Here is a 43,477-nt window from a genome sequence, read left to right on the forward strand (position 1 = left end):
TCGATCCCGGGTCGAGGCACCATTTATTCCAAGAGCCCTGCATGAAAATGCGGGGCTTTTTCGTTTTAGGTTGAAATCGAACCAGTGCCACGGGTCGTGTCCCGCTGCTGCGCGTGCGTCTCGATCCCGGGTCATCAAAGATAGAACATGACAAGCTAGCAAGCTGAGTAACGGTGGAGATTGTTGTTGTGTTTATCAATCTGCTTATTAAGTGCGGATGAGCCGCTTTATCAGCTAATCAATGTGAGTAACTTGTTGTTTTATAGAAGCCTATGGGGACTGCGGCTTTTTAAATTATGCGTGCTGACCCCGTTAACAATGATTACCCTCTTTTATGCTTTAATTGCTTTTTACTAAAGCAGCTAAACGGCCTGTGACTTCACCAAACTCAGCAAGAGTTTCATCGAATATTTGTTTAATCGATTTTGTTTCTTTAATGCGCCCTGCAACTTGTCCTGTTAAAGCGATTCCTGCCTCTAGATCGCCACCAAAGTATACCGCTTGTGTGTCTTGGAATTCGCTGAAAATACTTGGTGAGCCTTCCTCTAAAATCCGAGTTGAACGTTTGGTGCGCAGTGCTCTTAACGCTGGCCCTGGACCTTTGCGGTTTAAAAACAGAGTGTCAGTTGAATCAGCAGCAATAATCGCGTCTTTCCAGTTTTGATGAACGGGGCTTTCTGTTGCGCTTAAGATGCGAGTCCCCATAAGAACACCGTCAGCACCAAGGGCTAGGGCTGCTGCCATGCTGCGTCCATCCATAATACCGCCAGCAGCGACTATAGGTACGTTTACCGCTTCACATACTTGCGGTATCAAGACCATGCTCGATACGTCGTCGGCATTTTTGAAACCGCCGCCTTCACCACCCTCTACTATGAGTCCGTCAACGCCTGCCTCTACTGCTTTTAGTGCACCTTTGAAGTTGGGTACTACATGAAATACGGTTAAGCCAGCGGCTTTTAGTTGATTTGTATATTTGGTTGGATCGCCAGCTGATGTGGTAACAAACTTAATACCTTGATCAATAATGAAGTCGAGAATTTTTGGATCGCGCACAAAAGCTTGGGCAATGTTCACACCGAAGGGTTTATCCGTCAGGTCGCGCATTTTTATAATTTCTTCTCGTATTGCATCCAATTCACCAGAGCTCGTTTCGATAATGCCCATACCGCCAGCATTTGAAACCGCAGATGATAGTTGTGAACGTGCTATCCAGCCCATCGCAGCTTGTATTATAGGTTTTTCAATACCGAGCATATCTGTGATGCGGGTTTTGATTACAATATTAGTCATATCTTTCCTCTGAAATGAATTGTGGCTTAGGTTATTAGTAATATTGTTATAGAAATGTTAGTGAGATTGGTACTTTTTTTCATGAATAGAATACCTAGCTATTGGTTTATTGATAGTTGACAAGGTTGGCTTCAATTATTGTAAAGATAGAATTTGTGGGACAAGATAAGAGCTGGAAATATCAGTGCCAAAAAGCATTAGAAAATATATGCAACCTGAGTTAAATCATTACCTTGCTCTATGATGACGTGTATTTGCTGCCGAGTAGAGTAAGTCCATTTCGCCACCCGTGGTGGTGATTTCACTCGGTCTTATTAATAGTTATCTGGATGTCGCAAATATTTTTTCTTTAAACAAATTTTTGTCAGTTTTTTTTACATATCTCCCTTTATAGGCGGTAATTATTTTTATCTAAATATTAATAAGTTGTTGATTTAATTTTGTAAAAATAAGCTGGCTTAAACTATGCTTGTAACCCAACTAGGTGCAAAATTGGTGTGAGCATCGGAAGCTTCGGTAGGATTGAAGCATTACTGTCAAAATTAAAAAGGAAATAAAACAATGATTAAAACAAAAAAGCTGGCATTAGCAAGCATTACATTAAGCGCTATGTTAGGAGCATCGGCTGCAACGGCCGCTCCTATTTTTATGCAAGGCAATTTCCTCTGGACCCAAGTGTCAGATGATGGCACCTTAGGGAATGAAAGCGCCTCACCAGGTTTAATTCATGATGCCACTGGAACAGGAACTTTTGATACTGCACGAGGAGATTATCTTCGCCCGGGGACCCCGTTTGAAGGCTTTGGTATCTCGTCTGACCAATTCAGTACTGTAGGTAATAGAAACTCTTCAAGCGATAGCGTAAGTCAGGTGTCAATTACAGACCTTAGTGGTGGCGCATTTGACAACCATGTTCGCTGGACGGGTACTGCTGACAATGGTTTTTTCGATATTATTCATGACTTTTTCTTTGATGATACCGATGAAAACCTGAATATTACGACCACGATTACCGCTATTAGTGACATGACTAATCTTGCATTCTCAAGAGCAATTGACCCTGATCCAGATAACTATCTTGGCGGTTCGGCAAATACAAACAATGAGCGTGGATTAGATCTGAATAATGATGGTGATTATGATGATGCTGGCGAATTGGCGCAAACTGATTTCATCAGTGCCTCTGGTGTTATCAGTGGTTTAACTATGGGTATGTTTACCGATAGTGATTATGAACATAACACAGGTATAGAGGGTGCGTGTTGTTCACAAATCAACCCTGCCGATTATTTAATCGGTGGTGATTTTGCACCAATAGCATTTGGTTTCGACTCTTCTGGGGATAATGGTATCGGGCTTGGCTTTATGATCGGAGAATTGAATGCAGGGGACTCAGCAACTCTTAATTATTCTTATGTTTTCGGTGATACAGTAGGTACTGTAGATATTCCTGGAGATGACGATCCAACTACCGTTCCAGTTCCAGCAACTATCTTGCTGTTCGGCATTGGTTTAATGGGGATGAGCATGCGTAAGCGTTTTGCGAAATAACATTCGTAAATAGTTTAAGCCCAGTTTAGTGCACCAGTTCTAAGGTATATTCAACTCGGTTATTAGATGCTATGTATTGCTCGCGTAGATGTATCAATTACCGAGCCAAAGTAATCTCTAATTAAATGCTCCTGAACGGAAATGTTCGGGAGCATTTTTACATTCAAGGTCAAATGCGTGGTCCCGTCACGCCTCCTTTTGTTATTATTTCATACAATCAAAAATTGCATGGTAGGCGAAATCATATAATCCAAGTGATGGTGAGATATCCTTTGTAGCTATTAAACCCTAAACTAATAAAATTGATTACTGGGCTATTATGCTACCTAACCCTTATAACGATGTTAAACATGCACCGTTTAAACTTGTCTTTGAGAAACATATCCGCTATTTTATATGTAACTTAATGGTTACATATTGGTTATGGACAATACTTTCAGCGCACTAGCAAATAAAACTCGACGTCAAATTCTCGATTTTGTGAAGAACAATCCAGCCTGTCTGGTGAATGATATTAGTCGTCAGTTCGCTATGAGTAGGGTAGCGATAATGAAACACTTAAAAATACTAGAGCAGGCCAATTTGTTAGTTACTGAAAAGATCGGTACATCCAAACACCATTATTTTAACGTCATACCCATTCAACAAATTTATGATCGCTGGACGGATGAATATAGTCGTTTTATGGCATCCCGTTTAACCGGCTTTAAAAACCAAATTGAACAACAATTGCAGGATGATGAAAATGAGCCAGAGCAAGACAAAAAGTGTTCATAAAATTTTTATTGCGGCGCCAATAGATAAAGTCTGGCAACAACTAACTAAAACAGACGGTCTACAAGCTCAGTTTTTTAATGCTCGTTTGGACACTCCTGGGCTTGAACAGGGTGCAGCTATAAGAATGCGCACTGGTAAAAATGGTAAATATACCTCGGTAGTGGGGGAAGTGCTGGAATTCGATCCTCCCTTTACCTACTCCCATTCCTTTAAATTTACCAGTTTAGACGATCCTTATTGCAAGGTGACTTATAAGTTGAAGGAAGTGGACGGGGGAACTGAATTTACCCTTATTAATGAAGATATGCCGGTTGCAACGAAAACTGCAAAATACATGGAGCAAGGTGTCCCGTTTATTTTAAATACTTTAAAAGGTGTCGTTGAGCATGGCAAACCGCCATTTAAGTATCAACTTATGCTATTCATGATTGGCGCTTTGTCTTTTACTGTGCCAAGTAAATGTAAAAGTGAGCATTGGCCGCTCTAAATGGTTAATGATTATGACTCGTTAATAAACAGATAATCACAATTGGGAGAATACTTATGGCAACTCCAGAAGAAATGGCGCAAACCATGCGCAACAACGTGGAGCAGAAAACCGGAAAGGGCATGAACAGCTGGTTTGAAATCATCACCAAAGGACAGTATGAAAAGCATGGTCAAATAGTTAAAATGTTGAAAACTGAGTTCGCTGTGACCCACGGTTTTGCCAATTTAATCGCCCATGACTATCTCAATCGTAATGCAACTCCGTCAAACGAAACAGACTTAATAGAGACGCAATATAGTGGCTCTAAGCAACATTTGAAAATAATATACTCAACTATTATTAAAGCTCTCGATAGTTTGAGTGAAATGCAAATAGCGCCAAAAAAGTCTTATATTAGCTTGCGGCGCAATAAGCAATTTGCACTCATTCAACCTTCCACTAAAACCCGTGTTGACCTTGGTCTTAATCTTAAAAATGTCGAGCCTCAGGGGCGATTGGAAGCTTCTGGTAGTTTCAATTCGATGGTGTCTCATCGGATTAAAATCACTGATATAAATCAAGTAGATGAAGAACTGATTGATTGGCTGAAAATGGCATATCAGCAAAGCTAAAAATTGCCAATTAGACGTAAATGAAAGATGGTGAAGGATAGACAGGCATATTTTCACTGGTGTTATGAGCCTGCTTCTTTGGCAGGCTACACAAAATTTTAAATCAAGGTGTGCACTGGTTAAAATGCACAAATCATCAATTTGATTTTTCGCGCCAATGAATCATTCGATCGTTGCCATGAAATATGCCAAAAGTCGCTACCGAGGACGGATTCTCAGTATATGGGCCGTCATAGTTAGAGTCGATATCGCTCCAATCAAATTGTAACCAAGTTGGGACTTCAAACTCAATTTGCACATCACCTTGGTTATTAACTCCAGGTGGAGAAAGGAGGAATTCTGCGCGTCCCGACTCGAACGTACCTGCGCCTGACGCGCTAGTAGTGCCTGGAGCTAGACTTATATCGGTTATGTTTACGTCGGTTGCTGCGTCGAAGCGAGTGAAATTGTCTTCGCTACTGATCACAAAACGACTTCCATCCCAATACTCGATTTGCATCGGGATATTCAATGAAGTGGTTTCTGGGCCGTAGTTATTCTTCAAAACCCATCGACCAAAACGCACTTCTTCGCCGAATGGTAGCAATTCAAGTACCCCGTTGGCAGCATTTCCATCTGAATCGTTTGCCGTAATTCCATCTGCATCTATAACCGATGTAACCTTCAAACTTAGGTTACTTGTAAATGGTTCAACTAACGCATTGGCATTACGCTCATAAATAAAATTATCGGTTGAGTTAAATTGATAACTAATTACCCCATTCATTTCGGTTATCGTCGGCGATTTTAGATTTGCGCTCAAAGAGACATTAGTAGTGGCATCGGCACCAATTTGGCTTGAATCTTCGGTGGGACTGACTCTAACAATATTGGACTCATCTAAATTTACGAAATCACCGGTATAGTTTAACGTTGTATGCCCATCTAAAGATTTGGCCGTTATGGTGAATTCAGGTTCAGTCGCGTAGCTAATTTGACCTGAAGCAGGGCTTGCAATGTTCATCTGTCCAGCATAGACAAAAGGATCGCCTCCAGAAAGAAATCCATCAAATACTGTCTCTAAGTCAAAATACGCTGGGGTAAACCTACCGATACTTTCACTTGTTGCGGCATCAATAGTTTTACCAAAATAACCATTAACTGGCGGTGTTGCCGTTATAGTAAATACACCTACTTCTGAAACACTTTGATTTGTTTCTAATTTTACGCCGTTGTCGGCTGTATCAATACTGATGTTCGCTACCCCTAAACTCACTGAATTACCCGTTAACGGTGCAACAGTATCTACTGTAAGGGGAATATTCTTCATTTCAAAGTTTGCTGTAATGGTACCGTCACTACATGCCGCGGCGACTGATAAATTAAAGTCTTCACCGGCTTTTTTAAATACATTGCAGCTAGCATCGTTTGTTGTACATTCTGCATTAGTATCAGGACTGGCAACAATTAATTTAGCCGGGCTAACTACCGTCGTTACTGTTGAAGAAGCCAACCCGTTGCCACTTGCGTCATTTACTTCAATGCTAATTTTACCGGCGTCTTGGTATTCAAAACTCAATACTGCCGTTCCGGATTCATCAAAATTGATGATTCTATTCTGAGTAACTGAGGCGGCAGCCATGGCGGTGGAATCTAAAGTGGGTACCTTGGTTCCAGTGGTTGGATTTGCATAATTGAAAACTAGATCTAGGGATAAATCGCCATTTTCCGCAGCCGCACAACTGGTACTACTGTCACCGACCTTAACCGCTTGAATTGTTAAGTTTGTGGTGCTGCATGCAGTGTGATCTTCTAAGCTAAGCAGGTAACCACCGCTGGAAAAAACAATATCACAATCAGGTATACACTCTAGATCACTCATTGCTGGAACATCTGTTTCGGCTGATAGGGTGATTGTTTCTGCGGTTGTATGGTTGAACTCGACACTGACAGTTTCACCACTGGGAATAGTGATTGGGTTATTACTCCATGTAGACGGACTTCCCGTGGCTGCCAGGGTTACATTGACGTCTATGGGGACTAAATCTGTACAGTCTAGATTGGCACAGGCTTTGAGCGTAACAGGTTCAGCGCTGCAGGTTAAACCATCTCCATCATGTTCAATTTGGATATGATGTAGTGGCACAGTACAAGAGCGGGTTGTGCCCATAAGGCTAGATACTTCTGCCGCATTCAAAGCCGTCGGCCTCAGGTTTACCTCATCAATGGCCCCATGGAAAACGCTTTTCTGATTTGCCGATGAATATAAATTACCAATATAAAAATCCCCTGAAGTATTAGGAATTAGGCTACTGGACTCAGAAAAAGTACCGTCAAGAGTACCATTAACATATAGTTTTACTCTTTCTGATTCGTCTTGGGTACCATCGAAAACAATAGCAATATGATACCAAGTATCAACCACAAAACTGGTGTTCGATTGAAATCTGTCATTCGCCCCATCTATGTCTACATACAGTCGGTTGCCGCCAGAGTTGGTAAAAAAAGCACCATAAGAAACGCCGTCAACACCATCAGGTCCTTTTGAAAACACCCCCCGTGAATCCGTGCCATTGGTTTGATTAAAACTACTGGCCTTAATCCACGCTGATAACGTCATGGCTGTTAACTCGTCTAAACTGTCTCCATTTGCACTAACAATATAATCATCAACGCCATCGAATTCTCCATACCCACATGAACCTGGATCGCCCTCAAGGGCGGGGTTCATCGCAGATGTAGTTGGATCAGTACCCACCCCGTAACCCACTGAAACTGCGTCGTAACCACTGTTAGTGCTATCTTTTACTTCGTTTGCCGTACCATTCCAGCTGGTTTCATCCATCCGCCACTGCGCGTTTTTGCAGACCCCTTCATTTAATTTAAAATCAGTGGCCCTTACGTAAGATGAGCTTCCATAATTGTTCAAGCTACGGAACCGCAGAATATTGGTGGTAATAGGATCAAAATCATAACTCTGTAATAAAGTCGTATTTTCAGCAGTAAATATGTAGCTTGGGGTAATTGCTGTGCCCAGTAATTTAAAATCAGCGATACCTGTATAACTTGGGTCACCGTGATTTTTAATGGTTACTAAACGTGCTCCTATTACATCTGTAACTTCATCTTCCTCATCCAATACTATGTCATATGGTGCTGCTGACATTGGCACACTAAAGGTGGTTGATGGAGTAACCGATTCCCCGATTACTTCAAATTCACGTAGCCCGATGTAAGATGTATCACCGTGATTGTTGATGGTTATTAACTTGACTGCAGTGACTTCCTCAGAAATGTCATCTTCATCTAACTGAAAAGTTTCTCCGTTTGAATGCATGGCCGCGGTAAAAATTTTCGTTCTGGTAATTGATGGGCCAAGTAGTTCAAATTCTCTGGCCCCAATGTAGGTATTGTCACCGTGATTACTAATGGTTACTAGTTTCACATCGGTTACATCAGTTGGCACATCGGCAGGGTCTAGAGTAAAAGTCTGAACACTATCGTTCATAGCCGCTGTAAAGGTTTTGCTTTGGGCTACTGACAATCCCAGCAGCTCAAATTCACGAGCACCGATATAGGATGGATCGCCGTGATTACTAATAGTGATGAGTTTCACATCTGTGACGTTAACGGGGATGTCTTCACTATCTAGGCTGAACAATTCACCATTGCTATGCATTGCTGCTTTAAACGTCTTACTTTCACTAACCGATGGCCCTAAAAGTTTAAATTCTTTCGCGCCAATATAACTAGAATGACCATAGTTGGAGATTGTGCGTAAGCGCACATCCGTTATATTTTCAAACTGATAAGCTGGATCTATGCTGAAGCTTTCACCGTCGTTATTTTTAGCGGCAGTATAAGTATAGGTAGGTCCAACTGAATCACCTGAAAAGGTTAATTCTCTGGCGCCCGTAAAGGTAGAGTGTCCGTAATTACTTAAGGTACGTATGCGTGTAGCTGTGACATTGTTATAAGCGCCGACAGACCAAGTTTGCAAATCATTATCCATGTTGGCGGTAAAAGTCGTCCCGCCCTCTGGGGCATTGATGGTTTGCCATGGACCGTTTGAAATTTGAATATCAAGTTCAAAGGTCTGTACTGATATATTGTTACCGTAATTAACCAGAGAGAAAGTATCGAAATTAATCGGATCTCCATTGGTACCGTCATTATCGGTGTCAAAAGTAAAGGCTAAGGTATTATTTTGTTTGGAGGACAACCATTGATTGCTTTGGTCACCATCGTGTAAATTTTTGGCGGCGTAAGAGGTAGAGTTATACTCACTATCTAGAGTAGTTAAACTACCACCGTGATAGCTCAATGAGAAATTGTGATTTGGTTCGTTGGCCCCTGAGCCAGCGACAGGAATTTTTATCCAATCTGGATTAGAAAGGGTTTTAACTTCAATTTGAAAGTACTTAATTGAAATATCGTTATTGCCGTAGTTAACTAAATTGAAGCCTTCAAGTTTAAATCTGTCCCCGGCTCCTGATAAATTACCGTCATCATCGAGATCAAATTGGAAGTCCAAGGTATTGTTACTTTTACTACTTAACCAAGATGAGTTTAAGTCGCCGTCATGCAGATTTGCAGCTGCATAGGAGGTGGCGTTATATTGGCTATCAATATTGACTAATGTCCCACCTTGTTGCGCTAAAGCAAAATTATAGTCAGGTTCGCCAATGACAGAGCCTGGCACACTGAGTTTTTGCCAGTTTGGATTTGCTGATGTCTTAACCGCTACTTGGAACTCGTTGATAGCGCGGTCATCGTTTCCATAGTTTTTCAAATAAAAACTTTGTAAGGTAAATTGATCCGCGGCAGTGGCGAGTGAGCCGTCCCCATCAGCATCAAATTGAAATTCAAAGAAATTATTAGTTTTGTTACTTAGCCAAGAAGAATTTCCGTCACCGTCATGAATATTTTTCGCAGCCAATGACGTGGAGTTATACTGACTGTCAAAACTGGTTAAGGTACCGCCTTGATACGTTAAAGCAAAATTATAATTAGCTTCGCCACTTGTGGAACCAGGTACCGCTATTTTTTGCCATGTTGGATTTGAGGCGGTTTTGACTGAAACTTGAAACTGCTTAATTGACCGATCGTCATTTCCATAGTTTCGTAATCGGAAGCTTTCGAGGGTGAAATAATCTGTTGCCGTACCCATTAAGCCATCTTCGTCAACGTCAAATTGGAAGGCTAGGGTGTTATTTCCATTTGAGCTTAGCCATCTACTATTTGCGTCACCATCGTGAATATTGTCAGCACCCCAAGAGGTGGAATTCAATTCGCTATCGATCTCAACCAAAGTACCGCCATTATGGGACATAGCAAAATTAAAATCGTTATCACCAATAGCTGAGCCCGGCACATAAATTTTTTGCCAACTGGTGTCACTCAGAGTTTGCACTGCAATTTGAAACTGTTGTACTGAACGAGTGTGCGCTCCATAGTTTCTTAGGTTAAATTTACTAAAGGTAAAGACATCATCAGTATCTCCTTCGGCTCCAGTTGTACCATTACTATTTGGGTCAAAAGAAAATTCGATAGTGTTATTATTTTTGCGACTTAACCAAAGTGAGTTGTCATCGCCATCCTGCATATTCTCAGCAGCCCAGGTAGTGGCGTTGTATTCGCTATCAACAGTGCCTAATACACCACCATTATGTGTCCTGGAGTATATATAGTCGTCATCACCCGCGACTGAGCCGGGGACTTCAAGTTTGTTCCAAGTTACACCATCAGTGGTAACTTCAATTTGGAATTCTTTTACTGAGCGATCATCGTTACCGTAGTTTGTAATTTGTATTTCACTGATGGGGATTGAATTTCCAGCGTTGCCATTCCAGTCGGTATCAAAATTAAACTCAATGGTGTTATTCGATTTTTTCGACAACCATCTTGATTTGTTGCTGCCGTCGTTAAGGTTTTTCGCACCATATGTTGTGCTATTGTATTCACTGTCCACCGATACCAACCGAGCCCCTTGCGCCCAACTCAAATAATCAATTTTTGCAGTGGGGTTTTGCTCAGCTACGATTGGACGCCATCCATCAGTACCAGAGTCGGCACTTAAAGAGCTGTCTGAAGTGGTGAGTAACATAAATTGTTTTAGTGAACTTGAATCTTTACCGTAATTGGTTAATTCAAATTCTTCTACACAGTATGCTTCGTTACTGTCGTTGAGTTGGAAATTAATGTTGTTGCTTAATTTGCTAGATAACCAGTGAGTGTTTGAATCACCGTCCTGTAAATTACTGGCCGCCCAAGTGGTACTATTATATTGAGTATCTACTAAGGTTATAGTCGAGGGTTGTAATACGTCTGCTAAAACATAGGTAGCAGGAAGAGCTGCCAGCAAAGCAATAATTTTAAAATGGCACGTTTTGGTGGTTTGCATTACAACCTAGGCTTCATTACCGTCAATAAACATCATATGATAATAACCCAGCTCCAATATAATTGTAATGTTAGGAACTAGACATGCGTATAAATATGCTCTTCATACTGTCATTTATAACGATAGCGGCTTGTAGCCCTAATTCGTCAGAGACTGAGCAGTCAAAAAATCCAGAAAGTTTGCTTATGGAACAACAAAAGCATGATCAAGCTATCGAGCTTGAAACAGAAAAAAAATTACTAACCGATTCACTGACTGAAATGGAGCAGGCACATCGCTCACTCGACAAACTTGCTGAGTTGCAAATGGCGCAATCTGAAAAAGACCTAATCTCACTAGCCGCAGAAAAAAATAAACTTGCGGAACAACAGCTTATCGAAAATGCTGAGGTAGAAGCTGAAAAAAATAATGCATTGCTTAACCACTCCGGAAAAGCAACAGATGATTTACCAAATTGAAACCCTAATCTTAACGGTAATTATTATTCTAAATGTACATTATCAAGTATAAATTCAAACTCTCCGAGAGTAGGCCCTGCTACAAACGCTAAGCCTGAAAGTGTTGTATGATCTAAGCCTTTAAATCCTAATAAAGGTAAACGCACGGTTTGCCATTGCTCGGTTATTTCAAAATTTTGACTTGGTGGAATTCCTGATGAAATGGCTGAAAAAGATAACACGCGATAGTTGCCAACCGAGCCTTTTACATCAAATACCAAAGTATCAAACGCTGAGATATCCACACCGTTAATGGGGGGGGAAAAGTCACCTAGTGCAGCGCCAGCCCATGGATATGGAAATCCAGAATTAACAGCAGCAGAAACATGTAACCCTCCACTGTTATTCATTCCTGCAAATTCTTGAAGGGCAATGGTTGTTATAGAGTTGCCATTGGCCACCCGATCGTCAGTATGTCCCCAATTGAAGTCGTCGTTATATTGCAAACTATCGGGTCCTTCAAAATCGCCTAATAATGCAGTTTTTAGTGGTGTCCCTTTGGTAGTTTCTGGTAGGTATTGCTGTATTTCAAAACCATTTTTTAAGATGTGCTTGATATTGAAAATATTGTCTATGTTGGCAGTTGGATCGCCAGTTACAATTACTAAATCAGCTCGCTTTCCAATTTCAATTGTTCCTCGATCTTGCAAGTTAAAGCGTTTAGCAGCTGCGCTTGTTGCGGCGCTCAGCGCTTCACTTGGAGTCATCCCTGCTTCAACTAATAATGTAATTTCATGGTAAGCACTTACTCCGTATGCTGTGCCTGAGTTAGGTGCATCTGAGCCTGATAAAATAGTCACGCCGGCTTGATTGAAGCGAAGCACGTTTTGCTTTGCTATGGCGAAATCAAAACCACTAGCTGTTGAGTTAAAGCTAGCCTGTAGAGTGTTTTTTTGTTGGCTTGAAAGCTTCGTAGAAATTCGCTCATCTGCTAACAATTTGCTATTGCGCTGTTGTTGATTTACCGAGGCAATTACCGCTAGAGTGGGGATAATAAAAATATCTTTTTGAGCGGCTAAAGCAACCACTTCATCACTGACAACTTGGTCGGCAAAAATATGCACTAATCCATCAATATCTGCTTCAATAAGATCTTTAGCTGCGCTTTGTGTTGATATGTGCGCCATCACTTTCAAGCCTTGCAGGTGGCCTTGTTTAATAATCTCAATAGCTGTGGGTTTGTCTAAACTTGGTATATATTGCTGATCTGGCATATAAACCAATTTAATATAATCAGCACCAGCATTTTTGCGTTTCGCTACCCATTCAGCAATTTCTTCCATGCTATCTACGGTATCGATGCTAAATCCAAATTGGGTGCCATGTCCGTTTTTCACAGTGGCAAGTGTGCCAGAACTAAATAAGTCAGCTTTATCTGTTTGTAGCGGAAGTTGGCTGCTTGCTTTGTGTTTTATTAGCCAACTTTCGTTGGTAAACATATCCAAATGAGTGGTCACTCCCAAGCGCAAGGCATCTTTCAATGCATCACCGTAGGAGTGCGTGTGGGCATCAATAATACCTGGTATAACCGTTAAATTTTGACCCTCTATAACATTGATATCATTACCTTTGACAGCGTCGTTCATTTCGTCACTGTTGATATCTGCAATTTTAACGATAAATCCGTCTTCAATTAATATGCTGGTGTGTTCAATTCGTTTGTGACCATCAAATACTCGCAAGTTTTTTAGTAGCACTGTGTTCGTTGCATGCGTTTCCGACTTATCAGCTTCCACGTCCGTTAAAGCTGTGGGAGTGGGTAGAGTGAAAACTAGAACAACTAAGGTTCCAACTACTAACGCAAAGACCACTGCAAAAATATATTTAATCATTAGAATGTCCTTTTTAATCTTAGTGATTTCGTTGTTTTGACCATGCCCATACGGTTGTTATTAACAACACTAGGCTCATAAAAGTGACGACGATAATGTGGTAGAACACATTTCGTTCCCCTGGTGCCCCCAATACATACAGTGCGATCTCACTGAGATGATAGGTGGGTAAGAACTGTGCAAATGTCTGCATACTTTGGGGAAACATCATAATTGGGATCCACAATCCGCCTAATGCAGCAAAGGCTAGGAAAATAATATTAGATATCGCTATTGATGCGTTTGCATTGCAGACAAAACCAATGATTAAGCCAATCAATATGAAAGGAAAAGTGGCAGTAATATGAGTGATTAGCAGTAGCGCCCAAGTATTTTGTGGCAATGCAACGCCTGCCGCGAAACCAGCAACCATATACATAATAGCTAAAGAAATACTTGAAAATAACAGCGTACTAAAAACCTTTGCGCCTATGTAACTGAAACCTTGACTAGGCGCGGCCAACTTAAGATCAAGCCAACCTTTATCGCGTTCGTTGGCTACGCTTATCCCAAAACCAAATATAGCCGGAGCCATAACAGCAAAAACACCATAAGTAGCTAACAGATAGTCTGGATTGTTACTGCTTCCAGGTAGCATGATGGCAAACAGTGAATAAAAAGCTACCGGCATCCCCAGTGTTGGAAGAATAAAATCAGGAGCTCTAAAAGCTTTAAGTAATTCGGCACCGGTTTCCAGATTAAAAGAATGGATTAACCTATTCATGATCTAACTCCTTGGTTCGGCTTAGCTGACTGAACACATCTTCTAATTTGGGTTGGCTAACGGTGAGGTCGACTAGCTGTTGATCTAGTTTCAATATTTCTAACAGCGTTTGATTGATTTGAACGCTGCTAATTTCACTAAATCGTCCTGAAATTGAAACTGACGTTACGCCAACGATGCTACGCAGTTGTTCTTCGGAAAGGTTGGTTTCGCAGCGAATTACAGAGCCGGTTGTTTGCTTCTGAATGTCATTCGGAGATGCGTCAGCAACAATGACCCCTGAATTCATAATCATGATTCGATCTGCCAAATTCTCAGCTTCTTCTAAATAGTGAGTAGTCAGTACAATCGTTTTGCCTTGTTCGGCAAACCCTCGAATAACTGCCCATAAATTGCGTCTGGCTTCTATATCTAGACCTGTGGTTGGTTCATCTAGAAAAATTAATTGCGGGTCACCAACAATGGCTAATGCAAATTGCGCCCTTCTTTTTTGTCCACCAGATAATTTTTTATAGCGTTTGTCGGCAAAGGCCTCAAGTTCACACATTTCTATGGTTTTTTGTACAGAAAAAGGGTTGGGATAGTAGCTAGCAAATAAGGTTATTTGTTCTCGTATTGTGAGCAAGTCAGGTAAGTCAGAGTCTTGCAATATAACACCAGTTTGACGTTTAGCTTTTAGGCTGCCAGGTTGATGCCCCATGATTTTTAGATCACCAGAAGTGATTTTTTCCAATCCCAGAGCACATTTTATCAGTGAGGTTTTGCCAGCGCCATTTTGTCCTAAAATGGCAAAAACACCTGAACCTTGGATGTTAATATCGACGCCTTTAATTGCTTCTACCGCAGCGTATGATTTTTTGAGATTCGTTGCCTGTAATATCGGTGTTGGGTGATCCATATAGACTTCCTGCTGAATGTTTAGTACCTAAACTTTATATGGTTTTAGGTACTAAACAAGTGACAAAAGTCACGTTCTGCAGTTGTTAAAAACGGATCTTGTTGGTATATGCTTAGTTAACCGGCAAATTAGTCTGCAAAAATTGCAGCATATTCCCACCCATGACCTTGCTTATAGATTCCTTTGACACACCTTTGTTTAAAAGGGACTGAGTGATGAGTGCCAACTGGCTGGTATCGAATGCCGTAGTGACAGCACCATCAAAATCTGAACCTAGAGAAACGTGCTCATCGCCAACCAAGTTGATGCCATAAATGATCGCATCTGCTATATCTGTTGGTTGAGTACTACATATGGCACCATCCCAATGACCAACAGCAATAAGGCCTCCAGCTTGGGCAATTTGTTGCATTAAGCCATCATTAATATTGCGTTTTGATTGACAGTGACCATAGAAGCCTGTGTGACTAACTACTAACGGTGAGGTGCTGATGGCTAACACATCTTTAACGGTTTGTTCAGATGAGTGAGATACATCGACAATAATGTCTAACTGCTGCATCTTTTCGACAGCCTGTTTACCAAATTCGGTGAGACCAGTTTGGCTAGTGCCATGTAAAGAGCCGCCTAATTTGTTGTCAAAAAAGTGCTGTAAACTCATCATTCTAAAGCCCTTGTTGTACAGAACTTGAATGTTCTCCAACTCTCCATCTAACGCGTGAGAACCTTCTGTTCCCAAAAGCCCAGCAACAAGTTTAGGATGCTGTTGACGCTTTTCTAAAAATGTCGCTAGTGTTGTTTGCGAAGTGACCACAACAAAATCGTTTGCATGCTCTTGCGCTTGTTCTAAAAGTTTATCAGCTTGAAATAATGCCCTTGCAGTTAAGCTAGTCCAGGTGTCCATCGGCCAACCTTGAACTAATGCTAATCGAGTAATGTTGTCTGCGGCATCTGTGTTATTTTCTTCGTAATTTAGTCCCACTGGCGATTTGGTTACAGTAGTAAACATTTGTAACGCAACATTACCTTGCTGCAAACGCGGAATGTCCACATGTCCAGTTTGCCCGTGCTCAGACAAATCCCTGTTCCACAGCAGTGAATCAGCATGCCAATCGCCTACTATTAACGAATTATGAAATGCTTGAGCATCTTGACTGATCGTGATGGTGTCAACCGGCTCCACTTTGTTCATTTGTTGTTCCAAATAGCTTGGTACAAAAATGCGAACACCAGTATAACCAAGTAACACCACTGCTAAGGCAGTTAATGCAACACGAGTTCTCTTCATTGAGTTCTCCAATATTAAGGCAGGGATCAGACTAGGTTGTGTGCCTATTTCTGAAAGGCTTTTTGCAAGTATGCATTAAATGCGGGCATAGCTTCAACTCTAGCTTGAGCAATCACTTTTGCTTCTGGCATGTCGTTTAATTTGGCTAATAGTTCCTTGGCTCCAGGCACTTCGGCTAATAAGTCGATATCAAATAACTTAGTTGCTATTGGCAGCGCTATATCAGCAGAATACAAAAAGAAAATATCTGCAGCGGTAAACTGGTCGCCAGCGATATATGGAGAAAAAGAAGCGACTCTAGAGAGTGACTGCATGCCGTTTAATAGTGCACGTTTAACTTCTTTTTTAGTGATATCCTCTCCTGGTACACCCCAAAAAGCTTCTGCCATACAACGCCTTGCAGGCAATTCCATATAAAGCTCAAGCATTTTTATCAGCTCTTTGGTTTTGGCTTTCTGAAATGGGTCTTCGGGATATAATTTGATGCCAGAATAATTATCATCTAGGTATTCTAAAATGACATTGGTTTCAATCAAGACACCATGTTCCGTTTCTAACGCAGGCACTTTGCCCGTAGGGGATATAGCTAAATATTCTGGTGTTTGATTTGGGTAGGTTATCACTTCTTGGTAATCGATTTTTTTTAGATCAGCGGCCAATTTCACCATATTGAAGTAATTGCTAACGGCAAACCCATATAATTTAAGCATAACATTCTCCCAACTTATAAAAGAAAGCATAATGTGCTTGTTTATCCACAAAGACACAACATTTGAATACTTATAGTTATGAATAAGAGCTGAAAAGCACTTGAGGTAATCTATGTAAGATTATGTTTTTTAGGAATTAATTTTTTATATCGTAAATTTTGTGTAGTAAAACCTTCTTTAAAATGTCATTGAAATTAAACTCTATTGTCATCACTTCCTAGCACTCTAGCGCCCGAAAATTAAATACAAAAAGGGAACCATGGTGCGCAACAATAAACAACTACCATTTCATTATTCGAGTCTTGGAATGCTCGTGGCAGCAGCATTATTTGCACAGCATTCGTATGCTCAAGAAAACACCCAAGAAGCTGAAATAGAAGAAATCAGTGTTATCGGTAAAAGTGTTTCTTATGCCAATAACCAGACATCGGAGACGATGTTATTGCAGCAAAGTTCGCTTACCAGTGTTCTGTCCGTTATCGATAATTTACCTGGTGTATTAATTAATGAAGGGGATACCTTCGGAACAGATGATTGGTCAACCACTGTTTCTATTCGAGGATTCCAGTTAAGTCTAGATCAACAGCAGATTGGTATCACCGTCGATGGTATTGCCAATGGTAATTCCAACTATGGTGGTGGCGCTAAAGCGAATCGTTATATCGACACTGAAAATCTTGCAACTGTTGAAGTGTCTCAAGGTACATCTGATATAGCATCTCGTTCTAACGAAGCCCTAGGCGGCACATTAAATTTCGTAACTATTGAGCCTGGCACTGAAGAACAAATGATTTTTAGTACCACATTGGGTGATTTCGATGCGCAAAAAATGTTTGTGCGTTATGAAACCGGCGAAATAGCTAAAGATACTTATGCGTGGTTTAGTGTTTCAAGTTCTAGCAATACCGATTGGGTTAATCAATCGGCTGAAAATACTCGCGATCACATTGCCGCAAAAATCATAAGCAGTTATGGCGACACTGATTTAACCGCATATTTTTCTTGGGATGATGCCCATGAAGACAACTACCAACGAGTTAGTTTGGATCAGTTTGTTCAAAATCCAGATTGGGATCGCTTAACGTCTGAATGGACTGGGATTCCCTATATCGATCAATTATATCGTAAAGGCTGGTCGACACTACGTGAAAATCGGTTTGCTTATGTTGAATTAGAGCATGATTTCGGTTCTGTAGTCGTCAATGCTAATGCCTATTATCATTACAATGAAGGTCGTGGCGATTGGATCCCTCAATACCTAGTGGATGTGGAAGCTGATGGCACGGATCAGCCTCATTCTGAGTTGGTTTCTGGCAATATCGTAGAAGGTGGCAGTGCGTTGTCGACAATCTACTTTGTGGATGCTACTGGCGTTGCTTTGTCACCCATTGATGGTTGTGTAAGTTCAATCACCTTCCCTTATGGCGGAGCTGGTGCCGAATATGATCCAGCGTGTTATGCATCTGGTGCATTGCCGGTTAGTTCTTATCGCCATACTCACTATGAAAAAGAGCGTATTGGATTTAATGCTGATTTTTCGTGGATTGCGCAAATAAATGATATGCAAAACAATCTTCGCGGTGGGATTTGGTATGAAGATTATGATCGTAACGAGTCTCGAGATTGGCACAAAATAATTGATTCTAGAGTTGGTTATGAGTTCGATAATACCCCTTATTGGGTGCAATATGACCGTTCTTTCCCTGTTGAAACTACCATGTTGTTTTTGGAAGACACCCTTGAGGCAGATATGTTCACCGCACGTTTTGGTGTTAAACAATTTTACGTAGATTTAGAACGGACCGACAACTTTGGTGAGACAGAAAACGTCAGTATTTCGTCAGATTCCGATTTGTTGTTAAGCGCTGGTTTAGTGGTCCAAACCGGTCTTGACGGTCTAGAAGTATTTGCTGGCTATGCTGAAAACTTTGCAGCCATTAAAGACACAGTGCTTGAAGCTGATTCATCTCAGTTAGCAGATATATCGCCTGAAACGGCAGAAAATCTAGATTTAGGTGTTCGTTACAATGGCGACATTGTTACTGCAAGTTTGACTTATTATTCAATTAAATTTGAAGACAGATTGACATTTATTGCACCTGATTCACCAGATGGAATTGATTTCTTAATCGGCACCAATGGCGGATATGTAAACGTTGGGGGTATCGATTCTAGCGGTCTTGAAGCTAGTATCAATATTCAAGTAAATGACAACTTAAGCGTTTACGGTTCATTCACTAAAAATGACGCTGAATATACTGATGGTTCAATCGATTACCCAGTTGGAAATACCGTATTTGGTTCTGCCGAACATATGGCGGTTATTTCAATCGATTGGAATAGAAATAATTATATCGCAGGGCTATCGACGAAATGGGTAGATGATCGTTTTATCGATGCGGCTAATACGCAAGTTGCAGATGCCTATTTAGTATCTGATTTCTATGCTGGTGTGATTATTGATGATTTGGGCGAAAGTGTTGATTCTATAGAGCTTCGTCTTACCGTAAACAATATGTTTGATGAAAGCTATTTAGGCGGTATTTCTGGTCAATCAGCTTGGATTGGAGCGCCACGCACCGCTGCATTCAACGCTATGGTTAAATTTTAATTAAAATGCTTTATGTGTGACCCTGTGTCTATGGGCTGCTTTTGCAGCCCTTTTTTTATGGAGAAATTGAATGAAACGTGCATTGGTTATGATTTTATGTTTGTTTACTTTACTGGCAAGTGCGTTGGCCAGTAGTGCTGAAAACCTTATACTCATATCCCTCGATGGGGTTCGCTGGCAAGATGTGTATCGAGGTTATGAACCAAAGTTGTACAGCGCAAATATCAACTCTGCTATTAAACAGCGCCAACTTGAACAGTTTGGCGGTTCTTCTGCAAGTGAAAAAAGAACTAGGCTTATGCCGTTTCTTTGGTCGAAAATTGCAAATAATGGGCTATTGCTGGGTAATCGAGACATTAATTCTGCCATGACAGTAAACAATTCCATGTGGTTTTCATACCCTGGATATAACGAGCTATTAACCGGTAAAGCCGATCCAACGATTCGTGATAATGCAGCCAATAACAACAAAAACGTTACTTTTTTGGAATGGCTAAATCAACAACCAATTTATCAACATAAGGTTGCTGTATTCGGTAGTTGGGATGTATTTCCGGCAATCATTAATCGGCAACGAAGTGGATTGCCAATCAATGCTGGTTTTGAATCTGCACACTGGCAAAATCTGTCAGAAAGAACCGAGTGGCTAAATCAATTGCAACAAAATATACCTAGCCCATGGCATAACGTACGCTTGGATGCTTTTACAATGGGTTTCGCAGAAGAATATGTTGAACAATTTAAACCCAAAGTGTTGTATTTGGCTTTAGGTGAAACAGATGACTTTGCGCACAATGGCAGTTATTGGCAATATGTGGATGCACTGCATCGTGCAGATAGCTTAATCGCAAATTTATGGCAGAAGCTACAAAGTATGCCGGAATATGCAGGTAAGACTAATCTCATTATTACCACTGATCACGGGCGTGGTGAAACACTGAAAAGCTGGCCTCACCATGGCAGCCCTGAAGCGGTAAAGGGTTATATTAATGCAGAAGCAGAGTTCAAAAATGGGATAGTGGGTTCAAACGAAATTTGGCTCGCTGCCATGGGGCCAGACGTAAAGCAAATGATGGCAAACGATCATCCATTAGGAGAGCAAAAAAACACGCAAAGATTTAGTTTGGACCAAGTTGCCGCTACAGCCCTTCGTTTGTTAAATATAAAGCCAGACCAATTTAATGATGACATTGGTAAAGCTATTGAGGTAAACCAGCAATGAAAATCAATATTTATGCTGTTTGCTTGATTTTATTATTGAGTTCTCATGGTTTTGTATTCGCCCAGCAAGCAACGACTAAACCTATCACCAAGATTTTATTTGGTTCTTGTGTGCATCAAGATAAACCACAACCTATTTGGGCACCGATTAATCAACAAAAGCCAGATCTGTTTATGCTGTTAGGCGACAATATTTACGGTGATACAGAAGATATGCAGGTGTTAGCGGAAAAATACCAAAAACAAGCTAATGTTCCTGGCTTTAAACAATTAAGAGAAACGACGCCAGTGGTGGGAATCTGGGATGATCATGATTTTGGTGTAAATGATGGTGGTGCGGAATATCCTCAAAAGCAAGCATCCAAACAACTTATGCTAGATTATTTTAAAGAGCCTGATAATAGTCAAAGACGTAGTCGAGAAGATGGTGCTTATACGGCCTATATATACGGGCCGCTAGGACAGCAAGTACAGGTGATATTATTAGATTTGCGCTGGAATCGCAGTGCTCTTCATGCAGTATCGAAAACTCAATATGAAAAAATTAAATCACCTAATAACTTAGGCCCGTACGAGCCTGATCCTTCTGGTAAGGGCATGATGTTAGGTGAAACTCAGTGGCAATGGTTAGAAGAACAATTAAAACAGCCTGCTGATTTACGTATTTTAGTGTCTAGTATCCAGTTTATTTCTGAATTTACTGGCTGGGAAAGCTGGGCTAATTTTCCGCACGAGCGTGAACGCATGCTAGCCTTACTAGATGAGTTGAATATCAAGAACTTGTTCGCTATCAGTGGTGATACACATTGGGGGGAATTGTCAGTAGATAAAACCGAAAAAGGACAATCTATATGGGAGCTGACTTCATCAGGTTTGACAGAAAGCTGGCATCAAATAAGTCCCAATGAACATCGACAAGGTCAAGCATTTATTGATGCAAACTTTGGGCAAATTGATATTCAATGGCCTAACTCAAATGATGCAAAAGATGAAATTAAGGTTAGCTTGAGTCTCAAAGACACCCAAGGTAACTTGTTATTACAACAACATTTATCATTTTAAGATAAGGAATCTAGGTATTCAGCAACATACTGTTAATTGTGATTACCTTTTGCCATACTAAATTTTCGTTAAGATCAACTAAGCACTAGAGTAAAGTTAATGTGTGGCAGATTCGCAAATCATGTGGGGGCAATGCACGGTTGGGCAGATATTTTATCAGACTGGCCAGCGCAGGCTGAATTGGGCTTTAATATAGCCCCCACTCAAATGGCTCCCATTGTGACGCCAGATGGATGCGAGGTCTTTCGCTGGGGGTTGTTACCTAGTTGGGTGAAAACTGCGAATACTGAATTTTCTACTTTCAATGCACGGCTTAAAACTCTGAGTGAAAAGCCCTCATTTCGACATGCGTGGGAAACCGGACAACGCTGTATTGTTCCAGCGTTAGGTTATTATGAATGGCGACAAGAAAATGGGCATAAACAAGCTTATTTTGTCTGTCGTAAAGACGGTAACCCGATTTTATTTGGTGGTTTATATGAGTCTCCGAGAAAAGATGCCCCTGGTTCATTTACTATCATTACCCGTCCCTCAGAAGGTGAGTTACAACCTCTGCATCACGCCATGCCTTTGATGTTCGATAGACAATTAGCTAAACAATGGTTTGACGCTGACCAAAACCTTTGTCAAAGCGAAGAGATAGCATGGTTACCTTACGCAGACGATTACAAGTATTATCCGGTGTCTAGTCAAGTCAATAAAGTCGCCAACCAAGGCCCTGAGCTTATTCAAGAAACAGAGCCGGAAAGTCAAATTCAACAGGGTTTTGGCTTTTAAAAAAGGGGTGAGTTAATTATCGTTTCCCCCTTTATTTTTAACTCTTTACTACCCATCTATAGTTTATCTGGAATACATTGTAATGATTGGTAAATGGACATACTCAGTGAAGCAGGAAACTATCGAAAGGAACTTATTGGGCTAACTGCGATGCTCATATTTCCTATGCTCTTCATTGTTTTGAGCAAACTTATTAAGTGGGCAAAAAGAAACTCTAAAGGCGCCTTTGTTTTTTTAGCCATATTTCCTCTTATTTCGCTGTTTCCAATTCCCCCTTCGGCAACTGAAAGCCTAGATAAACAAAAACGCGAGCAAATTAAACGGGGTGAAGAATCCGGCGATCCTCCTGATGATATGAACGTAGATCATCAAGAACAATGAACGTTCGAAACTAAAAGGCGCCTAACATCGTTAAGAAAACTGCCTCGTCGGCATTATGTTAGAGATACTATTGTTATTGGTTTGATATGAATCAAAGAGGTGTTAAATGTGGGATGAAAGATACGCTGACAAAGACTATGCTTATGGCAAAGAGCCGAATACCTTTTTAGCAGAAAATTATCAAGCTATTCCACAAGGTCGGGTTTTAAGTTTGGCTGAAGGAGAGGGCCGTAACGCGGTATTTCTTGCTCAAAAAGGGTATTCAGTTACGGCAGTAGATGGCTCTGAAGTAGGCTTGAAAAAGGCTGAAATGTTGGCAAAAGAAAAAGGGGTTGAAATAGAGCTTATTCATGCTGATCTAGCCGAGTTCGATATTGGTGAAGATATATGGGATGGCATTATTTCTATATTCTGTCCATTGCCTACCGAATTACGCAGCCAAGTATACAAAAGCGCGGTTAATGGGCTCAAAGCTGGTGGTGTGTTTTTGCTAGAAGCTTATACTCCCGAACAGTTAAAGCATGCGACCGGAGGCGGAAAATCGATTGATTCAATGACCACTAAAGAGTCGTTGCTATCGGATCTCGGAAGGCTGAATTTCAGCCAATTACAAGAAATAGAACGAGACGTTATCGAGGGGATATACCATACAGGTAAAGGGGCTGTGATACAGGCAGTCGCAACTAAATAAGGCACACATTTAACAACTGTTGTTAGCGCTGTTTGCGTCTGCCACAGGTCATTATTTGATAAAATTTGGAGATTATGTGAATGAAAGATTTACCCCATCAATACACTGTAATTGCTCAAGGCAATGTATCTGGCAGTTTAACTGCGAAATGCGAAAACTTGCCAGATATTGACGTAGCCCCACCTTCACAGTTTGGTGGAGCAGGTGATAAATGGTCCCCAGAAGATCTTTTTATGGCCTCAATTGCAAACTGTTTTGTTTTATCATTTCGTGCGATAGCTAGAGTAGCGAAGTTACAATGGCATTCGATTGAATGTTCATCAGAGGGTGAGTTAGACAAGTTTGATGGCAAAATTCAGTTCACTAAAGTCAAATCAAAAGTCAGGCTGGTTATTCCAAGCACCGAAAACAAAGATAATGCAGAAAGATTACTGATTAAATCAGATGAAAAATGCCTCATTCGTAATTCGATTTCCTGTAGTACCAGTATTGAGTGTGAAATCGTATACGGCGACGAATAGTAGAGAAGCAAAAAAGGCGCAGAGTTAATTCACTTTGCGTCTTTTTTATTGGAGTCTAAGGTATGAAGTTTTTGGTTTTTTTGGGGACTGTGCGTAATAGTACTCCCCCTAAACCTGCGCGTCTTGGCGAGCGAGTATGTAAAGCCTGCATAGCATGTTTAAACCATCGCTACGCGGCGCATACATTTGAGCTGGTGGATGCACTGGATTACCCGTTGCAGCCTGTTTTCAAGCCGCACTTTGCTTATTCTAGAAGCCAAGCGCCTACTGAGCTCAATCAGTTAGCCGACAAAATTCAATCAAGTGATGGTTACATCATGATAAGCCCTGAATATAATCATTCTATGAGTCCGGCATTGGCCAACCTGCTAAACCACTTTGGTAGCTCTTTATTTTCCTATAAACCCAGTGCAATAGTCACCTATTCTGCCGGGCAATGGGGAGGTATGCGCGCAGCAGTGGGAATGCGCACTTTTCTTGCTGAATTAGGTTGCCTGCCTGTTTCGGCTATGATTCATGTGCCCAAAGCGCAAGACGTATTCTCTGAGGATGGTTCGCCACAAATCGGCGAAGACCAAGAATCATGGTTTAATTACTTTGCTCGCACCTTCAATCAATTAATTTGGTGGGCAGAAGCGGCCAATCTGCATCGAGCTCAAATTGACCCTCACAATATGGTGAAGGACTTTAAAACAAACCCTTCCCAGCGCAATGCACCTTAGTCTGTTTATTAAGCTTTTAGGAATTGCTTGTTAGATACTGATACAGCATCTAAACTCTGCACAATCAATGTTCAAAGGGCTTTTTGGTGATAATTCAGGTTATTCCAAATAAACAATAAGGATATGCCAGCATGTTAAGCTCAACAGCAAGTTGTCTTTGTAAAGCGGTGGCAATTACCGCAAATGAAATTAATCCGAAGTTTACAGTATGTCATTGTGATTCATGCAGAGGCTGGGGCGGAGGACCTTTTTTTGCGGTGCAGTGTGGTAAAAATGTTACTATAGAAGGGCTTGATAAGGTAAAAATGTATCAATCATCAACCTGGGCTTCCCGTGGCTTTTGCACTGAATGTGGTACCCATTTGTTTTTTAAATTCAGTCAAACTGGTGACTACAATATGCCAATTGGCATCTTTCACCAACTCGATGGGTTAGAAATGGATATGCAGTATTTCAGTGATCAACGTCCGAATTATTATTGTTTTTCTAATCAGACTAAAGAACTCAGCAGAGCTGAAATAATGGATTATTTTGCGAAAAATCCATAAAAATATCGATTAAAAGCGAGTTTGCACAGAAAATATGCAAAAAGCGGTTTTTTAGTTTTCATTTCATATTTGAAGACACATTAACGACTATGGTGTTTTCGATTATGAAAACGCGAATGACGTTTTGCCTCAAAACAATGCCGTACTGTTCGCCGTGCCTAGGTGAGACACAATATACTTCCACTGCTTTTGTTGACTGGGATTTAACCTGCGACCTAGCAAGTAATCACATTGGCTGCGCAGGTTAAAATGGCAGTTTTTTGCTAGATTTTACTGACACATCATTAGGCACGGGAAACAGCGTTTAGGTTGTTGGCATTGACTTTTTAACCTTGGATTCCCTTCATACACTGCCATCGTGCCTTATGGTGCATCCAGTGATTGACAGTCAACAAAATATTTGTGTCCAGAATTGGCTCTATTTTATATTTTACATTTGAGTTGAGTCGCTAATATTGATGACCAATTTGACTCTTCTGAAAAATTATTAGCCAGTCCATCTGGGTTTTCTTCAGTGAGTTTTTTAACACCATGCTCTATCATATAATCTGGAATGTACTGGGGTTTTCCAAGGTTTTGTATGAAGTCGCAAGCTGCCTGCATTGACTCTGGGGATTCAATAAACGCCGTAAGTTTTTGTTGAAACTTATCTTGTTCAAGGGCTGTGAGTGACCAGATTGAGTGTTTCTGAATAATATTAATCGCCTGATGTGCAGTTGCATCAACAACTCTCTTAGAATCATAAATTCCGTAGGCACTGGCTAGTACATAATTGTAAATTGCGAGCTCGTCTTCACCATCGATAATGCACTGTTTAATTGAAGGGTATAAATCAACGGGGCTGATAGTCTGGTTTAGCGAGTTTTTATCGATACATACAGTTGCTAGTTTAGGGGCTAAATAGGTAGGTAGTGCGTCTACTTTTTCGGTTTTTTCACTTGGTGTGCAAGATAATATTGGTTCTTCCCTGAGCACTTTTACTTCCCATTCGTCGGCTATACTATTACTGTGTTGCGCGGTAACCACATATCTCATACATTCCTTCGCATCCAAAGGTAACATACGCAGCTCTGTTACTTTGCTCCTGACATTTTTAGTAGTGGCTAAGTTGATATAGTGAAATCCAGGTTTGACGTTTTTAACCTGTGTGCCGACTTCCATTTTTCCATCAATTGAGACAATGGTAACGTCATAGTTGTCCAAATCAGATGCTTGGCTTCGGGTGCCATCGATGACTGCATAAGGCTTAGACGCGCATCCGCCCAGCACTACTAGCGCAATTAGAAAAAAGCACTTTTGTAGACTTTGATACTTCATTTTATATCCCTATTTTTTCTATTCCATTATTACTAACAGTTAAAAGCCATTTACATCTAGGCTAATTATGTTTGTTAACCTATGATTAAACTATAACATCGAGGAATAGTACTAAGTCAAATTCGCTAGGTATTTTGGCAAGGAGATTCTATGCTTATTGAGATTTAAAAAGGTATAGTTAACCGAGATATTTTCAGTCAGTTGTGACTTGTGGTTAACAGGGTTATCGTATTGCATGTTTATCCCCTTTATTTTAAAACCAAACAAAATCCAATGGTCTCAATTTGAAAATAGTCGGCTATATATAACCTAGCAATTATGAAAAGGTGAAAATTATAATGAGTCCCTCATCGATGAAACATAAAGAATATAAAAGTATTCTGCGTGATCTTCAGATTCAATTAGTCAAACTTCAGAATCATATTATCAACAATAATTTGCGGCTTTTGGTTATTTTTGAAGGTAGAGACTCTGCTGGAAAAGACGGAATTATTAAACGAATTACAGAGCATTTGAGCCCACGAGACACTCGAGTAGTTGCCCTGGGAAAACCGTCAGATCGCGAAGTAAATTCATGGTACTTTCAGCGCTACGTGAGTCATCTTCCTTGTGCTCAAGAAATGGTTTTGATGAATCGAAGTTGGTACAACCGAGCTGGGGTTGAGCGGGTAATGGGGTTCTGTAGCGAAGCTGAGTATCAACATTTTATGCAGACAGTTATTCAGTTTGAACGCATGTTGATAGAGTCGGGGATTCACATTGTTAAATATTATTTGGATATATCTAAACAAGAGCAAATTGCCAGATTAGACGACAGACATACAAATCCGCTAAAACAATGGAAAATCAGCCCCATTGACGAAGTTGCGGTTGCCAAATGGGACGAGTATAGCGAAGCGCGTAATGAAATGCTTAATCGCAGCCATAGTGACACTACACCTTGGTATGTGGTGAGTGCTGATGATAAAAAACAAGCCAGAATAAATGTGATTCGTCATTTGTTGTCAATTATCGATTACAAAAATAACCTCAACGAAAACAGTAAAGTTGACGGAAATGTGGTCTTTCAGTTTGAACCGCAAAACTTGCACAATGGTAAAATTAGCAGCTAGTCAGAAATGCAATGGTGAAAAATTGCAGTCAATATTTTTAATTTTTGATAGATCTTTGATTGTTTGGCTTCAAGCGTTGGCTAAGGAAACTGGGTGTTGAGATCGTTAAATTCAAGAGAAAAAATTGCATACCGAAAATCATTTTAGGATTGGATGTTGAGCAAATATAGGCGATTTTGGCTACCTGTGTGCACTAATATGACGGTTCTTTTCAAAGTGAGAAACTTGCTATACAAACTCGATTAAGCGCTGCAGATCGATATAATGAAGAAGCGGGATTAGACCGCCTCTGTGAAAAACATGAACGTCAGACGCAATAGTAAAGTCTTTCATGCTCTAGCCGTTCTATTCAGAAAGCTCTTGTTTGCGATTAATTATGATAGTGACCAATAATAATGATAAAACAATTGCGGGAATAGCATTGGCAACCGCATCATAAACCACGTGAAAATAAATTGCCCCAAGCATAATAACTAGCAAACCACTTGCAGCGTAAACACTTAGCTTTTTAAACCAGATCCCAATAGCCCCTACTAATTCACTTGCGCCAATAAAATAACCGAACCAGATAGGTAACCCCATTGCTGCGAAGGATAAGTGCAATTGTTCAACTCCAGCCAATTTAGCCAATCCAGCGGCTGCAAAGGCAAAAGAAGCTAAACCAACTGATACCAGCATCGTAAATTTTGTAACTTTTTTCATAATTCAATTCCCATTTTTTGAGGTTATCTAAACAACTGCTTAGTTAATGAATTAAGAATAATCGAATAGCTACTTAATAAATATTGAATGTTTTTAATGAAGTTATAAACTAATGCTTTATGTTTTAGAGTGTGAATATGAAACTTGATCAACTAACTATGTTCGTTACTGTCGCTCGGCTGGGATCTTTAAGTCTGGCTAGTGCGCACTTAAATAAAACCCAACCAGCAATTAGTCAAAGCATTCGACAACTTGAAAGTTCTTTCAATTTAAGTTTGTTTAATCGTTCGGGTTACCGCTTAGAATTAACTGAAGTAGGGAATGTTCTATATCAAAAAGCAACCAGTCTTTTGGATGAAGCAAATGCGTTGCAACAAACTGCTAAATACATGGTGCTGGGAAATGAAACCAGCATTACCCTAGCAATTGAGGCATCATTTAATTTAAAACTGATTCTGCCATTATTAGAAAACGTACAAAACCAGTTCCCCAACACGCAAATCATTATCAAACAAGAATATTTAACGGGGGCGTTTGAAGCGATAAAAAACAAAAAAGCAATACTGTGCATAACCCCGTATCAAGAGGTTTTACATAAAGATTCAGAAATTGAAGAGCACTTCTTAACGAATGGTGCACTGGTCAATGTAGCATCACCTCGATTAATTAAACGGCATCCTAATTTACAAAGTCGCCGCGAACTTTTACATGAATATCAGATTGTTGTGCAGGATTCAGGGAGTGGATTCAAAGATACTGAATGGGGCGTGCAAGACGGTCAAAGAAGGTGGTATGTGAATGATTATCAAACTAAAAAAATGTTGATAGAAAGTGCTATGGGGTGGGGGAAAATACCCGATTACTTAGCAGCGCAAGGTATTCAAAATGGAACATTGGCTTTACTTAAATTAACTGATGTTAAAAACGAAATGCTAGCGAGATACCATATTATGAAAAACAAATCAGAGTTGTTAGGGCCTGTTGCTCAAGCCGTTTGGGAGCAATTTAAACATTACCGATTCAATTAGTCTTAGTTGCTTATTTCTAAATTAACACTTACACAATGCTGGTAAGTATCGCCAACACATAGTTCAACTTTCATCAAACTCAATTGTGTCTGAATTAAACATCAAGGTCACGTTATCGCCATAATGAATATTAACGATAGGTGGCGCTAATATTTCGATTATATTTTGCTGTTGAAAGTGCTGGGTTTTGGTCTCGGGGTGAGGATAGTAGACCCAAGCATCAAATTGCTGAGCTTGAAACTTAATTTGGCATTTGACCAAAGAGAAGGTTTCTTGATTGAATCCTTTTGCCCAATGAAGGTTTTCGAAACAAAAAGTGGGTTTTAGAATACGAAATGCACAAACCGGAAGTTGCACATTCAAGGTTCCATCAAAACACTCACTAATATCTAATCCCAAGTGTTTGAAAAAGGGTCTCTGCATTTCAATTGTGCCAGCAGGATAGGGCGAGCCTGCACCTTTGCCTGAAGCTACTTGGTGCCCTTGAACCACAACCCCTGAGATGATGATTTGAGGTGATGACATAGAGCTAGCACTTCAGTAAGGTTTTGTTGGCGTGAATACCCACAATTAAGCCAGAAACGTTAAATGCTATTTCCACACTGTCACCGCTTTTGAAATTGCCATTTATAAGGTTCATTTGTTGCAAAGTTTCAATCAGTTGCTTGGATATTTTAACTAGCTCGTTATCACAGGTTCTTAATTCCCAGCCATTTTCGAATTGGCTTAGAATTGCCGACTTTTGATGGTGACTTGCCAGTAGCGCCTTTTGCTGTAAGTAATCTTGATAATGTTGTTGGTAACGTTGGCTAATTTGACTGTAATCTTGGGATTGTTGGTCATCAATATTGTGTATTTCTACTGACGTATAGCGCAAAGTCTCAGGTGATTGGCGTAATTCATAAGATTGCCATGCGACTAGACCTAACAATAAGATTGTGCCTGTTGCAAAAGTCGCGCGCTGAAAGTTGTGGAACCAAGTATATAGCTTGGATTTTGATTCGGTGCTTTGCATCAACTGACGCTTCATGCTGCCCGTCGTTTGAACCTTGGTTTTACGTTGTTGATATAGCTCAGATATCCGAGTTTCAAAATGTTCTGTTTGTTTTGACGACCCTTGATCGTGTTCATGGGACTTAGTCATGGTATTTCTCTAATTGTTCACGAAGTGAATTCTTCGCGTATCTAATCCGACTTTTTACTGTCTCTACACCACAACCGGTAATATCGGCAATTTCTTGTAGACCGAATCCTTCTTGTTGTAAGCAGAATCCTTCTCGTTGCTCAAATGGTAAAGACATTAGGACCTTGTCAAAAATAGTTTCAATGGGATCAGCAAATTCAAAGGACGTTTTTAGCTGATCCAGAGGAGCGCCGGTTAATGGTTCACATCGTGTGCTGCGCCTAAATTCATCAATCAATAAATTTCTGGCAACTGTAAATAGCCAAGCATTGAATCGCCCCGATTCTTTGTATAAATGTGGCCTTTCAAACACCTTTAACCAAGTTCTCTGACTGATATCTTTGGCTAAATGCATATCAGATTGGGTAACTAAAAAATGGTAAAGGTCATTCGCACAGTTATCGTAAAGTTGTTCAAATAGTTTTTTATCGCCACTTTGTGCAAACCGGACAATTAGCCATTCGTTAGAATGACTAATTGAGAACAAAGATTTAATCGCTAAAGTTATACTCACTCAACTTCCTTTATGGCAGTGAAAATAGTTAGCTTTCTAATTTAAAGTCTAACACAACTTCTAATCCTGTCTGCTCGATGGGTTTACCATCTTTTATTTGGGGTCTGTACTTCCATTTTTTTAACGCTTTTCGCGCTTCACGATCAAATGTCCGTTTGGGGTTAGCATCGATGATTTGTATGTTTTGCACAGATCCACTGGCATCAATACTAAATTGCAGTTTCACCCAACCTTGAATCCCGTCTCTGGCTGCATCGGCAGGATATTTCGGTGAAATACGCACCATAGGCGTAGTTTCCGCATCTTGAATCGTTAAAAATTGATTTTCTGCGGCGATTTCTTGAGTAGGGACCTCAACCGTAAAGTTGGCGGTTAAGTTGCTATCATTAGGCTCAAACACCTCCTTTGGTTGTATTGTTTGCGGCATTAACTTAGGAGGTTCAATGGGTTTAATTTTTGTTCTTTCTATTGATTTACTGTCTTGGGTGTTAAATACAGGATCGACAAATACCCCAGCTGTCGGCGGTGTTATGTAATCTGCATTTTGTGCTGTTAGTTTTTGCATTATCACAAATAAGCCGAAAGTAATGATGGCTGCAGAACCAATAAAACCAGATATTTTAAAACCAGAGTGATGATAGGGATGTAGCATAATATTTTGCATTTGTGTTCCTGCTATTTGATGGATTTAATAACTAAACGAATCAAAATTAGAAATAGGGTTAAGGGGATGCAGGAAATATTAAAAAATATTTTTTATGAATAGCGTTTTTAGGAAAAATGTAACTTGGGCGAGTTAGGGCGAAGTTTTATTGTTTTAGATCTGCACTCAATAAACATTCGCGTTTATTTTCGAGATGACGATAAAGTGTGGAGTGAAGTTTTTGTTGTTTATTCAAATAATAGCCTACAAAATGATAGTGTAGCTCAGCCCAACATATCAGCGCAGTCAATTTTTTTGAGTTGAGTTAAGCAAGGTTAAATGAGTGACTTATCATCCAAAATTCAGCCTGTTAGTGTGTTAATTTAATGATGATAAAATAAACAATAAATGCTAACTTGGGTTTTTAACATACAAGACATTGTTTTTGTCTAAATTAGGCGAATAGCCTAATAGGTAATGTTAACCTTTGACGGAATTAGGGAACTTTGGGCACTGCCGTAAAGTGAATTTTAGCTAAGCATGCACGCCAGCATCAAGCTACAAAAATACTGCTAGATTAGGATGTCGATTTTGGAATCAGAAAACCGTAACAATGATAATCCTTTTGTTGGATTAAATGCGTTTGAGATTAGTCATACTGATAATTTTCAAGGAAGAGAAGATGTAGTTCAACAGGCGTTGTCAAAGCTCCAACACAAAGCGCTGTCATCCCAACCATTTTTGTTGTTGTTAGGTAAAAGTGGCGCTGGTAAATCAAGCCTTTTACAGGCCGGTATCTTCCCTAAATTAGATGAATTGCAGTTTGGGGAACAAAATATAAGCTTTCGTTCAACTATTATTACGCCTTGTAACTTAAGTATTGATCCTTTTCGCTCTCTAATTTTAGCTTTGTCAGACATTTCTGAGCAAGATTTTGTCGCCAATCAAGAACTCAATTCTTTAGTTAAAATGTGCAAACAGCAACCTGACAAATTTTTGCAGATGATGAAGCAGAAAATGGAGTCTTGGCCTGCTGATAAGAAACTGGCAATTGGTATTGTGCAGCTTGAGCGTTTATTTTTAACCGACTCCTTGGGTTACACTGAGCGACGTTATTTCACCGATATTTTGGCTGGTTTGGTCATCCACTGTGGCATACTCGTTGTGGCTACATTGCGCAGTGATTTTTATCATACCTTATCTGACTATCCAGCATTGCTGCGTTTAAAGCAAAATGGTGGACAGCTAGATGTGTTGCCTCCGACATTAAACCAACTTAAAAAAATGGTATTCCCAGGGACTGCTAAGCATCTAAAATTTGAACAGGCAAATGGAGAGTTGGTTAGCCTTGATGAATACATAGCCCAACGGGCGTTTGAGTTTCCTGACAGCTTACCTTTGCTGCAATTCGTTTTATTTCACTTACATCAAAATCGTTCGCAAAATGGACTGATTAATTACTCAACCTATCGTAATTTGGGGGGGCTAGAACGGGCGATTGCTAAAATTACCGAACAAACTTACGAAAGCTTGGATCGCTCTTGTAAAAAGCATTTTAACCGCACCGTTAGTCGCCTGGCTGAATTAAATTATAAAGGCCATTATGAGAGAGTTTGGGTTAAAGCTGACGATTTATATAAAAGCCACAATGCTAAAGAGTTAATTGATGCGTTTGAGGCGATAGGCATTATGAAGTCTGTGCAGGGAATTGATGGCAACAATTACATTTGCTTGGTACATGATTGTCTATTTGCTAATTGGCCTAGACTTAGTGAAGCTTTAGACCATCATCAAAAAACGCTCGAATTAAAAAACAAGCTAGAAGCACAAGCTGCTGAGTGGAAAAGTGCCACGCGACCTTCAGCATATTTACTCGCACCCGGTAAAGCTTTGGATGAAGGAAAACTCATTCTTAAGCAAAGTGGCTCCATAAGTTCGACGTTACGAGCAATGATTCATGCGTCAGTTAAGCGTGCGAGCCTTAAGTATCGAGTAGGTTTTGGCTTTGCAGTGCTGCTGTTAATGCTGTTTGGATTTATGATTAAAAATGCCTATGATGCAAAAGTAAATCAGAAAATAGCGGAATCGAAACTGATTGAAAGCCACGAATTAATTGAATTTCTGATTGATGAAAGCACCAAATTAGAGGCGATTGGACGGTTGGATTTAATCCAAGAAAGTTCAGAGCGTTCACTGGAATATCTAAGTACTGTATCACCTTCAGATGATTCTACTGCTGCCAAATTGAGTCGCAGCCAAACGTTTTTCCAATTAGGTAAAGTTTACTTGGAAAATCGACAGTTTGCGGGTGCTCTTGACGCTTTTAACAAAACGCTAGAATTGGATACTGAGCTTGTCGAGATCCATCCAAATGGCTTTACTTATGTGTTGGAATTAGCTCATGCAAATTATTGGATTGCTATGACTCATCTGCGCGCGGGAGATATCCAAAAGGCTGAACAGTACTTCCTATTTTACCAGACCAATGCCCATGATTTAGTTGAATTACAACCTGATAGCCCAATAGCCAAGATCGAACTTTCCAGAGCTTATTCCAATTTAGCCAAAATTGCAGCCCAACGAGGGCAGTTAGAAAGCGCGACACAGAGCTTTTTTGAGGCGGTTAAGTTTACCGAAAAAGGCAGATCTGCTGCCAATATTAGCGACTTATTGGAAGCCGCCAGCGCATATACTTGGTTGGCAAATAAGTATTATTCAGAATTGAAAATTGCTGAATCGCTAGAAATGAACAAGGGAGAACAAAGACTAAGATCGTTAATTATTAAAAAAGAAGACTCCCCAGCAAACCAAATGGCTGCAGCATATTCATTGTGGAAATTAGCGAATGAACACATTCTCGTTGGTCAATATAAACAGGCAGATTCTGCATTGAGTGAATTGAAGGTTGCCTGTGCTCGTGGGATGCGTGCTCAGAATGCGGATATTCAATGGCGATATTTAGATGCCTTTAGTGATGCCAGTTTAGCGCAGATGGCAATGCTGTCGGGAAATTCTGAACAGGCTAGAAAGTTATTTAGCGCCAGCTTTGGGAAAGTTGGTGATACTGCTGCAGGCTTAATGAGTCAGTGGCAAGATGCGTTTTTCGAGCGTCAATATTGGCTCGCCAGGTTCCATCATGGGAATGCTAATCAGAAAGGGCTTGAATCTGCTAGTTCGGTAATTATTAACGCCAATCAAGAGGATGCGATTAAATGGAAGGTACGTTTAGCGACTTTGGTCGGTGAACAAGTCGATTTCGAAGTGATGCAATCAGATGAAATTTTAAAACCACAAATGTTGATTGCCGCACTGGAATATTATAGTTTCCAAGATCATTTAGAAAAATTACAAAGATTGTGGCAACAAGTGCCGCAAGAAATGTGGTTAAATAAAGATCTTGAGGAACTGCGCGATACTTTGCGTAAGCAGATTCGAGAATTCACGTCACAATAAATAATTCAATTAGAAGTACCCAAAAAATATGATGGTAGGTGAAATTGCTGCTCTAAGCACTGCGTTGTGCTGGGCTGTCGCAGCACGAATGTTTCGAATTTTAGGCAAAAACTTTTCGCCTTTGGCGCTCAATTTATGGAAAGGCTTGGCAGCAATTGGCATCCTGCTAGTTATCACCCAGTTTTTTCTTCCTCAAGTTTCAGTATCAACCAATACCATGTTATGGCTATTGTTCAGTGGAGTGATCGGCATAGGATTGGGAGATACATTCTTTTTCCAAGCGTTAAACAAAATCGGTGATAGCCAATCTATTTTGGTTGCAGAAACTCTCGCTCCTATTTTTACCGCGTTACTTGCTATGGCTTGGATCGCCGAGTGGTTAACTTGGCAACAATGGTGCGGAATCGCCTTAGTTTTATTTTCAGTGGACATGATCATTAAGATTCAAAAACGATCAAGTTTTGATAAGTTTGAATTAAGCGGCTATGTCTACGCCGGTCTTGCCGCTTTGTGCCAAGCGGTTGGTGCGGTAGTCAGTCGAGATATTCTTACCTCAACTGGCATTGACGCATTTAATGCCAGCCAAATTCGTTTGCTTGGTGGGTTAGCTATTATTGTCATTTTAATGCTAGTAACCAAACAAAAATGGTTACCCACCACTGACAACCTTAAACGCACTTGGTTATTTTTTAGTGGTGCAACCGTGATTGGTACCTTTGCCGCGTTATATTTACAAATGGTTGCCTTTACCTATACCAAAGCCGCTGTGGTACAAACGTTGTTTGCCATGAGCGTCATTTTATCCTTGGTGGTGGCTAAAATACTGGGGGAAAAAGTCAGTGGTAAAACTACTATCTGGTCATTGATAGCGTTAATCGGTGTTGGTGTCTTAGTAGGTTTAGAGCACATTTAATCTGACTATTTTGTGGCTTAGTTAAAACAAATTTTTTTATTGGGGAATAAATTCGTTTTTCATTCGTTATCCAAGTGTCATTAATATAAACATGAGGAAACGAAGATGACTAAGCTAAACAAAATTGTAAATTTAATGGTAATTGCTGGAATAGCACAGGCAAGTAGTGCCGCTATCGCAGCCGATCTACAAATAAGCCAAGACATTCAGTTATCCAATCAAACACAAATTTCTCAGCAAGCAAATAGTCAAGATGCTTCAACGGATATCTCTGCCAATTCTGACTCTTCTGCTCAATCTAATGCTGATGTTCAGACAAATGCCGATACGACGCCTGAACAAGAGCAAGCCGAGTCTACTACACAAGATAGTTCGGAAATGGCTGCCACTCAAACTGCAAATCTGAATGGTGTTTTAACAAATACCGTCGATGAGTTCAGCACCAATGTGGGGAATTCCAGTGCGGTGACTGTAAATAATTCTTTAGCGGCAGTGTCAAAACTAACGGTTTTGAGCGTGACTAACCTAGAAAGCCCTGATTCTGTAGACGGAAATGATCAAATTCAAGAGACAACGAGCGATGATTTGGCGTTGCAGTCAACTCCGTCGCTAGTATCTGAATTGAATTCGTTATCAACTATAGATAAAGCACCATCACTTAACAGTGCTTCTGAGTTAACCAACAACATTGGGGCTAATTTATCACAAGTCGCAATGCTTGATGTTGCCTCCCAAGCGTCTCAAGTGATAGGGCAATTTGTCAACACAACGATTGCAGAAACAATCACTAGCAATGCTCAAAGTTCCATTTCACAAAACGTAAACAACCAAATTAGTACTTTGGTGACTGACCAAATCAATAATGAAGTAGCCACAGCATCTGCAATAGAGGTGGCTAATACCATTACTAATGACTTAGACCTAGGTATTTAACCTTCTTTAAACCTGCAAGATTACGTCAACTACTCGTTGGCGTGATTTAAGTATTATTGGTGGTCAAAAATGAAATTACGAATTGGCAATATTACCTGTATATTCGCGTGTGCAACCAGTTTTTTTACTTGGGCGGATACGCAATCTGCCTTTACGTTTAGTGGTAAAGCTGATGCTAGCGCAATCTACAATTCAGCCCTAAGTGTAGACGAGTTGGATGATGTATCTACTCAAAGTGACAGTGGGCAAGAACTAAATGCAATGCTACAAGGTAAATGGAAGATAAATGACAAAGCGCAAGTAACAAGTCGTTACGCTTACAGTCAGCAACGCTATAACCAATATTCACAATATGACTTGGAGTTACATCAGTTTAGCCTTGATGGCAGCTACAAGTTTACTCAACGTGAGTTTGGGCTGCGTTTTGATGGCGCCAAAGCGCGTCTCGAAACAGGCACTTTTTTAGATTTCCAACAAATGAGCGTTTATTTAGGAACATTTATTCAACCTGAGACTTTCTTGCGTACTAGCCTAAAATTTAAAAATAAGTCATTTACTCAATTATATGGAAGAGATGCCAATGGTTTTGGAGCATCCGCCGACCTATTTCACTTTTTGAATAATGCCAATACTATGTTCATGATCGGACTTAGCGGTGAAATAGAAAATGCGCACGATAATCAGTTTAATTATTGGGGAGCGGGGTTAAATACTAAACTAACTCATAAGTTCGATATGTTTGGCCTGGCCTCTAAGGTGGGAATAGGATGGCGATACCAATATAAAGATTATGAGTCAGTTGAGGTGTCAGACTTGCAAGCTAGTTACAATATTCAAAGAGACGAAAACAGACAGGTGATACAGGCTGATTGGGTGCTAAATATATTCGATAACTTGTCTGTTGTGACTGAAGTTCAACGTGGAGATTATAAATCTAAAGTTGAGAGCCTAACCTATCAGCAAAATATCGCTAGTTTAGGCTTAAACTATACCTTCTAAAGGTGTTTTAACCACTATTCTTTTACTTGCTTTTACTTCCGATACCTTGAATAGCGCCAATACCATATATTGGATCTCTCCCTTTTGGACCTAAGTCAATCGCTTGGTCTGATAGGGACGCTAAAACAGCGTCGCGATAACTCTGTTTCATATTTTTCGAGTTTTCCAGCAAACATGCAATCGCTGCTGACACCACTGGCGCAGCCATGGATGTGCCCGATTCTTTGCTTAAGCCCCCCATCGCCTGAGCAGTAATCACGTTTACACCCAACGCGGAATAATCTATATAATCGCCTCGATTCGACCAGCGATATGGTTTTAAATTATTGTCGAACGCACTAACTGCTATGACTTCATCATATCCAGCTGGATAAACTGCTTGGGCAGCAGGCCCTTCATTTCCGGCAGCCGCAACGATAATCGTTCCTTTCTGGATAGCGGCTGTAATCATTCGATTTAATATTCGGTTATCTGGGCCAGCCAAACTCATGTTGATTACTGTAACCTTTTCCTCTACTAACCAGTTTAATGCATCAATCATGGCGCTTAATGTCGCACCCTGGGAGTAGTCGGATTGCCGATAAAACACTTCTGCAGAGTATAAATGTGCTTGCGGTAATAATGGGATCAGCGTGTTGAATTCTCCTATCAACACCCCTGCGACAGCTGTGCCGTGCAGTGCGGGAGAATTTAAGTTCTTGGTTAAAAAAGACTTCGCAGTGATCTTCGCTTTTGCAAACGCAGGGTGCGTTCGAGCGACTGCGCTGTCGATCATGCCGATTCGTGCAGTCGTAGTACACAATGATTGGTTTATTGGCTTGTGTGCCGTATCAAAAGCGGTTTGCGGTGTCTGGGATTGCGCCGTATAAATATGATTTCTATCTAAGGTAGCAAATGCTTCTTGGGTTAAATGTTTAGCTAATGCGGATTTTGAGTCTAAATGGGACGGAATTGTAAATCGCAAAATAGACAATCCTAATCCTGAATATGTTGAATCCGAATTAATCATAGCGCCTAAACCAGTTAAAGTCTGTTTGGTTTGTTCATCTGCTAATATCATCCATTGGTTTTGGACCGCTCTCCATCCATCATCCAATTTGACTTCTACAAAAGCTGGGTTGCTAAGGTCAGCGCCTATCGCTAAAGTTTTCGGTAATGTTGTTAAGGGTTCTGTTATTAAGTTTTCTAACGCTGGCATCTCACTGAGCGCAAAGGGCTCTTTTACTTCTTCAACGATTATTTTTTGCTCTAATCGGTCGACTGTTTTTTCAATATTTTCAACTTGCTTAGTAATGCCTTGGGTATTAATTAATTGTGCCGAAGACACCTGACTAAATGCCAACAAACTGAATATCGTTATTTTGATTCGCGTCATGTTTACCTCTTGTGTTAATACTAAACTTGATTAGTAAACGTTTCAGCTAAAAATAAATTTCATTTTATTTGGAATAAAATTTTAGTTCATTCGTTAACTCAATAAAGATACAGAGAAAAGAGTAAAAACCATGACTGACACCTTCGAAAAAATCATACCTATGCTAAGGCGATTTGCGTTTTCGTTGACTGGTAGCCCAGCTGATGCAGATGATTTAGTGCAAGCTACTTTCGAAAAAATTCTAAAAAAAGGCGTGCCAGAGGATGTCGAGATCCTCAAATGGGCGTTCAAAGTGTGCCGCAATGTATGGATCGATGAATATCGTTCACGCAAGGTGCGACTAAATGCGACGCACTCTCCAGAGTTACAAGAGCAAGTATCAAAAGAACAAGAGCCTCAGCATGAAGCGCAGGCACTGTTAACCCAAGTGAACCAAGCTATGGATTCACTACCAAGTGACCAGCGTTCAATCTTGTCGTTAGTGGCATTGCAAGGCATGTCATATAAGGATGTTGCTGCCACCATGGAAGTTCCAGTCGGTACTGTTATGAGTCGCTTATCCAGGGCTAGAATGACTTTGCTGAATATGGTGAATCCACTGTCACATGGAGAAAAAGCATGAACATTACTGATGAGATGTTGAGCGCATTTTTAGATGCAGAGTTGCTGGCAGAAGAAATGGAGCAGGTGCGTAAGGCCCTTGAAAATGATGATGAATTAGTAATGCGCTTGGCAGAGATATCACAAGTTGATCAGTGGGTTGTTGAAAATGCACAGCAAATGGATCAAACCCCAGAGCCTTCAATATTGGTTGAACTTGCCCGGAAAATTGATGCAGGAAATGATAAGACCAACGACGCAATAAAAAACAATGTGGTACAGATATCAGCTCAAAAAAAGCGTAAACCGAGCATCAAACTACCTTATTCATTAGCAGCAGGAGTAGCTTTAATTTTAGCTGTTGGCGTTTTAACCATCAACCAGCCAACTTTTGAATCAAGTGTTTCTGCTGATATTGCCAGTATATTAGATTCCACTATGAGTGGACAGACAACCTTGACGACAAATGGATTAGCAGTTAAACCGCAGCTTAGTTTTGCTACTCAAAATGGCGAATTGTGTCGTCAATACCAATTGTCTGAAGCTGAAATTAGCAGTACCAACATCGCCTGCAAACAAACCAATGGTTGGCATATAAAAGCTAAACATTCAGAACAAGGTTCGCCAGACAGTGGCAGCTATCAAACAGCATCAAATCAACAACAACTTGATGCTGTAATAGACCAAATTATTAGCGGTGCTCCGCTGGACAGAGCGCAGGAACAACAAGCCATTGTTAATCAATGGCAAAGTAATCAATAAATACATTAAAAAGTAAGAGGTGAAATATGAAATCTATCATGCTGTTTTTATCAATCGTACTATTCGTGTCAGGCTGTGCTTCGAAACCTGATTATCGTGCTGCACAAAATGGTTCAGTTGGATATAGCGAGCAAAAAATTACTGATGACCGTTACCGAGTACAATTCAAAAGTTTCTCAAAAAGTGTTGCAGATGCCTCAGATTTTGCATTGCTTAGATCAGCTCAATTAACTCAACAGCAGGGGTTTGATTGGTTTGTTATTACCAACAAAGAAACCTTTGTAGAGTCGCAGAAGTTCCAACCTGCATCATCATTGGGCCTGAGTCATCAACGTCAAATAGAGCGTGAATGCGGATTGATAACTTGTAACTCTTATGAGCGACCGTCTACCGAGTTAGGCATGAGCATGAATACTAGGGCAGGGAATGAGCGCAAAGAAATCCATAGCATTTTAGATATTCGGATGGGAAAAGGAACGAAATTGAGCGAAGAGGCTTATGGTGCACAAGATGTAATCGATAATTTAATAGAAAAATCTAAAAATGATTAAACTGAGCGGCAATTGATAATAGCTATAGGTAAGAGTTTTTGGGGGTTTAAGCCCCCTTTATCTTCCAATGAAATATATGTTGCCTTAAGTGTTGGCTTTGTATACAATTCGCGCCCTTAAATCAGCTATCACCTTTAGTTCCTTGTCTCAATACAGTTTGGCTGAGCTGTAAGAGGCTACAACCGTAAGGAGCAACAATGCGTCATTACGAAATCGTGTTTATGGTCCACCCTGACCAAAGTGAACAAGTTCCTGGTATGATTGAACGTTATACCGGAATAATCACAAACGACGGCGGAACTATCCACCGTTTAGAAGATTGGGGCCGCCGTCAATTGGCATATCCAATCGAAAAATTACATAAAGCACACTACGTACTAATCAATGCTGAAGCTACTGCAGAAGCAATTGAAGAGCTAGAAACTGCTTTCCGTTTTAATGATATTGTTCTTCGTAACCTTGTTATGCGTACCAAAGGAGCTGAAACTGAACAGTCTCCAATGGCGAAAGAAGAACGTCGTGATGATCGTCGTGATGACCGTCGTCCAGAGCGTTCTGAAAAGCAAGAAGAAGCACCTGCTGCAGCTGTAGAGCCTGCTAGCACTGAAGATCAAGCATAAGGAGACAGATAATGGCTCGTTTTTTTAGACGTCGTAAATTTTGCCGTTTCTCAGCTGAAGGTGTTGTCCAGATCGATTATAAAGACATCGCTTTGCTGAAAAACTATATCACTGAAAGTGGTAAAATCGTACCAAGCCGTATCACTGGAACTAGCGCTAAATATCAGCGTCAGTTGTCAACTGCTATCAAGCGCGCGCGCTTCCTAGCATTGCTTCCATATACTGATTCTCACAAGTAATCGTTGGCGTAAATAAGAGGTAGCAAAGATGGAAATCATTCTACTAGACAAGATCGCCAACCTGGGCGGCTTGGGTGACACTGTCACTGTAAAATCAGGATATGCACGTAACTTCCTTTTTCCTCAGAAAAAAGCAGTTCCTGCAACTAAAGCAAATGTAGAAAAGTTTGAAGCACAACGTGCTGAACTTGAAGCAAGCATTGCTGCGACTTTAGCTACTGCTGAAGCGCGTGCTGCTAAAATCGTTGAGCTTGGTGAAGTAACTATTGCTTCTCCAGCTGGTGACGAAGGTAAGCTTTTCGGTTCAGTTGGTACTCGTGATATTGCTGATGCAATCACAGCTGCTGGCGTTGAAGTTGCAAAATCTGAAGTTAAATTGCCTACTGGTACTTTGCGTGAAACTGGCGAGTTTGAAATTGACTTACAGTTACACTCAGATGTAATGACCACTGTTAAATTGGTTATCATCCAAGAAGCATAAATCTTAGATTTATAGACTTTAAAAACCTCGCTTCGGCGGGGTTTTTTTATGCCAAAAGAAAAATATGGCCCATGTGCTTTTAGCTCAAGGAGTGTTGCTGTATGTCCAACGGGATAAATCCCGTGCTACAGGGATGTGTAGCCATGGGCTTTTAGCTCATGGAATGTTGCTGTATGCCCAACGGGATAAATCCCGTGCTACAGGGATGTGTAGCCATTGGCTTTAGCCTATGGAATGTTGCTGTATGCCCAAAGGGATAAATCCCGTGCTACAGGGATGTGTAGCCATGGGCTTTTAGCTCATGGGATGTTGATGTATGCCCAACGGGATAAATCCCGTGCTACAGGCGTTTGTAACCATGGGTTTTTAGCCTATGGAATGTTGCTGTATGTCCAACGGGATAAATCCTGAGGGATCCCCACAGCG

General features: G+C 40.5%; 42 protein-coding genes. 28 read left to right on the forward strand and 14 right to left on the reverse strand.

The window, feature by feature from the left end; translation table 11 throughout:
* Positions 1-339: 339 nt before the first annotated feature.
* Entirely contained in the window at positions 340-1,293 is a 954-nt protein-coding gene (locus KO530_RS08305) for an NAD(P)H-dependent flavin oxidoreductase (RefSeq protein WP_216047958.1), read from the reverse strand.
* Between the two features lie 561 nt (positions 1,294-1,854).
* On the opposite strand from KO530_RS08305, the gene KO530_RS08310 reads away from it, so the two are divergent.
* From KO530_RS08310 to KO530_RS08325, 4 genes are all read left to right on the forward strand, one after another.
* Positions 1,855-2,844 carry a PEP-CTERM sorting domain-containing protein gene (locus tag KO530_RS08310; RefSeq protein ID WP_216047959.1) on the forward strand — a complete coding sequence of 330 codons (990 nt, stop codon included), beginning with the start codon at positions 1,855-1,857 and terminating at the stop codon, positions 2,842-2,844.
* Between the two features lie 423 nt (positions 2,845-3,267).
* Positions 3,268-3,621 (forward strand): ArsR/SmtB family transcription factor, encoded by a 354-nt coding sequence (locus KO530_RS08315; RefSeq protein WP_216047960.1) that lies wholly within the window; start codon positions 3,268-3,270, stop codon positions 3,619-3,621.
* A complete protein-coding gene (locus tag KO530_RS08320) occupies positions 3,590-4,108 on the forward strand; it encodes an SRPBCC domain-containing protein (RefSeq protein WP_216047961.1) in 519 nt (172 codons plus the stop codon). The genes KO530_RS08315 and KO530_RS08320 overlap by 32 nt, the downstream gene beginning before the upstream one ends.
* 56 nt (positions 4,109-4,164) lie before the next feature.
* Positions 4,165-4,722 carry a DUF5655 domain-containing protein gene (locus tag KO530_RS08325; RefSeq protein WP_216047962.1) on the forward strand — a complete coding sequence of 186 codons (558 nt, stop codon included), beginning with the start codon at positions 4,165-4,167 and terminating at the stop codon, positions 4,720-4,722.
* A 136-nt stretch (positions 4,723-4,858) separates the two neighbouring features.
* Here KO530_RS08325 and KO530_RS08330 read toward each other — a convergent pair whose 3' ends face one another.
* Positions 4,859-11,104 (reverse strand): DUF6701 domain-containing protein, encoded by a 6,246-nt coding sequence (locus KO530_RS08330; RefSeq protein ID WP_216047963.1) that lies wholly within the window; start codon positions 11,102-11,104, stop codon positions 4,859-4,861.
* A gap of 83 nt (positions 11,105-11,187) precedes the next feature.
* On the opposite strand from KO530_RS08330, the gene KO530_RS08335 reads away from it, so the two are divergent.
* Positions 11,188-11,562, forward strand: a complete 375-nt coding sequence (locus tag KO530_RS08335) for a hypothetical protein (RefSeq protein ID WP_216047964.1) — start codon at positions 11,188-11,190, stop codon at positions 11,560-11,562.
* 23 nt (positions 11,563-11,585) lie between these two features.
* Here the strand turns inward: KO530_RS08335 and KO530_RS08340 are convergent, their stop codons facing one another.
* The 5 genes from KO530_RS08340 to KO530_RS08360 form a co-directional block, all read right to left on the reverse strand.
* A complete protein-coding gene (locus tag KO530_RS08340) occupies positions 11,586-13,433 on the reverse strand; it encodes an amidohydrolase family protein (protein WP_216047965.1) in 1,848 nt (615 codons plus the stop codon).
* A 19-nt stretch (positions 13,434-13,452) separates the two neighbouring features.
* On the reverse strand, positions 13,453-14,196 hold the full coding sequence (locus tag KO530_RS08345) for an ABC transporter permease (protein ID WP_252729037.1): 744 nt from the start codon (positions 14,194-14,196) through the stop codon (positions 13,453-13,455).
* Positions 14,189-15,094 carry an ABC transporter ATP-binding protein gene (locus KO530_RS08350; protein WP_216047966.1) on the reverse strand — a complete coding sequence of 302 codons (906 nt, stop codon included), beginning with the start codon at positions 15,092-15,094 and terminating at the stop codon, positions 14,189-14,191. Before KO530_RS08350 ends, KO530_RS08345 begins: the two co-directional genes overlap by 8 nt.
* Positions 15,095-15,206: 112 nt before the next feature.
* Positions 15,207-16,382 (reverse strand): dipeptidase, encoded by a 1,176-nt coding sequence (locus KO530_RS08355; RefSeq protein ID WP_216047967.1) that lies wholly within the window; start codon positions 16,380-16,382, stop codon positions 15,207-15,209.
* A 44-nt stretch (positions 16,383-16,426) separates the two neighbouring features.
* Positions 16,427-17,092: a glutathione S-transferase family protein gene (locus KO530_RS08360; RefSeq protein WP_216047968.1), complete on the reverse strand. Its 666-nt coding sequence runs from the start codon at positions 17,090-17,092 to the stop codon at positions 16,427-16,429.
* A 307-nt stretch (positions 17,093-17,399) separates the two neighbouring features.
* On the opposite strand from KO530_RS08360, the gene KO530_RS08365 reads away from it, so the two are divergent.
* The 9 genes from KO530_RS08365 to KO530_RS08405 all read left to right on the forward strand — a co-directional run bounded on the left by KO530_RS08365 (position 17,400) and on the right by KO530_RS08405 (position 25,626).
* On the forward strand, positions 17,400-19,703 hold the full coding sequence (locus KO530_RS08365; RefSeq protein WP_252729051.1) for a TonB-dependent receptor domain-containing protein: 2,304 nt from the start codon (positions 17,400-17,402) through the stop codon (positions 19,701-19,703).
* Positions 19,704-19,773: 70 nt separating this feature from the next.
* Positions 19,774-20,925, forward strand: a complete 1,152-nt coding sequence (locus tag KO530_RS08370) for an alkaline phosphatase family protein (protein ID WP_252729039.1) — start codon at positions 19,774-19,776, stop codon at positions 20,923-20,925.
* Positions 20,922-21,986, forward strand: coding sequence for an alkaline phosphatase D family protein (locus KO530_RS08375; protein WP_216047970.1), 1,065 nt, complete (start codon positions 20,922-20,924; stop codon positions 21,984-21,986). The genes KO530_RS08370 and KO530_RS08375 overlap by 4 nt, the downstream gene beginning before the upstream one ends.
* 99 nt (positions 21,987-22,085) lie before the next feature.
* Positions 22,086-22,763, forward strand: coding sequence for an SOS response-associated peptidase (locus KO530_RS08380; protein WP_216047971.1), 678 nt, complete (start codon positions 22,086-22,088; stop codon positions 22,761-22,763).
* Positions 22,764-22,856: 93 nt separating this feature from the next.
* The gene (locus tag KO530_RS08385) at positions 22,857-23,144 is read left to right on the forward strand and encodes a hypothetical protein (RefSeq protein ID WP_252729047.1); all 288 of its coding nucleotides are present in this window, start codon (positions 22,857-22,859) and stop codon (positions 23,142-23,144) included.
* A 106-nt stretch (positions 23,145-23,250) separates the two neighbouring features.
* On the forward strand, positions 23,251-23,835 hold the full coding sequence (locus KO530_RS08390; protein ID WP_216047972.1) for an SAM-dependent methyltransferase: 585 nt from the start codon (positions 23,251-23,253) through the stop codon (positions 23,833-23,835).
* A gap of 80 nt (positions 23,836-23,915) precedes the next feature.
* Entirely contained in the window at positions 23,916-24,356 is a 441-nt protein-coding gene (locus KO530_RS08395; RefSeq protein ID WP_216047973.1) for an OsmC family protein, read from the forward strand.
* Between the two features lie 62 nt (positions 24,357-24,418).
* Positions 24,419-25,078 (forward strand): NADPH-dependent FMN reductase, encoded by a 660-nt coding sequence (locus tag KO530_RS08400; protein ID WP_216047974.1) that lies wholly within the window; start codon positions 24,419-24,421, stop codon positions 25,076-25,078.
* Between the two features lie 131 nt (positions 25,079-25,209).
* Positions 25,210-25,626, forward strand: coding sequence for a GFA family protein (locus tag KO530_RS08405; RefSeq protein WP_216047975.1), 417 nt, complete (start codon positions 25,210-25,212; stop codon positions 25,624-25,626).
* A 423-nt stretch (positions 25,627-26,049) separates the two neighbouring features.
* On the opposite strand, the gene KO530_RS08410 is transcribed toward KO530_RS08405, so the two are convergent.
* On the reverse strand, positions 26,050-26,943 hold the full coding sequence (locus tag KO530_RS08410; protein ID WP_216047976.1) for a hypothetical protein: 894 nt from the start codon (positions 26,941-26,943) through the stop codon (positions 26,050-26,052).
* Between the two features lie 338 nt (positions 26,944-27,281).
* On the opposite strand from KO530_RS08410, the gene ppk2 reads away from it, so the two are divergent.
* Positions 27,282-28,055 carry a polyphosphate kinase 2 gene (gene ppk2, locus KO530_RS08415; RefSeq protein ID WP_216047977.1) on the forward strand — a complete coding sequence of 258 codons (774 nt, stop codon included), beginning with the start codon at positions 27,282-27,284 and terminating at the stop codon, positions 28,053-28,055.
* A 345-nt stretch (positions 28,056-28,400) separates the two neighbouring features.
* On the opposite strand, the gene KO530_RS08420 is transcribed toward ppk2, so the two are convergent.
* Entirely contained in the window at positions 28,401-28,757 is a 357-nt protein-coding gene (locus KO530_RS08420) for a DoxX family protein (protein ID WP_252729049.1), read from the reverse strand.
* Between the two features lie 137 nt (positions 28,758-28,894).
* Here KO530_RS08420 and KO530_RS08425 point away from each other — a divergent pair, with 137 nt between their 5' ends.
* Positions 28,895-29,785 carry a LysR family transcriptional regulator gene (locus KO530_RS08425; protein ID WP_216047978.1) on the forward strand — a complete coding sequence of 297 codons (891 nt, stop codon included), beginning with the start codon at positions 28,895-28,897 and terminating at the stop codon, positions 29,783-29,785.
* A 63-nt stretch (positions 29,786-29,848) separates the two neighbouring features.
* Here KO530_RS08425 and KO530_RS08430 read toward each other — a convergent pair whose 3' ends face one another.
* Genes KO530_RS08430 through KO530_RS08445 form a run of 4 tightly spaced genes read right to left on the reverse strand, consistent with a single transcriptional unit; the run spans position 29,849 to position 32,146 of the window.
* Positions 29,849-30,310, reverse strand: coding sequence for a hypothetical protein (locus tag KO530_RS08430; protein ID WP_216047979.1), 462 nt, complete (start codon positions 30,308-30,310; stop codon positions 29,849-29,851).
* Between the two features lie 4 nt (positions 30,311-30,314).
* Positions 30,315-30,929, reverse strand: coding sequence for a hypothetical protein (locus KO530_RS08435; protein WP_216047980.1), 615 nt, complete (start codon positions 30,927-30,929; stop codon positions 30,315-30,317).
* The gene (locus KO530_RS08440; protein ID WP_303502037.1) at positions 30,922-31,482 is read right to left on the reverse strand and encodes a sigma-70 family RNA polymerase sigma factor; all 561 of its coding nucleotides are present in this window, start codon (positions 31,480-31,482) and stop codon (positions 30,922-30,924) included. The genes KO530_RS08435 and KO530_RS08440 overlap by 8 nt, the downstream gene beginning before the upstream one ends.
* Before the next feature lie 28 nt (positions 31,483-31,510).
* Positions 31,511-32,146 carry an energy transducer TonB gene (locus tag KO530_RS08445; RefSeq protein ID WP_216047981.1) on the reverse strand — a complete coding sequence of 212 codons (636 nt, stop codon included), beginning with the start codon at positions 32,144-32,146 and terminating at the stop codon, positions 31,511-31,513.
* A 570-nt stretch (positions 32,147-32,716) separates the two neighbouring features.
* Between KO530_RS08445 and KO530_RS08450 the strand changes: the two genes are divergently transcribed.
* The 4 genes from KO530_RS08450 (at position 32,717) to KO530_RS08465 (ending at position 38,423) form a co-directional block, all read left to right on the forward strand.
* Positions 32,717-35,578 (forward strand): nSTAND1 domain-containing NTPase, encoded by a 2,862-nt coding sequence (locus tag KO530_RS08450; RefSeq protein WP_216047982.1) that lies wholly within the window; start codon positions 32,717-32,719, stop codon positions 35,576-35,578.
* Between the two features lie 28 nt (positions 35,579-35,606).
* Positions 35,607-36,491, forward strand: a complete 885-nt coding sequence (locus tag KO530_RS08455) for a DMT family transporter (protein WP_216047983.1) — start codon at positions 35,607-35,609, stop codon at positions 36,489-36,491.
* A gap of 105 nt (positions 36,492-36,596) precedes the next feature.
* The gene (locus KO530_RS08460) at positions 36,597-37,424 is read left to right on the forward strand and encodes a hypothetical protein (protein ID WP_216047984.1); all 828 of its coding nucleotides are present in this window, start codon (positions 36,597-36,599) and stop codon (positions 37,422-37,424) included.
* A gap of 69 nt (positions 37,425-37,493) precedes the next feature.
* Positions 37,494-38,423 (forward strand): hypothetical protein, encoded by a 930-nt coding sequence (locus tag KO530_RS08465; RefSeq protein ID WP_216047985.1) that lies wholly within the window; start codon positions 37,494-37,496, stop codon positions 38,421-38,423.
* A gap of 22 nt (positions 38,424-38,445) precedes the next feature.
* Here KO530_RS08465 and KO530_RS08470 read toward each other — a convergent pair whose 3' ends face one another.
* A complete protein-coding gene (locus KO530_RS08470) occupies positions 38,446-39,798 on the reverse strand; it encodes a S8 family serine peptidase (RefSeq protein WP_216047986.1) in 1,353 nt (450 codons plus the stop codon).
* A 130-nt stretch (positions 39,799-39,928) separates the two neighbouring features.
* Here KO530_RS08470 and KO530_RS08475 point away from each other — a divergent pair, with 130 nt between their 5' ends.
* From KO530_RS08475 to KO530_RS08510, 8 genes are all read left to right on the forward strand, one after another.
* Complete coding sequence (locus tag KO530_RS08475; protein ID WP_216047987.1) at positions 39,929-40,420, forward strand: RNA polymerase sigma factor; 492 nt, start codon at positions 39,929-39,931, stop codon at positions 40,418-40,420.
* Positions 40,417-41,160 (forward strand): anti-sigma factor family protein, encoded by a 744-nt coding sequence (locus tag KO530_RS08480; protein ID WP_216047988.1) that lies wholly within the window; start codon positions 40,417-40,419, stop codon positions 41,158-41,160. Before KO530_RS08475 ends, KO530_RS08480 begins: the two co-directional genes overlap by 4 nt.
* Before the next feature lie 26 nt (positions 41,161-41,186).
* Positions 41,187-41,711 carry a CC0125/CC1285 family lipoprotein gene (locus KO530_RS08485; RefSeq protein ID WP_216047989.1) on the forward strand — a complete coding sequence of 175 codons (525 nt, stop codon included), beginning with the start codon at positions 41,187-41,189 and terminating at the stop codon, positions 41,709-41,711.
* Between the two features lie 197 nt (positions 41,712-41,908).
* The gene (gene rpsF, locus KO530_RS08490) at positions 41,909-42,331 is read left to right on the forward strand and encodes a 30S ribosomal protein S6 (protein ID WP_216047990.1); all 423 of its coding nucleotides are present in this window, start codon (positions 41,909-41,911) and stop codon (positions 42,329-42,331) included.
* Positions 42,332-42,342: 11 nt separating this feature from the next.
* Positions 42,343-42,570: a 30S ribosomal protein S18 gene (gene rpsR / locus KO530_RS08495; protein WP_008843478.1), complete on the forward strand. Its 228-nt coding sequence runs from the start codon at positions 42,343-42,345 to the stop codon at positions 42,568-42,570.
* A gap of 28 nt (positions 42,571-42,598) precedes the next feature.
* Positions 42,599-43,051, forward strand: a complete 453-nt coding sequence (gene rplI / locus KO530_RS08500) for a 50S ribosomal protein L9 (protein WP_216047991.1) — start codon at positions 42,599-42,601, stop codon at positions 43,049-43,051.
* 64 nt (positions 43,052-43,115) lie between these two features.
* Positions 43,116-43,277, forward strand: coding sequence for a hypothetical protein (locus KO530_RS08505; RefSeq protein WP_216047992.1), 162 nt, complete (start codon positions 43,116-43,118; stop codon positions 43,275-43,277).
* Complete coding sequence (locus tag KO530_RS08510) at positions 43,268-43,462, forward strand: hypothetical protein (RefSeq protein ID WP_216047993.1); 195 nt, start codon at positions 43,268-43,270, stop codon at positions 43,460-43,462. The genes KO530_RS08505 and KO530_RS08510 overlap by 10 nt, the downstream gene beginning before the upstream one ends.
* The last annotated feature ends 15 nt before the right edge of the window (positions 43,463-43,477 follow it).

The sequence above is a fragment of the Aliiglaciecola lipolytica genome, assembly GCF_018860635.1.
GTDB lineage: Bacteria > Pseudomonadota > Gammaproteobacteria > Enterobacterales > Alteromonadaceae > Aliiglaciecola > Aliiglaciecola lipolytica_A.

Bases quoted from the DNA above. Each gene is read 5' to 3' on its own strand.
- KO530_RS08305 (WP_216047958.1), bottom strand. From the start codon at position 1,293: ATGACTAATATTGTAATCAAAACCCGCATCACAGATATGCTCGGTATT.
- KO530_RS08310 (WP_216047959.1), top strand. From the start codon at position 1,855: ATGATTAAAACAAAAAAGCTGGCATTAGCAAGCATTACATTAAGCGCT.
- KO530_RS08315 (WP_216047960.1), top strand. From the start codon at position 3,268: ATGGACAATACTTTCAGCGCACTAGCAAATAAAACTCGACGTCAAATT.
- KO530_RS08320 (WP_216047961.1), top strand. From the start codon at position 3,590: ATGAGCCAGAGCAAGACAAAAAGTGTTCATAAAATTTTTATTGCGGCG.
- KO530_RS08325 (WP_216047962.1), top strand. From the start codon at position 4,165: ATGGCAACTCCAGAAGAAATGGCGCAAACCATGCGCAACAACGTGGAG.
- KO530_RS08330 (WP_216047963.1), bottom strand. From the start codon at position 11,104: ATGCAAACCACCAAAACGTGCCATTTTAAAATTATTGCTTTGCTGGCA.
- KO530_RS08335 (WP_216047964.1), top strand. From the start codon at position 11,188: ATGCGTATAAATATGCTCTTCATACTGTCATTTATAACGATAGCGGCT.
- KO530_RS08340 (WP_216047965.1), bottom strand. From the start codon at position 13,433: ATGATTAAATATATTTTTGCAGTGGTCTTTGCGTTAGTAGTTGGAACC.
- KO530_RS08345 (WP_252729037.1), bottom strand. From the start codon at position 14,196: ATGAATAGGTTAATCCATTCTTTTAATCTGGAAACCGGTGCCGAATTA.
- KO530_RS08350 (WP_216047966.1), bottom strand. From the start codon at position 15,094: ATGGATCACCCAACACCGATATTACAGGCAACGAATCTCAAAAAATCA.
- KO530_RS08355 (WP_216047967.1), bottom strand. From the start codon at position 16,382: ATGAAGAGAACTCGTGTTGCATTAACTGCCTTAGCAGTGGTGTTACTT.
- KO530_RS08360 (WP_216047968.1), bottom strand. From the start codon at position 17,092: ATGCTTAAATTATATGGGTTTGCCGTTAGCAATTACTTCAATATGGTG.
- KO530_RS08365 (WP_252729051.1), top strand. From the start codon at position 17,400: ATGCTCGTGGCAGCAGCATTATTTGCACAGCATTCGTATGCTCAAGAA.
- KO530_RS08370 (WP_252729039.1), top strand. From the start codon at position 19,774: ATGAAACGTGCATTGGTTATGATTTTATGTTTGTTTACTTTACTGGCA.
- KO530_RS08375 (WP_216047970.1), top strand. From the start codon at position 20,922: ATGAAAATCAATATTTATGCTGTTTGCTTGATTTTATTATTGAGTTCT.
- KO530_RS08380 (WP_216047971.1), top strand. From the start codon at position 22,086: ATGTGTGGCAGATTCGCAAATCATGTGGGGGCAATGCACGGTTGGGCA.
- KO530_RS08385 (WP_252729047.1), top strand. From the start codon at position 22,857: ATGGACATACTCAGTGAAGCAGGAAACTATCGAAAGGAACTTATTGGG.
- KO530_RS08390 (WP_216047972.1), top strand. From the start codon at position 23,251: ATGTGGGATGAAAGATACGCTGACAAAGACTATGCTTATGGCAAAGAG.
- KO530_RS08395 (WP_216047973.1), top strand. From the start codon at position 23,916: ATGAAAGATTTACCCCATCAATACACTGTAATTGCTCAAGGCAATGTA.
- KO530_RS08400 (WP_216047974.1), top strand. From the start codon at position 24,419: ATGAAGTTTTTGGTTTTTTTGGGGACTGTGCGTAATAGTACTCCCCCT.
- KO530_RS08405 (WP_216047975.1), top strand. From the start codon at position 25,210: ATGTTAAGCTCAACAGCAAGTTGTCTTTGTAAAGCGGTGGCAATTACC.
- KO530_RS08410 (WP_216047976.1), bottom strand. From the start codon at position 26,943: ATGAAGTATCAAAGTCTACAAAAGTGCTTTTTTCTAATTGCGCTAGTA.
- ppk2 (WP_216047977.1), top strand. From the start codon at position 27,282: ATGAGTCCCTCATCGATGAAACATAAAGAATATAAAAGTATTCTGCGT.
- KO530_RS08420 (WP_252729049.1), bottom strand. From the start codon at position 28,757: ATGAAAAAAGTTACAAAATTTACGATGCTGGTATCAGTTGGTTTAGCT.
- KO530_RS08425 (WP_216047978.1), top strand. From the start codon at position 28,895: ATGAAACTTGATCAACTAACTATGTTCGTTACTGTCGCTCGGCTGGGA.
- KO530_RS08430 (WP_216047979.1), bottom strand. From the start codon at position 30,310: ATGTCATCACCTCAAATCATCATCTCAGGGGTTGTGGTTCAAGGGCAC.
- KO530_RS08435 (WP_216047980.1), bottom strand. From the start codon at position 30,929: ATGACTAAGTCCCATGAACACGATCAAGGGTCGTCAAAACAAACAGAA.
- KO530_RS08445 (WP_216047981.1), bottom strand. From the start codon at position 32,146: ATGCAAAATATTATGCTACATCCCTATCATCACTCTGGTTTTAAAATA.
- KO530_RS08455 (WP_216047983.1), top strand. From the start codon at position 35,607: ATGATGGTAGGTGAAATTGCTGCTCTAAGCACTGCGTTGTGCTGGGCT.
- KO530_RS08460 (WP_216047984.1), top strand. From the start codon at position 36,597: ATGACTAAGCTAAACAAAATTGTAAATTTAATGGTAATTGCTGGAATA.
- KO530_RS08465 (WP_216047985.1), top strand. From the start codon at position 37,494: ATGAAATTACGAATTGGCAATATTACCTGTATATTCGCGTGTGCAACC.
- KO530_RS08470 (WP_216047986.1), bottom strand. From the start codon at position 39,798: ATGACGCGAATCAAAATAACGATATTCAGTTTGTTGGCATTTAGTCAG.
- KO530_RS08475 (WP_216047987.1), top strand. From the start codon at position 39,929: ATGACTGACACCTTCGAAAAAATCATACCTATGCTAAGGCGATTTGCG.
- KO530_RS08480 (WP_216047988.1), top strand. From the start codon at position 40,417: ATGAACATTACTGATGAGATGTTGAGCGCATTTTTAGATGCAGAGTTG.
- KO530_RS08485 (WP_216047989.1), top strand. From the start codon at position 41,187: ATGAAATCTATCATGCTGTTTTTATCAATCGTACTATTCGTGTCAGGC.
- rpsF (WP_216047990.1), top strand. From the start codon at position 41,909: ATGCGTCATTACGAAATCGTGTTTATGGTCCACCCTGACCAAAGTGAA.
- rpsR (WP_008843478.1), top strand. From the start codon at position 42,343: ATGGCTCGTTTTTTTAGACGTCGTAAATTTTGCCGTTTCTCAGCTGAA.
- rplI (WP_216047991.1), top strand. From the start codon at position 42,599: ATGGAAATCATTCTACTAGACAAGATCGCCAACCTGGGCGGCTTGGGT.
- KO530_RS08505 (WP_216047992.1), top strand. From the start codon at position 43,116: ATGGCCCATGTGCTTTTAGCTCAAGGAGTGTTGCTGTATGTCCAACGG.